The 54,047-nt window shown below is 71.4% G+C and carries 57 protein-coding genes, 1 tRNA gene, 1 other RNA gene and 1 pseudogene (2 of these 60 running past the window's edge); 32 read left to right on the forward strand and 28 right to left on the reverse strand.

The genetic code is table 11. The annotated features are described in order from the left end of the window. From ACS5RC_RS15640 to ssrA, 7 genes are all read right to left on the reverse strand, one after another. A protein-coding gene (locus ACS5RC_RS15640; protein WP_478344810.1) for an EscU/YscU/HrcU family type III secretion system export apparatus switch protein crosses the window boundary here: on the reverse strand, positions 1-713 show its 5' portion. The gene continues 352 nt to the left of window position 1, outside the view; 713 of the gene's 1,065 nt are visible here — the first part of the coding sequence; it begins with the start codon at positions 711-713; the stop codon falls past the left edge of the window. A 47-nt stretch (positions 714-760) separates the two neighbouring features. After that, positions 761-1,831 carry a flagellar motor switch protein FliG gene (locus tag ACS5RC_RS15645; RefSeq protein WP_478344811.1) on the reverse strand — a complete coding sequence of 357 codons (1,071 nt, stop codon included), beginning with the start codon at positions 1,829-1,831 and terminating at the stop codon, positions 761-763. 35 nt (positions 1,832-1,866) lie between these two features. Beyond that, on the reverse strand, positions 1,867-2,199 hold the full coding sequence (gene fliN / locus ACS5RC_RS15650; protein ID WP_478344812.1) for a flagellar motor switch protein FliN: 333 nt from the start codon (positions 2,197-2,199) through the stop codon (positions 1,867-1,869). A 145-nt stretch (positions 2,200-2,344) separates the two neighbouring features. Beyond that, on the reverse strand, positions 2,345-2,647 hold the full coding sequence (locus tag ACS5RC_RS15655; protein WP_478344813.1) for a hypothetical protein: 303 nt from the start codon (positions 2,645-2,647) through the stop codon (positions 2,345-2,347). Continuing rightward, complete coding sequence (locus ACS5RC_RS15660; protein ID WP_478344814.1) at positions 2,644-3,609, reverse strand: flagellar motor switch protein FliM; 966 nt, start codon at positions 3,607-3,609, stop codon at positions 2,644-2,646. Before ACS5RC_RS15660 ends, ACS5RC_RS15655 begins: the two co-directional genes overlap by 4 nt. A gap of 1 nt (position 3,610) precedes the next feature. Then, a complete protein-coding gene (motA, locus tag ACS5RC_RS15665; RefSeq protein WP_478344815.1) occupies positions 3,611-4,480 on the reverse strand; it encodes a flagellar motor stator protein MotA in 870 nt (289 codons plus the stop codon). Positions 4,481-4,692: 212 nt separating this feature from the next. After that, positions 4,693-5,080: a transfer-messenger RNA gene (gene ssrA / locus ACS5RC_RS15670) on the reverse strand. Positions 5,081-5,260: 180 nt separating this feature from the next. Between ssrA and ACS5RC_RS15675 the strand changes: the two genes are divergently transcribed. From ACS5RC_RS15675 to ACS5RC_RS15690, 4 genes are all read left to right on the forward strand, one after another. Continuing rightward, the gene (locus tag ACS5RC_RS15675) at positions 5,261-5,521 is read left to right on the forward strand and encodes a hypothetical protein (RefSeq protein WP_478344816.1); all 261 of its coding nucleotides are present in this window, start codon (positions 5,261-5,263) and stop codon (positions 5,519-5,521) included. Positions 5,522-5,584: 63 nt separating this feature from the next. Further along, a complete protein-coding gene (locus ACS5RC_RS15680; protein ID WP_478344817.1) occupies positions 5,585-5,716 on the forward strand; it encodes a hypothetical protein in 132 nt (43 codons plus the stop codon). A 114-nt stretch (positions 5,717-5,830) separates the two neighbouring features. Next, positions 5,831-6,031 (forward strand): hypothetical protein, encoded by a 201-nt coding sequence (locus ACS5RC_RS15685; protein WP_478344818.1) that lies wholly within the window; start codon positions 5,831-5,833, stop codon positions 6,029-6,031. After that, positions 6,028-6,330 carry a hypothetical protein gene (locus tag ACS5RC_RS15690; RefSeq protein ID WP_478344819.1) on the forward strand — a complete coding sequence of 101 codons (303 nt, stop codon included), beginning with the start codon at positions 6,028-6,030 and terminating at the stop codon, positions 6,328-6,330. Before ACS5RC_RS15685 ends, ACS5RC_RS15690 begins: the two co-directional genes overlap by 4 nt. A gap of 63 nt (positions 6,331-6,393) precedes the next feature. Here ACS5RC_RS15690 and ACS5RC_RS15695 read toward each other — a convergent pair whose 3' ends face one another. The 9 genes from ACS5RC_RS15695 to rutR all read right to left on the reverse strand — a co-directional run bounded on the left by ACS5RC_RS15695 (position 6,394) and on the right by rutR (position 11,792). Beyond that, positions 6,394-6,549, reverse strand: coding sequence for a hypothetical protein (locus tag ACS5RC_RS15695; RefSeq protein ID WP_478344820.1), 156 nt, complete (start codon positions 6,547-6,549; stop codon positions 6,394-6,396). Positions 6,550-6,724: 175 nt separating this feature from the next. Then, entirely contained in the window at positions 6,725-6,976 is a 252-nt protein-coding gene (locus ACS5RC_RS15700; protein WP_478344821.1) for a hypothetical protein, read from the reverse strand. 84 nt (positions 6,977-7,060) lie between these two features. Then, positions 7,061-7,264 (reverse strand): hypothetical protein, encoded by a 204-nt coding sequence (locus ACS5RC_RS15705; protein WP_478344822.1) that lies wholly within the window; start codon positions 7,262-7,264, stop codon positions 7,061-7,063. A 260-nt stretch (positions 7,265-7,524) separates the two neighbouring features. Next, complete coding sequence (locus tag ACS5RC_RS15710) at positions 7,525-7,836, reverse strand: hypothetical protein (RefSeq protein ID WP_478344823.1); 312 nt, start codon at positions 7,834-7,836, stop codon at positions 7,525-7,527. Positions 7,837-8,006: 170 nt separating this feature from the next. Next, the gene (locus tag ACS5RC_RS15715) at positions 8,007-8,528 is read right to left on the reverse strand and encodes a flavin reductase (RefSeq protein ID WP_478344824.1); all 522 of its coding nucleotides are present in this window, start codon (positions 8,526-8,528) and stop codon (positions 8,007-8,009) included. A gap of 57 nt (positions 8,529-8,585) precedes the next feature. After that, complete coding sequence (gene rutC / locus ACS5RC_RS15720; RefSeq protein ID WP_478344825.1) at positions 8,586-8,975, reverse strand: pyrimidine utilization protein C; 390 nt, start codon at positions 8,973-8,975, stop codon at positions 8,586-8,588. A 70-nt stretch (positions 8,976-9,045) separates the two neighbouring features. Then, a complete protein-coding gene (gene rutB, locus ACS5RC_RS15725) occupies positions 9,046-9,798 on the reverse strand; it encodes a pyrimidine utilization protein B (RefSeq protein ID WP_478344826.1) in 753 nt (250 codons plus the stop codon). Next, entirely contained in the window at positions 9,798-10,907 is a 1,110-nt protein-coding gene (gene rutA, locus ACS5RC_RS15730) for a pyrimidine utilization protein A (RefSeq protein WP_478344827.1), read from the reverse strand. The genes rutB and rutA overlap by 1 nt, the downstream gene beginning before the upstream one ends. A 228-nt stretch (positions 10,908-11,135) precedes the next feature. Further along, positions 11,136-11,792: an HTH-type transcriptional regulator RutR gene (rutR, locus tag ACS5RC_RS15735; protein WP_478344828.1), complete on the reverse strand. Its 657-nt coding sequence runs from the start codon at positions 11,790-11,792 to the stop codon at positions 11,136-11,138. A gap of 291 nt (positions 11,793-12,083) precedes the next feature. Here rutR and ACS5RC_RS15740 point away from each other — a divergent pair, with 291 nt between their 5' ends. From ACS5RC_RS15740 to ACS5RC_RS15770, 7 genes are all read left to right on the forward strand, one after another. After that, on the forward strand, positions 12,084-12,764 hold the full coding sequence (locus ACS5RC_RS15740) for a cysteine hydrolase family protein (RefSeq protein ID WP_478344829.1): 681 nt from the start codon (positions 12,084-12,086) through the stop codon (positions 12,762-12,764). A gap of 95 nt (positions 12,765-12,859) precedes the next feature. Beyond that, positions 12,860-13,873, forward strand: a complete 1,014-nt coding sequence (locus ACS5RC_RS15745) for an isopenicillin N synthase family dioxygenase (RefSeq protein ID WP_478344830.1) — start codon at positions 12,860-12,862, stop codon at positions 13,871-13,873. Between the two features lies 1 nt (position 13,874). Continuing rightward, a complete protein-coding gene (locus ACS5RC_RS15750; protein WP_478344831.1) occupies positions 13,875-14,261 on the forward strand; it encodes a VOC family protein in 387 nt (128 codons plus the stop codon). 79 nt (positions 14,262-14,340) lie between these two features. Further along, positions 14,341-15,429, forward strand: coding sequence for a BMP family ABC transporter substrate-binding protein (locus ACS5RC_RS15755; protein ID WP_478344832.1), 1,089 nt, complete (start codon positions 14,341-14,343; stop codon positions 15,427-15,429). A 68-nt stretch (positions 15,430-15,497) separates the two neighbouring features. Then, a complete protein-coding gene (locus ACS5RC_RS15760) occupies positions 15,498-16,997 on the forward strand; it encodes an ABC transporter ATP-binding protein (RefSeq protein WP_478344833.1) in 1,500 nt (499 codons plus the stop codon). Continuing rightward, entirely contained in the window at positions 16,990-18,114 is a 1,125-nt protein-coding gene (locus tag ACS5RC_RS15765) for an ABC transporter permease (protein ID WP_478344834.1), read from the forward strand. The genes ACS5RC_RS15760 and ACS5RC_RS15765 overlap by 8 nt, the downstream gene beginning before the upstream one ends. Next, the gene (locus ACS5RC_RS15770; RefSeq protein WP_478344835.1) at positions 18,107-19,042 is read left to right on the forward strand and encodes an ABC transporter permease; all 936 of its coding nucleotides are present in this window, start codon (positions 18,107-18,109) and stop codon (positions 19,040-19,042) included. The genes ACS5RC_RS15765 and ACS5RC_RS15770 overlap by 8 nt, the downstream gene beginning before the upstream one ends. Positions 19,043-19,283: 241 nt before the next feature. Here the strand turns inward: ACS5RC_RS15770 and ACS5RC_RS15775 are convergent, their stop codons facing one another. Both ACS5RC_RS15775 and rnhA read right to left on the reverse strand, forming a co-directional pair. Further along, complete coding sequence (locus tag ACS5RC_RS15775; protein WP_478344836.1) at positions 19,284-20,786, reverse strand: MDR family MFS transporter; 1,503 nt, start codon at positions 20,784-20,786, stop codon at positions 19,284-19,286. Between the two features lie 404 nt (positions 20,787-21,190). Then, positions 21,191-21,607 (reverse strand): annotated as a pseudogene (gene rnhA, locus ACS5RC_RS15780) (ribonuclease HI); the annotation flags it as partial. A gap of 469 nt (positions 21,608-22,076) precedes the next feature. Between rnhA and ACS5RC_RS15785 the strand changes: the two are divergent. Both ACS5RC_RS15785 and ACS5RC_RS15790 read left to right on the forward strand, forming a co-directional pair. Then, positions 22,077-22,724, forward strand: coding sequence for a FecR family protein (locus tag ACS5RC_RS15785; protein WP_478344837.1), 648 nt, complete (start codon positions 22,077-22,079; stop codon positions 22,722-22,724). 161 nt (positions 22,725-22,885) lie between these two features. After that, on the forward strand, positions 22,886-23,281 hold the full coding sequence (locus ACS5RC_RS15790) for a DUF3307 domain-containing protein (protein WP_478344838.1): 396 nt from the start codon (positions 22,886-22,888) through the stop codon (positions 23,279-23,281). 9 nt (positions 23,282-23,290) lie between these two features. On the opposite strand, the gene ACS5RC_RS15795 is transcribed toward ACS5RC_RS15790, so the two are convergent. Beyond that, positions 23,291-25,417, reverse strand: coding sequence for a CHASE2 domain-containing protein (locus tag ACS5RC_RS15795; protein ID WP_478344839.1), 2,127 nt, complete (start codon positions 25,415-25,417; stop codon positions 23,291-23,293). 193 nt (positions 25,418-25,610) lie between these two features. On the opposite strand from ACS5RC_RS15795, the gene ACS5RC_RS15800 reads away from it, so the two are divergent. The 5 genes from ACS5RC_RS15800 to ACS5RC_RS15820 all read left to right on the forward strand — a co-directional run bounded on the left by ACS5RC_RS15800 (position 25,611) and on the right by ACS5RC_RS15820 (position 28,640). Then, positions 25,611-26,867: an EAL domain-containing protein gene (locus tag ACS5RC_RS15800; RefSeq protein WP_478344840.1), complete on the forward strand. Its 1,257-nt coding sequence runs from the start codon at positions 25,611-25,613 to the stop codon at positions 26,865-26,867. Positions 26,868-26,997: 130 nt separating this feature from the next. Further along, positions 26,998-27,177, forward strand: a complete 180-nt coding sequence (locus ACS5RC_RS15805; protein ID WP_478344841.1) for an Rmf/CrpP family protein — start codon at positions 26,998-27,000, stop codon at positions 27,175-27,177. A 147-nt stretch (positions 27,178-27,324) separates the two neighbouring features. Next, entirely contained in the window at positions 27,325-27,462 is a 138-nt protein-coding gene (locus ACS5RC_RS15810) for a hypothetical protein (protein WP_478344842.1), read from the forward strand. A gap of 157 nt (positions 27,463-27,619) precedes the next feature. Further along, positions 27,620-27,823 carry a hypothetical protein gene (locus ACS5RC_RS15815; RefSeq protein ID WP_478344843.1) on the forward strand — a complete coding sequence of 68 codons (204 nt, stop codon included), beginning with the start codon at positions 27,620-27,622 and terminating at the stop codon, positions 27,821-27,823. Between the two features lie 379 nt (positions 27,824-28,202). After that, entirely contained in the window at positions 28,203-28,640 is a 438-nt protein-coding gene (locus ACS5RC_RS15820) for a CHRD domain-containing protein (RefSeq protein ID WP_478344844.1), read from the forward strand. Positions 28,641-28,677: 37 nt separating this feature from the next. Here ACS5RC_RS15820 and ACS5RC_RS15825 read toward each other — a convergent pair whose 3' ends face one another. Continuing rightward, complete coding sequence (locus tag ACS5RC_RS15825; RefSeq protein WP_478344845.1) at positions 28,678-29,562, reverse strand: BLUF domain-containing protein; 885 nt, start codon at positions 29,560-29,562, stop codon at positions 28,678-28,680. 62 nt (positions 29,563-29,624) lie between these two features. Next, on the reverse strand, positions 29,625-31,334 hold the full coding sequence (locus ACS5RC_RS15830) for a putative bifunctional diguanylate cyclase/phosphodiesterase (protein ID WP_478344846.1): 1,710 nt from the start codon (positions 31,332-31,334) through the stop codon (positions 29,625-29,627). A gap of 594 nt (positions 31,335-31,928) precedes the next feature. On the opposite strand from ACS5RC_RS15830, the gene ACS5RC_RS15835 reads away from it, so the two are divergent. Further along, complete coding sequence (locus ACS5RC_RS15835; RefSeq protein WP_478344847.1) at positions 31,929-32,846, forward strand: transporter; 918 nt, start codon at positions 31,929-31,931, stop codon at positions 32,844-32,846. Between the two features lie 184 nt (positions 32,847-33,030). On the opposite strand, the gene ACS5RC_RS15840 is transcribed toward ACS5RC_RS15835, so the two are convergent. Further along, a tRNA-Pro gene (locus ACS5RC_RS15840) sits at positions 33,031-33,108 on the reverse strand. Between the two features lie 146 nt (positions 33,109-33,254). On the opposite strand from ACS5RC_RS15840, the gene ACS5RC_RS15845 reads away from it, so the two are divergent. From ACS5RC_RS15845 to ACS5RC_RS15865, 5 genes are all read left to right on the forward strand, one after another. Beyond that, positions 33,255-34,565 (forward strand): glycosyltransferase family 4 protein, encoded by a 1,311-nt coding sequence (locus ACS5RC_RS15845; RefSeq protein ID WP_478344848.1) that lies wholly within the window; start codon positions 33,255-33,257, stop codon positions 34,563-34,565. A 193-nt stretch (positions 34,566-34,758) separates the two neighbouring features. Beyond that, entirely contained in the window at positions 34,759-35,115 is a 357-nt protein-coding gene (gene lptM, locus ACS5RC_RS15850) for an LPS translocon maturation chaperone LptM (protein WP_478344849.1), read from the forward strand. A gap of 24 nt (positions 35,116-35,139) precedes the next feature. After that, positions 35,140-36,408 (forward strand): diaminopimelate decarboxylase, encoded by a 1,269-nt coding sequence (lysA, locus tag ACS5RC_RS15855; protein WP_478344850.1) that lies wholly within the window; start codon positions 35,140-35,142, stop codon positions 36,406-36,408. Positions 36,409-36,487: 79 nt separating this feature from the next. Beyond that, positions 36,488-38,023, forward strand: a complete 1,536-nt coding sequence (locus ACS5RC_RS15860) for a DUF1800 domain-containing protein (protein ID WP_478344851.1) — start codon at positions 36,488-36,490, stop codon at positions 38,021-38,023. A gap of 13 nt (positions 38,024-38,036) precedes the next feature. Next, positions 38,037-39,224 carry a DUF1501 domain-containing protein gene (locus tag ACS5RC_RS15865; RefSeq protein ID WP_478344852.1) on the forward strand — a complete coding sequence of 396 codons (1,188 nt, stop codon included), beginning with the start codon at positions 38,037-38,039 and terminating at the stop codon, positions 39,222-39,224. Positions 39,225-39,271: 47 nt separating this feature from the next. Here ACS5RC_RS15865 and ACS5RC_RS15870 read toward each other — a convergent pair whose 3' ends face one another. Then, positions 39,272-40,306 carry a threonine aldolase family protein gene (locus tag ACS5RC_RS15870; RefSeq protein WP_478344853.1) on the reverse strand — a complete coding sequence of 345 codons (1,035 nt, stop codon included), beginning with the start codon at positions 40,304-40,306 and terminating at the stop codon, positions 39,272-39,274. 206 nt (positions 40,307-40,512) lie between these two features. Here ACS5RC_RS15870 and rpsU point away from each other — a divergent pair, with 206 nt between their 5' ends. Next, entirely contained in the window at positions 40,513-40,830 is a 318-nt protein-coding gene (gene rpsU, locus ACS5RC_RS15875; RefSeq protein WP_478344854.1) for a 30S ribosomal protein S21, read from the forward strand. Positions 40,831-41,058: 228 nt separating this feature from the next. Here rpsU and ACS5RC_RS15880 read toward each other — a convergent pair whose 3' ends face one another. The 4 genes from ACS5RC_RS15880 to ACS5RC_RS15895 all read right to left on the reverse strand — a co-directional run bounded on the left by ACS5RC_RS15880 (position 41,059) and on the right by ACS5RC_RS15895 (position 47,321). Continuing rightward, positions 41,059-42,780 (reverse strand): response regulator, encoded by a 1,722-nt coding sequence (locus tag ACS5RC_RS15880; RefSeq protein WP_478344855.1) that lies wholly within the window; start codon positions 42,778-42,780, stop codon positions 41,059-41,061. Then, on the reverse strand, positions 42,777-43,238 hold the full coding sequence (locus ACS5RC_RS15885) for a response regulator (protein ID WP_478344856.1): 462 nt from the start codon (positions 43,236-43,238) through the stop codon (positions 42,777-42,779). Before ACS5RC_RS15885 ends, ACS5RC_RS15880 begins: the two co-directional genes overlap by 4 nt. A gap of 1 nt (position 43,239) precedes the next feature. Continuing rightward, positions 43,240-45,498 carry an ATP-binding protein gene (locus ACS5RC_RS15890; RefSeq protein ID WP_478344857.1) on the reverse strand — a complete coding sequence of 753 codons (2,259 nt, stop codon included), beginning with the start codon at positions 45,496-45,498 and terminating at the stop codon, positions 43,240-43,242. Positions 45,499-45,941: 443 nt separating this feature from the next. Next, the gene (locus ACS5RC_RS15895) at positions 45,942-47,321 is read right to left on the reverse strand and encodes an O-antigen ligase family protein (protein ID WP_478344858.1); all 1,380 of its coding nucleotides are present in this window, start codon (positions 47,319-47,321) and stop codon (positions 45,942-45,944) included. A 472-nt stretch (positions 47,322-47,793) separates the two neighbouring features. Here ACS5RC_RS15895 and ACS5RC_RS15900 point away from each other — a divergent pair, with 472 nt between their 5' ends. Further along, entirely contained in the window at positions 47,794-48,072 is a 279-nt protein-coding gene (locus tag ACS5RC_RS15900; protein ID WP_478344859.1) for an adenylosuccinate synthase, read from the forward strand. Positions 48,073-48,185: 113 nt separating this feature from the next. Beyond that, positions 48,186-48,674, forward strand: coding sequence for an NUDIX domain-containing protein (locus ACS5RC_RS15905; protein WP_478344860.1), 489 nt, complete (start codon positions 48,186-48,188; stop codon positions 48,672-48,674). Between the two features lie 10 nt (positions 48,675-48,684). Here the strand turns inward: ACS5RC_RS15905 and hslV are convergent, their stop codons facing one another. Next, a complete protein-coding gene (gene hslV, locus ACS5RC_RS15910) occupies positions 48,685-49,233 on the reverse strand; it encodes an ATP-dependent protease subunit HslV (protein WP_478345100.1) in 549 nt (182 codons plus the stop codon). 219 nt (positions 49,234-49,452) lie between these two features. On the opposite strand from hslV, the gene ACS5RC_RS15915 reads away from it, so the two are divergent. The 5 genes from ACS5RC_RS15915 to ACS5RC_RS15935 all read left to right on the forward strand — a co-directional run. Then, on the forward strand, positions 49,453-50,730 hold the full coding sequence (locus ACS5RC_RS15915; protein WP_478344861.1) for an aspartate aminotransferase type Ic: 1,278 nt from the start codon (positions 49,453-49,455) through the stop codon (positions 50,728-50,730). 41 nt (positions 50,731-50,771) lie between these two features. Then, a complete protein-coding gene (locus ACS5RC_RS15920) occupies positions 50,772-51,926 on the forward strand; it encodes an alanine racemase (RefSeq protein WP_478345101.1) in 1,155 nt (384 codons plus the stop codon). Between the two features lie 10 nt (positions 51,927-51,936). Next, positions 51,937-52,329 (forward strand): RidA family protein, encoded by a 393-nt coding sequence (locus tag ACS5RC_RS15925; RefSeq protein WP_478344862.1) that lies wholly within the window; start codon positions 51,937-51,939, stop codon positions 52,327-52,329. A gap of 71 nt (positions 52,330-52,400) precedes the next feature. Then, entirely contained in the window at positions 52,401-53,312 is a 912-nt protein-coding gene (hemF, locus tag ACS5RC_RS15930) for an oxygen-dependent coproporphyrinogen oxidase (RefSeq protein ID WP_478344863.1), read from the forward strand. After that, on the forward strand, positions 53,309-54,047 hold the 5' portion of the coding sequence (locus ACS5RC_RS15935; protein WP_478344864.1) for an ATP-dependent DNA helicase. It continues 380 nt past the right edge of the window; the window shows 739 of its 1,119 coding nt (coding positions 1-739); the start codon lies at positions 53,309-53,311; its stop codon lies off the right edge, out of view. The genes hemF and ACS5RC_RS15935 overlap by 4 nt, the downstream gene beginning before the upstream one ends.

Below are 54,047 nucleotides of genomic sequence, written 5' to 3' on the forward strand. Positions count from 1 at the left end.
CCCTCGGTCTGCTTGTGCTCGTCCTTGATGTCCTGGTGCGACATCCGGAGCGAGCGCTGCCAGCGCAATCGCGCCCAGACGAGGTCGCCCGCCACGATCACGATCGTGGCGATCGACACCGCCGAGATCAAACGGATCGAGATGGTGAGGATCAGCTCGGGCAGCTGGCTCGGATCGACGAACATGGCATTCACGGCTTTCTGCCGCTCCGAGCGCAGGAGCAGGAGGACCACGAGGCTTACGCCGAGGACTTTAAGGACCGATTTCAGGAACTCGACCTGGCCCGAGCGTCCGAAGATCCGGCCCCAGCCCGAGGCGGGCGAGACGTTGCGCCATTTCGGGCGGATGCGCTCCCCGACGAGCCGGGGCACGTTCTGAAGGATCGAGGCGGAGAGCCCGCAGGCGGCGAGCAGCAGCAGGAAAGGCAGCAGGAAGCGGCCGGCGGCCATCGCCACCCCCTGCAGCAGTCCCGCCGCATCCGCCCCGTTCTCCAGCGCGAAGCCGCGCGGATGGTCGAGGAGCGGCGCGAGGTCGCGCGAGAGCTGCGCCGCCTGCCCGCGCACGAACAGGCTGAGGCCGATCAGGAGGCCGAGGATCGAGGCGAAGACCGGCGCCTCCCGCGAGAACGGGATGTCGCCCTTGTCGAGGGCGTCGCGGATCTTGCGCTCGGTCGCCGCCTCGGTCTTGCTCTCTTGGTCGCTGTCGTCAGACATGCGCGGCCCCCATACGGGGACGGATGCGGCTGCGGCGCGGCGGGGGTTCAGCGGATGAGGGCTTCATCCTCGCCTCCCGGATTGATCTCGATCTCGCCGCGGCCCGCCATGTCCATGGCGAGGTCGGTGATCGACCGGCGCGCCTCCATCACGTCGCGCTGGGCCGCCGGCTCGCCGCCGTTCAGCTCGTGCTCGACCATCCGCTTCACGCGGGCGGAGAGCGCCGACAGGATGACGGAGCGGAACTCCGCGTCCGTGCCCTTGAGGGCCAGGACGAGACGGTCGTTGGGCACCGCGTCGAACAGGGTGGTGCGCGCGCGCGGCGCCAGCTTGACGATGTCGTCGAAGGTGAAGAGCAGCCCCTTCAGGATCTCCACGGATTTCGGGCGGCTCTCGCCGAGGCTCGAGAGCGCGTCGTCCATCTGCGTCCGATCCATCTTGTTGATGATATCGGCCATCTTGGCGTGGGTGTCGGCGCCGGAATTGCGCGACCCGTTGATCATGAAATCCTCGTGGAGCGTCCGCTCCAGCATGCCGAGGATCTCGTCGTCGACCGGCTTGAAGCTCAGCATCCGCCGCATCAGCGTGTTGCGCAGCGGCGCGGGCAGGTGGCCCATCACCTTGGCGGCCATGGCCGGCTTGACGCGCGCGAGGATCAGGGCGGCGGTCTGGGGATGCTCCTTGACGAGGTAGCTCGCCAGCACGCTCTCGGAGACCGAGGCCATGCGCTCCCAGACGGACCGGGCGGCGTTGCCGCGCACCTCGGCCAGGATGTCGGCGATCTGGTCGGCCGGGAGCAGGCCGGAGAGCAGCTTCTCGACCTCCTGCACCGTGCCGACGAGGCTCGACCCGTTCGAGAACTCGGTGGCGAAGGACTCGACGACGCGGTCGACCTGATCGGTGCTGACGGCGCCGAGATGCACCGCCGAGCGGGTGATCCGCTTCAGCTCGTCCGGCTCGAAATACTTCAGCATCCGCCCGGCCGCGGGCTTGCCCATGGCCAGCAGCAGCGTCGCGACCTGATCGACCGGCGCGAGCTGGCGGCCCTGGCCGCGCACGGCCGGGGCCGGGGCGGCGCTCGCCAGGGAGGCGGCCGCGGATCCGGGAGGTGCCGACAAGGGTGCCGCCAAGGGTGCCGCCACGTCGGGGTCCCTCAGCCGTTCTGGTCGGAATCGGTCGGACCGACCACCTCGGTCAGCGAGACGCCGAAGCGCGAGTTGTCCTCCTCGACGATCACGATCTCGCCGCGGGCGATGACGCGGCCGTTGACCATCACGTCGACGGGCTCGCCGACCCGATGGTCGAGGGGCACCACGGCGCCGCGCCCGAGCTTCATCAGGTTGGCGACCGGCATGGTGGCGGAGCCGAGCACCACCTGCACAAGCACGGGGATGCGCAGGATCGAGTCGAGGTTGCGCCCGTCGCCGACGCGGGGCTCCGCGGCGGGGAAGGCAGGCTCGGCGTCGGGGAAGGGGCTGTTGCTCATGGCGGGCTCGTGGATCGTCGGCCTGTCGGCGGCTCAAGCTCTACGGGGTCTGGCTGATGCGAGGCTGTCGCCGGCGGGCCGGATCCGCACTCCGGGCCGGCGGATGAGCGCAGCCGCCGGACGCGTGGGTCGGAGTCTCGTCGTGCTAGGAATGACGCCCCGCCTCGCGCGCCTCGGCGAGGGCGCGCCGGGAGGCCTCCAGCTCGGACAGGGCGGCCCGGGCCTCCTCGATCTTGAGGCTGAGGGCGTCGAGGATCTCGCGGCCCTCGCCCGCAAAGCTGCGGACCGCCTCGCCCGCGCTCGCCAGCGCATGGCCGGAGGCCGCCACCGCCTGGCCGTACTCGGCCTGGGTGCGGTCGAGGCGCTTCAGCTTCAGGTACATCGGCACCACGCAGGCGCTGGTGCCGACGAGGGCCGCGAGCAGCACGGCATCGACGAGGCTGGTCATGGGAGCGCGTCCTTGTCCTGGTTGATCACCTCGTCGATCCGCAGCACGTAGGCGCCCTGCGCCTGGCCGGCATGGGCCCAGAACAGCGGCCGGTCGTTGCCTTCGAGCTTGATCCGGGTCGTCGGGGTGGCATCGAGTCCGATCACCTGGCCGACCTGCAGGCCGGCGATCTCGCCGAGGGTCAGGTGGCGCTCCTCCAGGACCGCGCGCAGCGTCACCTCGGCCTTCTGGACCTCGGCGGCGATCTGCTGGGTCCAGCGCGGGTCGCGGGCGGCCGATTCGCCGGTGAGGACCTTGGCGAGGCTCGGGCGGAGCGGGTTCAGGACGGTCTGGGGGATGACGAGGAACATCTCGCCGCCGCGGTTGAGCGCCTGGAACAGGAACTTCGCCTGCACGGCCTTGTTGGCGCGCCGCCCGATCACCGCGAATTCCATGCGGGTCTCGGTGCGCTCCAGCCGGAACGGGGTCTGGGAGACGAGGCCGAAGGAGGATTCGAGGGCCTTGCCGATCTGCTCGAACACCATCTGGGCGACGCGCTGCTCGATCGCCGAGAACGAGCGCTCGTCCTCGACCGGCGGCTCGGAGCCGTCCGAACCGAACAGCACCTCGACCATGGTGAAGATGAAGTCGCGGTCGAGGCCGACGAGGATGTGGCCGTCCCATTCGGGGGCGTGGAAGATGCCCACCACGGCGTTGCCGTCGTAGGCGTCGAGGAAGCCGCCGAAGCGCCCGCTCTCGACGCCGCTCAGCGAGTAGAAGATCGTCGAGGAGACCCGGTGCTTCAGCGCGTCGCTGCAGGCGGTCGCCAGGCGGTCGAAGATGACGTGGAGCATCGGCAGCCTGTCGAGCGACAGGCCGGCGGCCTCCTGGATGCGGGCGCGGATATCGGCGGGCTCGCGCTGGACCACCGGTCCGGCGGCCGGGGCCGTCTCGGGCGGGAGGCCTGGGAACGGGCTCTCCATCTCAGGCGGCCTCGGCGCGGGCGCCCGGCACCGTGGACGCCTCGACCTCGTCGATGGTCGGGCGCTCGGCGCTGCTGATGCCCTTGCGGCCGTGCTCGACCGCGACCTGGGGCAGGGCGCCGTTCATGTAGGCGATCAGGCTCTGCTTCACGATGACGTAGGGGGCGCACTGCTTCTCGCGCACGCCTTTGATCTTGAGGGCGAGGGGCGCCATCACGCCGTAGGAGGCGAACACGCCGAAGAAGGTGCCGACCAGCGCCGCGCCGATCAGGCCGCCGAGAATCTGGGGCGACTGGTCGAGGGCGCCCATCGCCTTCACGATGCCGAGCACCGCCGCGACGATGCCGAGCGCGGGCAGCGCCTCGGCCACCGTGTTGATCGCCACGTAGGGCTTCAGCGCCGCCTTGCGGTGGCTGCCGATCTCCTCCTCCATCAGGGCCTCGATCTCGTGCGAGCGGGCGTTGCCGATCAGGATCAGGCGGCAATAGTCGCAGATGAACAGCACCAGATCCTGGTTCTTGGTCACGTCCGCGTAGTTCTTGAAGATCTCGGAATTGGCCGGATCGTCGAAATGCGTCTCGACCTCGTTGCGCGGCTTGGTCTTCAGTTCGCGCATCAGGGCGTGGAGCAGGCTCAGCAGCGACAGGAAGTCCTTGCGCTTCGGTCCCTTGTCGGTGACCGCCTCCATCGTGGCCTTGCCGGAATCGATCACCGTCTTCATCGGGTTGGCCATGACGAGGCCGCCCAGCGCCATGCCGCCGATGATCACGAACTCCCAGGGCTGCCAGATCACGATCAGGTGGCCGCCCATGGCGACGAAGCCGCCGAGCATGCAGCCGATCGCGATGAGCAGGCCGACGAAGATTCCCATGGCATCCCACCCCGCGCCGCGAGCCGTGTTCCGAGAGGCCGGATTAGGCAGAGTGGCTTGCGCGAGGCTTTGCGGCGTGCGGCCGGCCCGGAGAGGCGTCGTCGCGGACGCGGCGGGGGCACCTTGGCGGCGGCCGGCACGCGTCGGGGACCGGGCTCGTGGACCTCGGTTCGCAGATCGGGAGAGGGGGAAAAGGTGGGTCCCGGGGCCGAAGCCCCGGGTTCTGTTTCTACGGCTACCCTGCCGCAAGATGCTTACGCCGCGAGGCGGGCATCCATGACAACGTTATCGTTGGCATTTAGGTTTTGGCCCGATTGTCTGGAACGAGGGTCGCTCGCGCCGGACGAGGAGTACCAACCTCAGAGTCGCATTGTATCCTGCCGAAGCAGGACCAAACTCGCGGAGCCTTTACCGTCCAGTCGATCCTGTTTCGCCCCCATCAGAAGCATCCCGCGGCTGTGTCAGCCTGCTCCCCTGGTGGGGAGCCGAGGTGCTCGTGGTGGAGGCGCCGGGCACTGCCCCCGGGTCCTGAAACGTTATTACGAACCGGTCGTCAACCGTGCTCCCAATATAGGGGATGGCAGGCCGCGGGTCCAGAGCCATCGCCCGCGCGGCGCGGTCGAAACCGGCGCGGAGTCGGGCGCGAAAGGCGGAAATCGCCGGCTCAGGACTATCTTTCCACCGGATTGAGGCGCACGCTCGGGCGATCACCGGGTGGGCAACCCAGGCTCCGGTGGCTGAGGGCCTGCGTGTCCCCGCCTGTAACCGACGGGCGCTCCCATGGCAGACCTCATCGACCTCGTGGCCCACCGGCTCTCCTGCTGCTCGATCTCGCGCTACCAGGCCTACCGCTTCTCCGCCGACGGCAGCATCCGCTCGACGATCCTGATCGAGGCGGACGGCGACGTCGCCGCCAAACGGCACGCCTCGACCCTGATCGACGGCCGTCGCCTCGAGCTCTGGGCCGGCGCGCGCTTCATCAGCCACATCCTGAACCATGACGGCCCGATCGCGACCTCGATCCGGCTGGTGAACGACTGACCTCGATCCGGCCCCGGCGGGGCCCGGAGGCGGGGCGGACACACGCGAGGAGCGCAGGCCAGCATGGCAACCGAGAAGAAGCGCGGCAGCCGCGAGGCGAAGAAGCCGAAGGCCCCGGTCCCCAAGACCAACGCCTCTGCGCCGTCGACGAAGGGCATCGGGACGACGGCGGCCAAGAAGCCCGATCGTGGCTAGCCCTCGCGGCGCCGGGGCGGAAGCCGGTCCGGCGCGCAGGTTGGGCCTGGCCGAGGGCGCATGGTAGAGGCCGTCCGACAGCCTCCCTGCCCGGTCATGCGGAAGCTGATCGCGATGGTCGCGCGAGCGGCCGGCGAGCCCGGCCTGCAGGCGGATGGCCGCCTGATCGACCAGCTCACGGCCCTGGAGGTCGAGAGCCTGGATGCGGGCGCGCCGACGCGCACGGTCGAGGCGATCCGGGCGGCGCGCCGGACGATCCGCGTCGCGAGCCTGCTGCCGAGATCCCCAATCCTCCGAGGTCCACGACACCTATGAACCTGAACACCCCCAACCCGAATGCCGGGACGGAGTGCCTGCGCGCGCTGAACGCCCTGATCGACAAGGCCGACCGGCAGGATCTGGGCGCCGCCCAGAACCTGCTGCTCCGGTTCGTGCTCGGCCTCGACGGCGACGCGGCGCGGGTGGAGGCCATGGACGGCCTGCACGCCGCTCTCTCCACCGGCACGCAGAACCGGACATCGCACGAGCAGCAGGCCTTCCACACGGTCGTGCTCGGCATGATCGAGCGCACGAAGCTCACGGTCGGGCCGAGCGGGAAGGATATCCAGGCCTGAGCGCCGGGGGCGGCCGGCGCCGGGCGGGGACTTTCTCCCGCCCGGACCGGCGCCCGGCTTCGGTCAGGCCTTGCCGGGCAGCGGGACCGCCTTGACGCTCTTGCGGCGGCCCTCGGGCTTGACCATTTCGGGCTTGCCGGCGAGCAGCCGCTTGACGCGCTCGTTGAAATCGACGGCCGTGACGGCCTGAGCTCTGCCGGTGCTGGGTTCGCGTGCCATGGTGGCCTCTCTACGGTGGCCCAGGCACGGAATTGCGCGGAGGGACGATCAGCTTAATCAGCTTTTGACCGCGCAAACCATCGAATTCGCCCGCCGCATCCCGAATAGTCGCCTGCCCGCACAGGGGCCCGCGCCGGCCTGCCGCCGAGCCCGGGCGGACCGGGGCGCGACCGCCTCAGGCGATCAGCTTCGGCTTCACGATCGGGCTGCGGCTCAGGCTCTGGATCGCGCGACTCGGCCGCCCGGCCTTGCGGGCGATCTCGTCGTCCTGCTCGGCGATCGCCTGGCGCGCCGGCTCGTCGCCGTCGAGACCGCCGAGGATCTCCGCGGACACCCGCCGGTTCGATGCCCGGCTGCCGTCCTCGTAGACGACGTCGAACAGAACGAACCCCCGCTCCAGCGGTCTCATCTTCGTACGCTTAGCCATGTCCGCTCATACGCCAGAGTTCTCGCCCGCGTCAGAGCGGACCGTCGATCATGTGGTCGCACCGGGCCGGAATGCGGCCGGTGATCAGCCGTCGGTATAGAGGGCGGGCTGGCCCGCATCGTTCAGCGCCCGGTCGACCGCCTCGATGGCGAGCAGCGTGCGGGTCAGGTCCTCGGCCATCGAGATCGGCGCGAGATCGAGGGCGCCGATGCGCCGCGCCAGGGCGTTCCGCTGCCGCACGAGCGCCGCGCGCGCGCGCTTCAGGTCTTCGACGGCTTCGGGAGTCACGGGGCGCATCTCGCAATCGGAGGACGGATCGGTGAGGGGCCTACCGGAGGACAGCCGCGGGCCGTCGGGCTCCACGCCGCGTCCTCGAACCCTAACGGCACCGCGCGCTACCCGATGTCAACCATGGCCTGCCGCCGGGATGGCAGAATGGCGGGGCCCGCTTCTGCCCGGGGCCCGCGGGCCCCGCGGCGGCCCCGGACCAACGGGCGGTGGCGGGCGGCCGGACAACAGGCCGCCCGCCGCCTCCGATCGGCCCGCGATCAGCAGGACAGGCGTCGTCCCTCGCGGCGGCCGAAGGTCCGCCAATGGGCGGCGCCGGATTCCATCTGTCCGTTCCGGACGGCGCGCCGGACATCCGGATTGCAGCGCAGGTACTCGCCCTCGTCGAACCCGTATTCGGACCGGCCCCTGTAGCGCGGCCCGCGGTCCTCGTAGCCGTAATCGCGATCCCGGCCCCTGTAGTCGCGATCTCTGTAACCGTCGTCACGACCATAATAGGGCTGCGCCGAAGCCGACGCGATCAACCCGATCAGACCGAGACCTGCGGCCGCCATTACCGGTAGCGCCTTCATGTCACGTGCTCTCCTCAATCGACAGCAGGGAACGCGTTGAGCACGGAGTGGTTCGATCCCGTCCGGCCGAGCGCAACGCTCCGCCTGCACGCTCTGCGGAGTCGGCGCAACCGGGACGGGAGCGGCCATCCACCCGGAGGAGTGCGGGGCCCCACCGGATCAGGCGGCGATCAGGCCGCGACGTCCTGCGGCGCGAGGGGCAGCGCGTGGTAGCGCCGGTCGGCGTAGAGCAGGCCGTCGCCCTGGGGTCCCTCGGCCACGGCCAGGACTTCGCAGATCAGCACATCGTGCGTGCCGACCGCGTGGCGGTCGACGATGCGGCAGGCGAAGGCCGCCAGCGCGCCATCGAGCACCGGCGCCTCGGCGCCGCTCTGGCTCCAGGCGGCGGCGGCGAAGCGCTGATCCATCGGGGTCCGGCCGCCGAAGGCGCTCGCCACGCCGCGCTGGTGGGCCGCCAGCGTGTTGACGCAGAGGCGCTCGTTGGCGCGCACGGCGGCGTAGGCCGAGGCGGTGCGGTTGATGCAGACGAGGAGCGTCGGAGGGCCGTCGCTGACGCTGCAGACGGCCGAGGCCGTGAAGCCCGCGCGCCCGCCCGGCCCGTCGGTCGTCACGACATGGACCGCGCCGGCCACCCGCGCCATGCCGGCCCGATAGGCCCCGGCCTCCACCGCGATCATCCTGGTCTCAGTCATGGCAGGGGTGTCTCCGAGCGGAACGCGGGGGCCGGTCTTGCGGGCGGACCTGGCCGATCAGGGCCGGCCGAGATGGGCGATGGAGGCGATCTCGACGCGGGCCTCGGGCTTCACGAGGCCGCACTGGATGCAGTAGCGGGCCGGCTTGTCGCCGGGGAAATAGGCGGCGTAGACGGCGTTGATCGCCGCGTAGTCGGCCCAGTCGGTGAGGAAGACGTGGTTGAAGGTCACGTCCGCCAGGCTGCCGCCGGCGGCCTCCACCACGCCCTTGATCGTCTCCAGCACGTGCCGGGTCTGGGCGCCCGCATCGCCCACATGCACCACGTTGGCCTCCGCATCGAGCGGCAGCGTGCCGGAGACGTAGAGCACCCCGTCGGCCAGCGTGCCGGGCACGTAGGGCGCCAGCGGCTTGCCCGTGCCGGGCGGGATCACGACGGTCTTGGGCATGGCAGGTCTCGCAGCGATGGAGGAAGGAAGGGGCGGCGCGGTCCCCGAGGGCGGTCGGGTTCGGGCGACCTCACCCCGCGGCGGGCCGGCGCTCCGGCGCCAGCGCGTCCCGGAACGCCCTGACGTCCGAGACCCAGCCGAAGAAGGTCTCGATGTTCTGCAACGCCCCCGTCTGCAGGGCGGCCGGGCCGGCCTGATGCGTGGCGTCCGCCAGCACGATGCCGAAATATTCGAGGAAGAAGCCGTCGCGCAGCGTCGATTCCACGCAGACGTTCGTGGCGATGCCGGTGAAGACGAGCGTGCGGATGCCCCGCGCCCGCAGCGTCGAGTCGAGCGCCGTGTTGTAGAAGCCGCTGTAGCGCGGCTTGCCCATCACGATCTCGCCGGGCTCCGGCTTCAGGGCGTCGACGAGCGCGTAGTCCCAGCTGCCCTTGGCGAGCAGGCGCTGGTTCATCTCCGGGCGGGCCCGCATGGTCTTGAGCGCGTTCGACTTGTACCAGTTGGGCGAGCCCGGCCCGCCGGCCTCGGCGTAGTCGGCGTCCCAGCCGTTCTGGAACCACAGCACGGTCATGCCAGCCCCGCGCGCGGCGGCCACGGCCTCGCTGATCCGGGCGATCACCGGCTCGGTCTGCGAGACGTCGAAGCCGGCGAGGTCGAGATATCCGCCCCGGCTCGCGTAGGCGTTCTGCATGTCCACCACGATCAGCGCCGTGGCGGCCGGATCGAAGGCGATCGGCTCGGGGCGCGCCGGCAGGGTCACGTCGCCGTGCCGGCCCGCGGCGTCGCGGTAGCCCGCGGGCCCGGATTGCGGGAGCCTGTCCATCACGCCACCTGCGCGACCGGCGCCGCGTCCGTCTGCTGGCCGGTGACGTGGCGCCGCGTCTGCATCAGCGGCTGGATGCGGGTGCCGAAGGCGTCCACGCCCTTCACGAAGTCGTCGAAGACCAGCAGCACGCCCTCGGTGCCCGGCACGGTCGCCACCGCATCGAGCATGGCGGCGACGCTGGCGTAGGAGCCGACCAGCGTGCCCATGTTGATGTTCACCGCCGAGGTCGGATCGGCCATCTGCCGCACGTTGGTGTCGGCGCCGGACTTGGTGTCGGCGGCGCCCTGCACGCCGAGCCACGCGATCGCCTCCTGGTCGGCACCGGCCTTGTAATGCTCCCAGGTGGCGTGGGCGGCCTCGTCGGTCTCGTCCGCGATGATCATGAACAGCACGTAGGAGGAGACGGCGCGGCCCGTCTTGGCCTTGGCCTCCTCGAGCCGCTCCACCGTGGGGGCGAAGGCGGTCGGGGTGTTCACGCCCTTGCCGAAGCAGAAATTGTAGTCGGCATACTCGGCGGTGAAGGCCATGCCGGCCGAGCTCTGCCCGGCGCAGATGATCTTCATGTCGGCCTGCGGCTGCGGGCTGAGGCGGCAATCGTCCATCTGGAAGAACGTGCCCTTGCGGTCGCTGCGCCCGGTCTGCCACAGGTCGCGCAGGATCTGGGCGTATTCCGAGAGGTACTCGTAGCGGCGCGCGAAGTACTCGTCGCCCGGCCACAGGCCCATCTGGGAATATTCGGGCTTCTGCCAGCCGGTGACGAGGTTGAGGCCGAAGCGCCCTCCGGAGATGGAGTCGATGGTGGCGGCCATGCGGGCCGCGATGGCCGGCGGGATGCAGAGCGTGGGCGCGGTGGCGTAGAGCTTGATCCGGCTCGTCACGGCGGCGAGGCCCGCCATCAGGGTGAACGATTCGAGGTTGTGATCCCAGAACTCGGTCTTGCCGCCGAAGCCCCGCAGCTTGATCATCGAGAGCACGAAGTCGAGGCCGTGGGCCTCGGCCTTCAAGGTGATCTCTTTGTTGAGGGCAAAGCTCGGCTTGTATTGGGGCGCGTTCTCCGAGAGGAGCCAGCCGTTGTTGCCGATCGGTATGAAAACCCCGACGTTCATGGTGCCTCACGGTCCGGAGAATGCCGCGGCGGAGACTGTCTTCACCGCCGCTTCCCAGACACGATATCGGTTCAGACCAAATGGTCAAACTCCGAGTCGCGTTTTTTGACCATTTGCACAAAATCTCTTCGTTCCGCCTGTCGGACAGGCGCGGTTTGCCCGCGGCCAATGCAGAAAAGGCGCCGCGCCGGTGGCGGCTGATCGAGGCTGCGCGCGGCGCGCGATGCTCTAACGCAGCCCGAGGCTGGACAGGATGAGGTGCTGGGTGCTCGCCACCGTGCGCTCGAAGAAATCCGGATCCTGGAGCGAGTGCCCGGTCACCGCGCTCACCTGCACGGAGAAGTCGGCATAGTGCTGGGTGATCGCCCAGATCGAGAAGATGAGGTGGTGGGGATCGTGCGCGCCGATCCGCCCGTCGGCGATCCAGCCCCGGATGATCGCGACCTTCGTCTCCACGAGGTCGCGCAGCGGCCCTTCCAGCTCCGGCCGCAGCAGCGGCGCCCCCTGCACGATCTCGAGGCAGAACAGGCGCGAGGCGTGGGGCGCGTCGCGCGACAGCGTGAGCTTGGTGCGGATGTAGTTGCGGAAGGCCTCCGCGGGCTCGCTGTCCGCGTCGAGGGATTGCAGCGGATCGAGCCAGACGTCGAGGACCCGGCGCAGGACGGCGACGTAGAGCTCCTCCTTCGACGGAAAGTAGTAGAGCAGGTTGGTCTTCGAGAGCCCGGCCCGCTCGGCCAGCCGGTCGACGCTGGTCCCGTGCAGGCCGAGCGCCGAGAAGATCTCCAGCGCGGCATCGAGGATCGCCTCGCGCCGCAGCGCGCCGTCCCGGCGCAGCCGACGCTTGACCGGTCTTGGTGCGGTGGCGGTCACGCGCGCTGGCCCCATCACGCCGCTCTCGGGCGGCATTTCCGACCGGCAGAGCCATTGGAGAAGCGCGCCCGGGTGTCAATCGGATGACGATGGGTTCCGTCGGGCGGCGGATCCCTCCGGGCCAGGCCCGCGGCGGAGACCGGGCCGTTCCGCGGCTGAGCCCAGCCCGGATCGCAGGGCCGGAGCGGCTCCGGGGCCGGAGACCCGAACCGCCGCGGGGCCGTGGCGGGGCCGCCACAGCCGCGGCCGTCCTCTTGCAAGCGCCGCCGCGATCCGGACCGCAGAGGCACGAGAGGAAGATCCGCCATGCGCAGCTACGTCGACGGGCGGCTGACGCCGCTGGGACAGGAATTCGCGCCGTTCTTCGAGCCGAAGGCGACCGCGGTGGTATCGATCGACCTGCACCGGGGCCATCTCGACGACGATCCGGCCTGTCCCTGTCCCGCCCCGCGGGCGCGGGCGATCGTGCCGGCCGTCGACGCCTTCCACCGTGCGGCGCGGGCAGCGGGCATCCCGGTGATCCACGTCCGCAGCAAGCTCCGGGCTGGCGGCGTCGACGACGTCGCCGGCCTGAAGGCGGCGTGGCGCCTCGTCTTCCCGCTCCATGTCGGGCCCATCCCCAACGCCGACGAGCACGCCATCGAGGGCACCCGCTGGAACGAATTCGTGACGGAGGTCGCGCCGCGCGACCTCGTGGTCGAGACCAAGAAACGGCTCTCGGCCTTCTATCCGACCGATCTCGACTTCCTGCTGCGCAACCTCGGCACGCGCACCCTCGTGCTCGACGGGTGCCTGGCCGATTGCTGCGTCCTCAACACGGCCTTCGACGCCTCCAACCTCGGCTACCACGTCGTGGTGGCGCGCGATCTCGTGGCCGGGACGAACGCCGCGCTGGAGGATTCCGCCCTGCGCATCGTGGCGATGCATCTCGGGCTCGTCACCGACGCCGAGGTGATCGCCGGGGCCTGGGCGGAACGGGCTGCGTGAGCGCGGCGGGCGCGGCCCCGGGCCGAAGGCGCGCAAGCGTGGCACGGCCGTTGCGACGGCGTTTTGGACCATGTGGTCAAAATCTGGATGGCACCATGACCCTTCTCCAAGTGCCCGTTATCGATCTCACGCCCTACCGCGAGGGCACGCCCGAGGGTAAGGCGGCCGTCGCCGCCGAGGTGGATCGGGCCTGCCGGGATATCGGCTTCCTCGTCGTCTCGGGACACGGCATTCCCGAGGACCTGATCGCCCGGACCTACGCGGTCTCGAAGGCGTTCTTCGAGCGCCCGCACGCCGAGAAGCTCGCGGTCGATCGCCCGGCGCCCGATCAGGTCCGCGGCTACAGCGCCGTGGGCGGCGAGGGGCTCTCCTTCAGCCTGGACGAGCCGACGCCGCCCGACATCAAGGAATCGCTCTCGATCGGCCCTGTCGACGTCCCGGCGGACGATCCCTACTTCACCAGCGAGGCCGCCGGGCCGCACTTCGCCCCCAACGTCTGGCCGACGCAGCCGGCGGAGCTGAAGGCGGTGTGGACCGAGTATTTCCGCGCCGTCGACGGCCTCGCCCGCGACCTGATGCGGATCTTCGCCCTCGGCCTGCGCCTCGACGAAACTTATTTCGACGGCACGATCGACAAGAACATCTCGATGATGCGGGTGCTGCGCTACCCGGCCCAGACCAGCGCCCCGCTGCCGAACCAGCTCCGCGCCGGCGCGCATTCCGACTACGGCAGCATGACGATCCTGCGCAAGGAGCTCTCGGACAAGAGCCTGCAGGTGAAAAACAAGCTCGGCGCGTGGGTCGACGTGCCGGTAATCCCCGGCACCTTCATCGTCAACATCGGCGATCTGATGCAGCAATGGACCAACGACACCTGGTCCTCCACCGTGCACCGCGTGGTCAACCCGGAATTCGGCTCCGCCGAGAACGTCGATCGCCTGTCGATCGTGTTCTTCCACCAGCCGAACTACGACGCGGAGGTGGCCTGCCTGCCCACCTGCGAGAGCCCGGAGAACCCGGCCCGCTACGCGCCGGTCTCGTCGGGCGATCACCTGCGCTCGAAATTCGTCAAGCAGACGACCTTCGGCAAGGGCGAGAAGGCCGCCTGACGTGGCGCGCCTCTCCTACGTCAACGTCTTCACCCGCGACCTCGACGCCCTGCCGGACTTCTACATGCGGGTGTTCGGCTTTCCCGAGGTCGCGGCGATCCGCTCGCCGATCTTTCGCGGGATCGATGCGGGCGGCACCTGCATCGGCTTCAACGCCCAGGAGGCCTACGGCCTCCTGGGGCTCGCGGACGAGGCCGAGACGCGGGGCGTCAAGTTCCTGCTCAACCTCGACGTCGAGAGCCCAGCCGCGGTGGATGCCCTGGTTCCGGCGGCTTTGGCCGCCGGCGCCGCGCTGATCAAGCCGCCCTACCGCACCTACTACGACTGGTACCAGGCCGTGCTCACCGACCCGGAAGGCAACGTCTTCCGGATCAACACGGTGCTCTGACCGCGCGCCGCGGACGAGACCCGTTCCACCGACCATCCCGCGGCCTTCGGCGCCGCCACCCTGGGGGTTTATCGACACCATGATCCGACTGGTCTTCAAGGCGCTCGCCGCCTGCGCGCTCGCCGCGCTGCTGCCCGCGCTCCCCGCGCGCGCGGCGCCGTTCAAGCTCAAGGGCGAGCCGAAGGTCGCCATGGTGATCTTCGGCCAGAAGAACGACGGCGGCTGGTCCCAGGCCGCCGAGGAGGCCCGCGTGAAGATGGAGGCGGGGCTCGGCATGAAGATCCCGGCCGTGGACGGGGTGAAGGAGAACGCGACCGCGATCCGGCCCGTGGTCGAGCTCTTCATCAAGCGCGGCTACAACATCATCATCGGCACCGCCTTCGGGTATTCCGACACCTTCAAGGAACTCGCCGAGAAGTATCCCGACGTCGCCTTCCTCAACCTGTCGGGCACGACCAACGGACCCAACCTCGAATCCGTCTACGGCCGCACCTACGAGAGCCAGTATCTCTGCGGCATGGCGGCCGGCGCGGCCTCCAAGACGGGCAAGCTCGGCTTCGTGGCGGCCAACCCGTTCGGCGTGGTGAACTGGACGATCAGCGCCTACGAACTCGGCGCCCGGGCGATGAACCCCAACGCGACGCTGAACGTCGTCTATACGGGCATCTGGAACGACCCGGTGAAGGAGCGCGCGGCGGCGCAGGCGCTCGCAGAGCAGGGTGTCGACGTCCTCGGCCAGCACGTCGATACCCCGGCCACCCAGATCGTGGCCCAGGAGCGCGGCATCCTCGGCACGGGGCACCACCGCGACATGCGCGAGTTCGCCCCGAAGGCCACGATCTGCTCCTCGGTCTGGACCTGGGACAAGTTCTTCGTGCCCGAGATCAAGCGCATCATCGCGGGCACCTGGGAGCCCGCGCCCTACGGCGCCTTCATCACGATCAAGAACGGCGGCACCGACATCGCCTGCTGCGGCGCGGCGGTGCCCAAGGAGGCGGCCGACAGGATCATGGCCGAGCGCCAGGCGATCATCGACGGCAAGCAGGTCTTCGCCGGGCCCCTGGAGGACCGCGACGGCACCCTGCGCGTCCCGGCCGGGCAGACCCTCGGCGACGCGGACCTGTGGAAGATGGACTGGTTCGTGAAGGGCGTGACCACCCAGAAGTGACCCGCCCACGCCCCGGCCGCGTCGGCGGCCGGGGCCCGGCAATTCCGCGCATGGAGGCGATCCGCCCGATGGTCATGGCCCTGGAGATGCTCGGCGTCTCGAAGGCCTTCGACGGCTTCCAGGCCCTGTCGAAGGCCAATCTCGCGGTCGAGGCCGGCGAGGTCCACGCGCTGCTCGGCGAGAACGGCGCCGGCAAATCGACGCTGATGAACGTCGCGGCCGGGCTCTACCGGCCCGATCACGGCCGCATCCGCGTGCGCGGCCGGGAGGTGGCGATCGCCGGCCCGGTCGAGGCCAAGCGCCTCGGGATCGGCATGGTCCACCAGCACTACAAGCTGGTGCGCGCCTTCAGCGCCGTCGAGAACATCCTGCTGGCGCGCGGGAGCGCCCGCTACGGCGCGGGCCTCGCCGCGGTCGAGGCGGCGGTCCGGGCGCAGAGCGCGGCCCTCGGCTTCTCCGTCGATCTCGGGCGCCCCGTCGGCAGCCTGTCGGTGGCCGAACAGCAGCAGGTCGAGATCCTGAAGGCCCTCGTCGAGGGTGCCGGCATCCTGATCCTCGACGAGCCGACCGCCGTGCTCACCGACCGGGAGGCGGAGGCGCTCCTGCTCACCATGCGGGCGCTGGCCGCCCAGGGAGCGGCGATCGTGCTCGTCACGCACAAGCTCAACGAGGTCCGGCGCTTCGCCGACCGGGTGACGGTGATGCGCGGCGGTCGCGTCGTCGCGAGCGCCGACCCGTCGAGCCTGACCGCCTCCGAACTGACGACCCTGGTGGTCGGCGCCGCCGCCGTGCAGGAGCGCAAGCCCGCCGCGCAGGTCGGCCCGCCGGTGCTCGATCTCAGCGGGATCGTCGGCGCGCGGGGCGACGGGCTGCGGACCCTGAACGGGGTCGACCTCACCATCCGCCAGGGCGAGATCTACGGCATCGCCGGCGTCGGCGGGAACGGCCAGACCGAACTTGCCGAGATCCTGATGGGGGTGCGCCGCGCCGAGGCCGGCCGCATCGTGCTCGGCGGCGCCGACGTCACCCGGTCCGGCCCCAAGCCGCGGCGCGCCCGCGGCCTCGCGGCGATCCCGGCCGACCGGCACGCCTACGCGCTCGCGGGCGAACTTTCCCTCGCCGACAACTACGCCGTGGGAGGCCTCGCCTCCGGTCGCTTCGGCGGGTGGCTCCGGGTCGATCGCGCGGCCGTCCGGGCGCGGACGCTCGCGGCCATCGAGGCCTTCGACATCCGCGGGGCGCGAAGCCCGCGTCAGAAGGCCAACCTCCTGTCCGGCGGCAACGCCCAGAAGCTCGTCATCGCCCGCGAGTTCGCCGACGCGCCCCGCCTCGTCCTCGCCCACAGCCCCGCCCGCGGCCTGGACATGCGGGCGACCGCCGACATCCACCGCCGCCTGCGCGAGGCGCGCGACGGGGGCGCCGCCGTGCTGCTGATCAGCGAGGATCTCGACGAGGTGATGCTGATGGCCGACCGCATCGGGGTGATGAGCCGCGGGACGATCGTCGGCGAGTTCGACGCGCCCGCCGACCGGCAGGCCATCGGCGCAGCGATGGTGCACCATGCCTGAGACACTCTCGATGCCGCTGCTGTCCGCCTCGCCCGAGCCGCCGCGCCGGGGACGCCTCGCGGTCGAGATCCGGCAGCACGCGCCGGGCTGGTATCAGGGCCTGGTGCTGGCGGGCGGCCTCGCGGCCGGCATCGCGCTGGCCGCCGCGATCCTGGTGGCCTCCGGCGTCGGCCTGTCGGACCTCGCGCAGGAATTCGTCGTCGGGGTGGTGACGAACCCGACCAACCTCTCGGCGGTGCTGGTCCAGGCCGCGCCGCTCGCCATCCTGGGGCTTGCCGCGGCGATCGCCTTCCGGGTCCGGTTCTGGAACATCGGCATCGAGGGCCAGATGATCTTCGGGGCGATCGCGGCGACGGCGGTGGCGATCCACGATGTCGGCCCCGAGCCGGTGCGGATCGGCCTCATGATGCTGGCGGCGGCCCTCGCCGGCATGGCCTGGGTGCTGCTGCCGACCCTGCTCAAGATCCGCCTCGGGCTGAACGAGATCATCTCGACGCTGCTGCTGAACTACGTCGCCTTCAACGCGCTCCTGCACCTGCTCTACGGCGCCTGGCGCGATCCCGCGAGCAACTTCCCGAACTCGGCCCAGTTCGATCCGGCCGAGCGCCTGGGCGCGCTGGGCTGGGAGAATCTGACCTGGGCGCTGCCGCTCGCCGCGCTGCTGACCCTCGTGGCGTGGTGGCTGATGGGCGTCAGCCGCTTCGGCTTCCTCTCCCGGGTGGCCGAGGCCAACCCGCGGCTCGGCGAGGCGCAGGGCCTGCCGATGACGCGGGTGGTGCTCGCCGCCGCCCTGATCTCGGGGGCGCTCGCGGGCATCGCCGGCTTCACCATCTGCGCCGGCGTCGAGTACCGGATGACCCAGTCCTTCTTCAGCGGCTACGGCTTCTCCGGCATCCTCATCGCGTTCCTCGCCCGCAACAACCCGCTCGGCGCCTTCGTCGCGGCGATCCTGGTGGGCGTGCTGTTCGTGGCCGGGCAGAGCCTCCAGGTCTTCTACGCCGTGCCCGGCTCGATGGTGCAGCTGATCCAGGCGGTGATCGTCCTCTGCGTGGCGGCCTCCGACTTCTTCGTCCGCCACCGGGTGCGGTGGGTCTCGGGAAAGCGCTCCGATGTCTGACTTCGTCGTCAACTGGCTCGCCAGCACGCCGGGCTTCGCGCTGCCCTACGCGCTCGCCGCGCTCGGGCTGATCGTGACCGAGAAGGCCGGCGTGCTGTCGCTCGGGGCCGAAGGCTTCCTGCTCGTCGGCGCGGTGAGCGGGATCGGCGTCCTGCTCGGCATCGGCGACCACCCGTTCCTGGCGCTCGCGGCCGCAGCGCTCGCCGCCGCCGCGCTCTCGCTGATCTACGCCGCCCTGGTCGTCAGCCTGCGGGTGAACCAAGTCATCGGCGGCCTCGCGCTGGTCTTCCTGGCGCAGGGCCTGACCGGCGTGATCGCCACCCGGGAGGGCTGGACCAACCGTCCGGTGAGCGGCCTGCCGACCGTGCCCCTCGGGCCGCTCGCGGAGATCCCGGTGCTCGGCCCGATCCTGTTCGACCACGACGTCGTGGTCTACGCCGCCGTGCCGATCTTCGCCCTCGTCGCCTTCGTGCTGACCCGGACCATGACCGGCCTGCGCCTGCGCGCGGTGGGCGACGGCCCGGACGCGGCGGATGCCGCCGGCATCGGCGTCGCGCGCACCCGCTACGGGGCGATCGCCGTGGGGGCGGCCCTCGTCGGGCTGGCGGGCGGCTACCTCTCGATCGGCGTCGCCAAGATCTGGGTCGACGGCATCAGCGGCGGACGGGGCTGGATCGCCGTCGCCCTCGTGATCTTCGCCCGCTGGCAGCCCTGGCGGGCACTGGCCGGCGCCTTCCTGTTCGGGAGCATCGAGGGCCTGATTCCGCGCATCGCCGCGATCGGAGTCGCGCTGCCGCAATACTTCGTGCTGATGACCCCCTACCTCGCCACCCTCGCGGTGATGGTCTGGATCTGCCTGCGCCAGGACGGTCGCAGCCTCGAGCCGCGCGCGCTGGGGATCGCCCATCTGCGCGAGGAGCGGCGCTGACCCCGGGGCCCCGCCCATAACATCGATCCGCGATCCGGGGCGCTTCGGGCCTGACGGCGGCGGCGGATGGGGCGGGAAACGACCGCCGGAGCGGCCCCGACGACGCCCACGCGAGACCGGCCCGGGTCGAGCGGGGCCTCGTCCCGGCCGTCATGACTCATGGTCCGTTAGGGTTCGGCGAAGGACAGCCGCGCCGTCCGGCACGCAGGCCGCGATGAGCCGGGCTCATCGCGGCCTGTTCTCAGGGGCCGCCCTCGGCATCGCTCGCGCCGGAAGTCGAGGAAGGGTGACCGCGCAGCGGGCGTTCCTCCATCACGGCGAGGGCGGCGAGGGCGGCGGCGAGGCCCAGGCAGGCGGCGGCGAAGACAGAGCGGAAGGTGAGGGCGAGGGCCGCCGCGTCCGAGCCCCGCATCAGCCGCGCGATGTCGTGACCCGCAGCGGAGCCGCCGCCCGCGACGCCGCCGAGCACGATCGTGCCGAACACCGCGACGATCAGGGCCCCGCCGAGCGAGCGGAAGAAGTTCATGGAGGCCGTGGCGATCCCCATCTGGTGCGGCTCGACGGCGTTCTGGATCACGATGGTCGAGAGCGGCAGCACCGTGCCGATGCCCATCGACAGGAAGCCGAACAGCACCTCCAGGAGCCAGAACGGCAGCGCCCGGCCCTCGCTCGCGATCACGCCGCAGCAGAGGATGCTGAGCGACAGCATCGTGAGCGGCACGCGCTTGTAGTGGCGCAGATACATCATCGACCGGCCCGAGAGCGTCGCCCCCGTCACCGTGCCGACCATCAGCGGCACCAGCGCCACGCCGGACTGGCTCGCCGTCAGCCCGATGACGCCCTCGAGGAAGATCGGGACGTAGATGGTCAGCCCGATGAAGGTGCCCATGGCAAAGCACGCCGACAGGGTCGCGCTGGTGACCACCTGATCCTTGAGCACGCTCGTCGGGATCAGGGGCTCCGCGGCGGTGAGGAGCCTCGCCACGAAGCCGGCGCCGACCGCGACGGCGAGAGCGGCGAGGCCGGCGATCTGGGCAGACCCCCAGGGATAGTGCACGCCGCCCCAGCTCAGCGTCAGGAGCAGGAGCGTCGAGGCCAGCATCAGCAGCGCGGCGCCGGGATAGTCCAGCCGGTGCCGCCGCTCGTTGCGCGGCAGAAGCCTGAGCTTGGAATTGGTGAGCGCGAAGGCCAGAAGGCCGATCGGCAGGTTGATCCAGAAGATGAACGACCAGTGCAGGTGTTGGGCGAGGAAGCCGCCGAGCAGGGGGCCGGCGAGCGAGGCGACCACGAACACGCCGGCGATGTAGACTTGGTACCGCGCGCGCTCCCGCGGCGACATGATGTCGGCCAGGATGGTCTGCGCCAGGGCGATCAGGCCGCCGCCGCCGACGCCCTGGAGGCCGCGGGCGAGCGCCAGCGTCACCATCGAGGGCGCGAGGGCGCAGGCCAGCGAGCCGAGGCTGAACGTCGCGATGGCGATCAGCAGCATGATCCGGCGGCCGTGAATGTCGCTGAGCTTCCCGTAGAGCGGGGTCACCGCCGTCGCGGTCAGCAGGTAGGCCGTGACGATCCAGGGCAGGTTGGCGGCGTCGCCGAGTTCGATCCCGATCGTCGGCATCGCGGTGGCCACGATGGTCTGGTCGAGGGCGGCGAGCAGCATCGCCGTGACCAGCCCGAGGACGATCGAGCGGATCTCGGCGGGTGTGAGGCGGACCTGCGGAGCGGCGCGGACCGGCGCGTTCATGCCCGGCCGCTCTCCACCCGCGGTCGCAGGCCGCGCGATGCCGGCCGGACATCGCGTCCGGCCCCAGTCCTGTGGAGCGCCATGGGGTCCAAACTCCTCGATGCGCCGAACGCGCGCAGGATCCGGACGCAGTTGTCCGGGGCCTTCGTTTCGGTTGTGCTTCTAGGAGCCTTCGCCCGCGCCGCCTACCGCGATCCCGCGTCGCGGCGCGGGGCGTAGCCGACGATCCTGCAGATCCCCTCGATGAAGGCGGGCGCGCTGCCCTGCACCCGCTCTGAACCGTGGATGGCCTCCGGGCGGTCGATGCCCTGCGCGGCGATGTAGGCCCGGCAATGGGCGAGGAGCGCGGCGAGGTCTGGCTTCGGCGCTGCGACGGAGGCGGGGGCGGGGGCCGCGACGACACCCCGGATCGCCGCCACGGCGAGACGGTCGCAGCGCTCGTTCAGGGGGTGGCCGGCATGGCCCTTGACCCAGCGCCAATCGACGTCGTGCAGCGCGGCCAGGGAATCGAGCCGCTCCCAGAGGTCGCGGTTCTTCACCGGCTCGCCCGCGGCCGTGCGCCAGCCCTTGCGCTTCCATCCGCTGATCCAGGAGGTGATGCCGTTCTTCACGTACTGGGAATCGGTGGTGAGCGAGACCTTGCTGGGGCCGGGCAGCGCCTCGAGCCCGCTGATCGCGGCCATCAGCTCCATGCGGTTGTTGGTGGTGAGAGCCTCCCGGCCGGAGAGCTCGCGCTCGCCCTCGGGCAGGCACACGATGGCGCCCCAGCCGCCGGGACCGGGATTCCCCTGGCAGGCGCCGTCCGTGTAGATGTCGATCATGGGGCGATCCTTCGCTCTCGATGCGTCCGCGGCCCGGATCGGGCGTCCCGTTCGCAGACGTGGTTGCCCGGTCCGGCGGGCGCCAGCGCGGCCTGACGCGAACCGGTGCCGACCGGCGCGAGGCCGGGGCCGCTTCGGCGACCCGTCTCCGCCATGAAGGTTGCGATCGTCTGAACCCCGTCACGGCCGAGGCCGTGCCAACCCGCCCCGGCGACGCGGTCGCGTCCAACCCGCCGATGGACCGCGGATCTCAAGCCAACAGCAATTCAACGTCGTCTGCGCGAGACCTCAAGCAACGCTCGCTCTCCAGAGGGCACGTAGGACGATTAGCGCCATCTTAAACAAGATCGCGTTGAATGCGGCCTCGAAAACGTTCGCTTCCGTCGGGCGCCCTCGCGCGAACCGTACCGCGCGGATCTTTCCCGAACGCCATTCATCCTGAATTCGACCGGACCAAGAGGCAGGACCGATGAGACGATACATGGCCTGGGCGGCAGCGAGCTGCACGATCGTCGCGCCCGCGGTCGCAGCTCCCTTTCAGATCGGCCAGGTCGAGAAGGTGGACCGGCAGGCGGTCGCCCTGCAGGCGGGATCGTCGCGCGACATGACCCCGAACGGGCCGGTGTTCTTCAAGGACATGATCCGGACCGGCGACGGCGCCCGCCTCGAAGCGAAGCTCGCCGACGGCACGGTCCTGACCCTCGGCGAGCGCGGCAAGATCACCGTCGACGAGTTCGTCTACAGACCCGGCCAGCAGGGCGGCAAGCTCGGCCTGAGCGTCGCGCGCGGGGCCTTCCTGTTCGTCGGCGGCAAGATCGAGGGCCCGACCGGAGGCAACGTCGACATCAAGACGGCCGTGGGTACGCTGGGCGTGCGCGGCACCACGGTCTGGGGCGGCGCCATCGACGGCGGCTACGGAGTGTTGGTCCTCGACGGCGAAGTGGTGCTGAAGACGCGGCGCGGCAGCGTGCTGATGCGCAAGGGTCAGGGCACCATGGTGTATGCGGGACGTGCGCCGGAGCAGGCCGCTCCCTGGCCCGAGGACCGGACCAAGCGGGCGGTGGCGACCATCACCATCGCCGATCAGCGCCGCTTCGTCCCGACGCTGGGACGCTGACCGGCAAGCATCCGCCGCAAGTCGTGATTCAGGGCTGCCCGGTTCTCGCGTAATCCGGACGCCACCCTCACGACTTCGAGACTGATCTCCCGGCGAGCCCGTTAGTGAGTCATTGATATCGCTGCGGGTACGCTTCGGCCGTAGCCTCGGAGATCGCCTCGGTGCAACCGCTCGATACGAACGTGCCGCTGGTCACGTTCAGCACGTTGCTGATCGTGATCGCGGCCAAGCATTACGGGGCCGATTTCGTCGGCCAGACGGAATGGATGGCCCGCGGCAAGGAGCGGGTCTCGGGCTGGGCCCTGCCGCTCGCCGCCCATGCGGGGCTGCACGCCCTGTGCACCCTCGGCATCGCCCTCGCGTTCAAGCCGCGCCTGTGGTGGGTCGCCCTCGTCGATCTCGCGCTCCACGCAGCGATCGACCGCGGGAAGACGATGGTCGCGCATCGCACCCGCTTTCCGATGACCGACCCGCGGTTCTGGTGGGTGATGGGCTTCGACCAGTTCCTCCATCAGGTCACGAACGTGCTGCTCGGCTTCCTCCTCGTCCTGGGCTGAGCGCCCCCGTCACGCCGCCATCCGGACCGAGCGCTCCCCGGCGCGGATGCGGCGGGCGTGCAGGGCGAGGATCGGGTCCTCGGGGCTCGCCGCGTGCAGGCGCAGCAGCTCCTCCGCGGCGCCGGCATCGCCCCCCGTCAGCCGGGCAAAGGCCGCGCAATAGGCGCTCAGCCCGGCCGCTGGCCCGGGAACCGGCTCGAACACGTCGACGCCCAGCGACTTGCCCTTGAGCATCAGCGTGCCGACCGGGCGGAAGCTGCGCCCCGGGACCTGCTCGTAGGTCGCGCGCGCGACGCAGATCCGGGTCCCCAGCACCTTGTTGGCGGCTTCGAGCCGGGCGGCGGTGTTGATCGCGTCGCCGTGCGCCGTGTAGTCGAAGCGGCGCGTCCCGCCGAAATTGCCCACCACCGCGCGGCCGGTGTTCACGCCGATCCGGGTCACGCCGAAGGGCACGCCGCCCGCCCGCTGCCGGGCCTTGAAGTCTTCCGCGAAGACGTCGAGGGCAATGGCGCAGGCGACCGCACGCTCGGCATGGTCGGGCTGGTCGAGGGGCGCGTTGAACATGACGTGGACCGCGTCGCCCACGATCTTGTCGACGGTGCCGCCATGCTCCATCGCGATCGAGCACAGGCCGTCGAGATACGCGTTCAGCAGGTGGACGAGGGCCTCCGCGCCCGAGGCCTCCGTCATCGCGGTGAAGCCCTCGAGGTCGGTGAACAGGAAGGTCATCTCCCGGCTCTCGCCGCCGAGCTTGAGGCGGCCCGGATCGCTCGCCAGCGCCGCGACGAGGTCGGGAGAGAGGTAGTGCGTGAAGGCCGAGCGCAGGCGCTTGGCGGCGCGCTCGGCGCCGGCGTAGCGCGCGAGGCTCGCGGCCGCGAACGCCGCCCCGAGGCCGAGCGTGGGCACGGTCGGGTCGAGGAGCAGACCGGCCTCGGCGAACAGGGCGAGGGCGGCGCAGGCGGCCAGCGGGGCGAGCAGCGCCGCGACGAGCGTCGCCGTGCGCAGGCGGACGAGCGCGCAGGCGAGCGCCGCGCAGAGCCCCAGGACGAGCGCGGCCAGAACCTCGGCTCCCGGCGCCCAGGACGGCCGGATCAGGTGCCGGCCGGAGAGGGCCTGTTCCAGGGCGATGGCGTGCAGGTTCACCCCCGGCTCGAACGGGGTCATCGGCGTCGGACGCAGGTCCGACAGGCCGACCGCGCTGGTGCCGACGAAGACGGCCGCGCCCGCGATCTCCGCCCGAAGCCCGGTGCGCGCGACCGGGTCGAGGAGCCGCCACGCGGGGATCGTCGGCGTCGAGCGGGCCGGTGGGAAGTTCAGGCGCAGCGCGCCCGTGTCGTCCAGAGGCAGGTCGATCTCGCCGACCCGGACCGTGAAGCCCGTCAGGCGTTCGCCCTCCTGCTCGACCCGCAGCTTGACGGTATCCTCGTCCTGCATCACCCGCAGGGCGTCGAGGGCGAGGGACGGGACCAGCCGGTCACCGACGACCGCCAGCAGCGGCAGCCGCCGGATGATCTCGTCGGTCCCGGCCGCGATCGTGAAGCTGCCGTGGCCGGCCGTCGCCGCGTCGAGAACCTCGATGTTCCCGACCGCGCCGCCGAAGCGCGGCAGCGCCGGGCGGGGATCGCCGCCGATGACCGCCACCGCCGCGGCGCGGGCGACGCCCGCCCCGTTCTCCGTCGGCAGGAGGCCGATCCCCGCGACCACGCGTCCGCGCCCGAAGGCCGCGGCCAGGATGGCGTCGTGATCGGGCAGGGGCCTGTCCGGATCGGCCCTGCGGAACTCGAAGCGCCGCTCCCAATCCTGCACCAGCCGCGACGGGGAGGTCCGGTCGGGCTCGGCGAAGACCATGTCGAGGGCGATGGCGCCCGCGCCGAGATCCTGGAGCGCCACGACGAGGTCGGCGACGAGCGTGCGCGGCCAGGGCCACTGCCCGTGCCGCTTCAGGCTGTCCTCGTCGATGTCGACGACGCGGACCGGCGTCCCCGCCGCGGGTCGCGGCAGCAGGCGCTGGAGCGTGTCGAAGGCGGCGAACCGAAGGCGCTCGAACGGCACAGGCACCGCCGCGCACAGGGCCAGCAGGCCGAGCAGGGCCGCGAGACCGGCGAGCGCCGGGGCCAGACGTCGCGATCGGAGCATAGAGGCGAGGTCCCCGCGTCCCGGATACCGGCAGGGCAGGGTGCCGGGCGGGCGCCAGACTCGGGGCGCGAAGCTGAGATCCCGTTAAGGATGTGGTGAAACGGCGGGAAATTCGCGAAACGTTCGTCCGCGCTTAACCGCGACCGGCCATCATCGGCCCCCGGCGGGACTCCTGCCGGACAAGGATCCTCCCTTGGCGAACCCGCTCGACACGACATTGGACCATCGGCTGCTGCCGGCGGGCGCTCTCCTCTTCGCCGCCGGAGAACCCGGGGACGCGGCCTACCTCATCGTCAGCGGACGCCTGGAGATCTTCATCGAGCGCCCCGAGGGCGATCTCGTCCTGGCGCAGCGCGGCCCCGGCGAGATCGTGGGCGAGATGGCGATCCTCGACAAGCGGCCGCGCTCGGCCTGCGTCCGCGCGACCGAGGACAGCGCGCTGGTGGTGATCACCGAGACGCAGCTCGACCACCGCATCGCCGAGACGGACCCGATCCTGCGCATGTGCCTCGGCGTGGCGCTGGCCCGCTACCGCGAGACGGTGGGCATGCTCGAGCGGATGCAGGGCGCCGCGCCGCCGGTGATCCAGTCGGAGCCCTCGGCCTCCGCCGAATGCTTCGCCGCCGCGCTCGAGACTCTCGTGCTCGAACGCCAGATCCGCGCCGGCCTGCAGACGGACGCGTTCCAGCTGCACTTCCAGCCGATCGTGCGGCTGCAATCGGGTCGGCTCGCCGGGTTCGAGGCCCTGATGCGCTGGCAGCACCCCAGCCGCGGCCTCGTCTCGCCCGCCGAGTTCATCCCGGTCGCCGAATCGTCCGGGCTGATCGTCGACCTGACGGCACGGGCGTTCGAGGAGGTCGGGCGGGTCTTTCCCGAACTGATGCTCGCCGCGCTCGGCAACCCGCAGGCGATCGAGGGATCGCTGTTCATGAGCGTCAACGTGTCGGGGCGCGACCTCGCCGGCGCCTCGTTCCCCGAACTGATCGCCGGCTTCCTGGCGCGCACCGGCATCGCGCCGGGCTCGCTCAAGATCGAGGTGACCGAGAGCATGCTGATGCGCGACCCGGAGCGGGCGGCGGCGGCGCTGGCGGAGTGCCGCCGCGCCGGGCTCGGCATCGCCATCGACGATTTCGGCACCGGCTACTCGTCGCTGAGCTATCTCAGCACCCTGCCGGTCACGACGCTGAAGATCGACCGCGCCTTCGTGCGGACACTGCTCGCCGACCACACCAGCCGCCGCATCGTCCAGACGATCCTGCGCCTCGCCGACGAGCTGGCGATCCCCGTCGTCGCAGAGGGCATCGAGCAGGCGGCGGAGGCGGAGGCCCTGTCCGAGATGGGCTGCGCCTTCGGGCAGGGTTACCTCTTCGGCCGTCCGATGTCGCTGGAGGCGGCGCTCGGGGCCACGCGCGGATGGGCACGGCCCGACCGCGCGGAAGCCGCAGCCTGATCCGGGGCACGGCGAGGCCGCGGCATCGTCGGCCCCGCCAGCCGCCTCCGCGGCGGCGGCGTGCGAGCCGCTTCGCCCGCGAACCTTCTGCGCGCGCGTTCGTTCTGAGCACGCAACAGGAGAGGCGCCCATGACCGTCGTCGTATCGAAGGAGATCTGGACGGAGGGCCGCGCGGCCCGGGCCGCGGGCCAACCCGTCTCCGCCGATCCCTATCCGGCCGGCTCGCAAAACAGCGCGGACTGGCTCTCGGGCTACACCGCCGCCGAGGCCCAGCAGAACGTCGACCGGCCGGAGCCGGACGAGGGCTGAGGCGCTTCGATCCGAGGGTCGGGAGCAGTCCACGGCTGGGTGCGCCGCACCATGCACAAGCTGCAGATCTGGCTTGAAGAATGTGGTATACCAACGCGAATGATGCGGTGCGATAAGACGGTCATCGACCTCGAACGGGACAGACCGATGACCTTCCTCGCCGTGACCGCCCTCGTCGCCATCGCCGCCGCCGCCAACGTGTCTCTCGTGATCGCCATCGCCGACCGCTTCGGCTACGAGGGCAAGGCCGTGGGCATCCTCGGCGCCGTGCCGAGCGCCGCCTGAACCGCCCCCCGGGTCCGTCCGACGGACCTATTTCAGTCGATCTGCGACAGCCCGCCCGGGCGACCGGGGCGGGCTTTTCGCTGTCCGAATGCGAATCGCACTGATCCGTTCGCAGTTCCGCGGGTTCTCCCCCGAGGCCACAGCGAAGGAGCAGCCGATGACGAGTGAGGGCGCGACAGCGAGCGACAGTCCCTTCATCAAGGGACGCAACGCCAGGCTCTACGGCAAGGCCCGGGACAGTTGTCCCTACCCGGAGGGCTCGCAGGACAGCGAGGCGTGGCTGCAGGCGTTCGACGAGGCGAGCACGCCGGAGGCCGAGATCGACAAGGGCACCGTCGACGACGTGGCCAAGCGGCCTTGATCGGCAGCGGCCGAGCCGCGGTACGGCGGCCGGTCTCCTGAGACGCGCCTCGCTTCCCGGTCTGGCGGGTTCGCTCCGCTCGGACGCCCCGACCCGGGTCGGAGCGGGCGGCAGCCCGCCCACCGCGCCCCGCACGGGCTGAGGCCCGGCCGCACTTCCCGCGGCCGGACGATCCGCGCGGACGATGCCGGGTCGGGCGCGCTCGGGACCGACGGGCCGGACGGCGCCATGACGGCCCGTCCGGACAGGTTCGGCTCCAAGTCGGCTTCAAGACTGCGGACGAAACAACAGTTCGCGTCCGAAACGGTATCCTCGTCGGTGGAAAGCACGCTAGGCTCGCGTGCTTCGCCCCGACGGGGCGTGCCACAGGGAGGACACGATGCCGCGCGCCATTCATCGCAGCGTTGCCGCCGCGCTCATGCTCACCGCCTCCGTCGCCGCGGCCGCCGCCGCGGGCGAGACGACGACCTACCGGGCCGAGCTGAAGGGCTCGAGCGAGGTGCCGGCGAACACCGCGCCGGGCCAGGGCGAGATCACGGCGACCTACGACCCGGCCGCCAAGACCCTGTCGTGGAAGGGCAGCTACAGCGGCCTGACCGGCGCGGCCACCGCGGCGCATTTCCACGGACCGGCCGAGCCCGGCAAGAACGCCGGCGTGCTGGTCCCGGCGCCCGCGGCGGCGAGCCCGTTCTCCGGCTCTGCCCCGCTCGACGACGCGAAGGCGGCCGACCTCAAGGCCGGCAAGGTCTATTTCAACGTCCACACCGCCGCCCATCCGGGCGGCGAGCTGCGCGGGCAGCTCGAACCGGCGAAGTAGACGACGTCCGCCCGCTTCGCGGACCGGCCGCGGCGCCTCAGGCGGCGAGCGCGTCCGCCCGCGCTGCGGGGTCGGTCTCGGCCGAGGGCGTCGCCAGCACGGCCTCGGCGTCGTCGCACAGCGTCGCCGCGAGCAGCCGGAAGCGCTCGGCCCAGAGGTTGCGCTCCGCCCGCAGGGCCTCGAGCTGGTCGTTCAGGACGGAGGCGGCGGCCCGCTCCTCGTCGAGGGCGGCGCGCAGTTCCGTGGTGAGCGCACGCTCGCTCGCGAGGGCCACCCGGAACACGGCGAGCGCCGCCTCGGCCGAGCCGCGCATCAGCGGACGACGGCCTGTTCGCGCAGGCTGCCGCCGCGCGGCGTCCTCGGCCGGCGGGGCCGCCAGCGGCAATGGGGTCACGGATTCCGCGACGCGGGCGACGAGCGGCGCCGGCTCGGTCCGGCGGGCCGGGGCCTCGGCCGGCAATCCAGCCGGCTCCTGGACCGGTACGGACACGCAATCCTCCTCCTCCAGGACGAGGCTGTGCAGCATCCGGAACACCGCGTCGCCGTCGAGGCGGGCGTGATCGAAGCCGCTCTCCGCCCCGAGCCGGCTCCACCGCGCCTGCCCGTCGGCGGATTGGCCGACGAAGGCCATCGACCAATTGGCGAAGCCGCGACTGTCGACCGGCCCGCACTGGAGCACGGTGACGTCGCCGTGGCGCAGATCGCGCTGGATGCGCTCGAACGTGTCCTCGACGCTGCGGCGGGGACCTTCGAGCACCTGCGCGAAGGCGCTGCCGTTGAACATTAGGGCTCCGGTCACGCCGACCCGCGCGTTGTTGCGCTGAGACGCGGCCAGGATCTGCGTCACCGCCTCGGAGGGTGGCGAGCCTCCACCCGACAGGAGGTTCTTGCTGGCGTAGACGAGGCGGTACAGGTCGCTCATGGAATGGCTCTCGGCATCTGTCTCGGCTGTGTCTGTCCGGATCGATCCCGGCGGTGCGCCCGTCACGGCTTCCCGACCGGCCGCTCCCCGGCGAGGAACCGGAGCAGCGCGTCGGCCGGCACCGGGCGGCTGATCAGGTAGCCCTGCACGTCGGTGCAGCCCTCGGCGCGGATGCGCTGCATCTGGTCCTCGGTCTCCACGCCCTCCGCGACCGTGGTCATGCCGAGGCTGCGGCCGAGCCCCGCGATGGCCCGGATGATCGCGTCGCCGTCGGGCCTGGCCGCAAGGTCCTTCACGAAGGAGCGGTCGATCTTGATCTTGTCGAAGGGGAAGCTGCGCAGGTAGCTCAAGCTGGAATAGCCGGTGCCGAAATCGTCCATCGAGACGCGCACGCCGAGCGCGCGCAGCCGATGCAGGATCTGCAGGGTGCGGGCGTTCTCCTGCAGCAGCACGCCCTCGGTGATCTCGACCTCCAGGCGCTTGGCCGGCAGGCCCGAGGTCGAGAGCGCCGACAGGATCGTCTCGACGAGCCGGTCGCTCTTGAACTGGGCCGGGGAGACGTTGACGGCGACGGAGATGGGCTGCGGCCAGGCGGCGGCGTCGCGGCAGGCCTGCCGGATCACCCACTCGCCGATCGGCACGATCAGGCCGAGCTCCTCGGCCAGCGGGATGAAGTCGAGGGGCGAGACGAGCCCGCGCTCCGGATGGTGCCAGCGCAGCAGCGCCTCGCAGCCGGTGATGCGGTCGTTCTCCAGGCTCAGCTGCGGCTGGTAATGGAGCTGGAACTCCCGCCGGGCGAGCGCTTGGCGCATGTCGAGCTCCATCCGGCGCCGCGCCTGCATGCGCGCGTCCATTTCGGGCTCGAAGAAATGGTAGGTGCCGCGCCCGACCATCTTGGATCGGTAGAGGGCGAGGTCGGCGTTCTTGAGAAGGTGGTCCGCGTCCGCGCCGTGATCGGGCACGAGGGCGACGCCGATGCTGGCGCCGATGGTGAGGAGATTGCCATCGACCATGTAGGTCCGGCCGATCAGGTCCACGAGCCGGCGGGCCAGCGCCTGGGTGTCGGCCGCGTCGCGGACCCCGGCCTGCAGGATCACGAACTCGTCGCCGCCGATCCGGGCCACGGTGTCGATCGCCCGCACCGCCGAGCGAAGCCGGTCGGCCACCTTCTCCAAGAGGGCGTCGCCGACGGGATGGCCGAGCGTGTCGTTGACTGGTTTGAAGCGGTCGAGGTCGATCAGGATCAGGGCGCAGGCCTCGCCCGAACGGTGGAAGCGCCCGAGCGCCTCGGCGAGGCGCTCGCGCAGCAGCAGACGGTTCGGCAATCCGGTCAGCGGGTCGAGCCGCGCGATCTCGGCGGCGCTGGCCTCCTGCTCCCGCCGCAGGGTCACGTCCTCCAGCGTGATGGTCCAGCCGCCCTCGGCCACCGGCTGGAGCTCGACCTGTAACCGGCAGTCGCGGTGCGCGGCCTCGAAGGTCCGCGCTCCGGACGCGGCGGCCGCGGCTTCGAGCTGCACGGCGAGATCGTCCCGCTCCGAGCCGGAGCCGATCGCGAGCAGGCGGATCAGGGACTGGAGCGGGCGACCCTCGATCGACGCGGTCTCGCCGAGGCCGAGCATCCGCCGGGCGCCGCGGCTGCACAACAGGATCCGACCGTCCGCCTCCGTGAGCAGCAGTCCGTGCCGCAGCGCATCGAGATAGCTCGGGCGAACGGGCATCGGCGCGTCGGCGGATGCGGGCAGGGCAGGGGCGGACCGGCGATCGGCGAGCATGCGCGGATGCTTTTCCTCACGAGAGCGTGAACGTGTCCCCTGGCAGTGTTGTGACAGGGGCGGCCTAATTTTTTCTTGCCGTCCTTCACGATCACAAGACCAACATAGATTGTCCCGCATCATCGGTGATGAACCTCCGATCAAGCGGAGATGATCCTGCGTCTTCCAGTTGACGTAATCCGACACTGATCGCGGGCTGCAGCCTACAAGGTCGAGAGGCCGAGGCGCTCGGCGGGGCCGGAGGGGGCCCGCCGGCCCGATGCCCGCCCACCATCCTGATCCCGGCGCCCCGGGTGATGGGCCTCGCCGACGGATCGGACCCGATACGGCTTCGTCACCCCATCGGAGGGCGGGGCGTTATCGCCCGATCAGACAAGTCAGGAGATGGTTCTGCCGCCCATGTCGTACGCGCGCTTGATTGGCGCGACGATACGACTTTGGTGAATCGTATCGTAAATTACACAGGGCGGCTTCCAGAATTGATGGCAGGAAAAATTCTACGTTCATACCAGAGAAGCGGCAATCGCACGGCCAGCAGGCGGAGAATTCCTCCGTGCCGGTGCGGAAATCATTCTCTGTGCTGGGGGTCTGTCCGTGAATATCGTATCGAGAACGCTGGCTGGCAGGCGGGCGAAAGTCACGCGCGGCGTGCTGGCTTGCTCCCTCGTCCTGGCCGGCCTCGGCGGAACCCGGGCCGCAGCTCAGGAGGTCATGCCGTACGAATTCACGGTGTTTCCCGCCGGCACCAACTTGGCTCTTGCCTATTACGCGTATGGCCACAACACGGAATACAGCACAGGCCGCGGTATCACGTTGGCCGATTCGCGACTCGAAACCCATATCGGCATCGCGCGCTTCGTCCATTACGATACGTTCGCGGGGATGCCGGCGGGCCTCCAAGTCTATCAGGATTTCGGCTCGGCCGCGGATGCCCGTATCGCCGGTCATCGGTTGAACGACGCGTTCGGGGCGCAGAACGTCACGCTGTCGGCCTTTCTGTGGCCCTACCACAACGCAGCGACCCGCACCGATCTCATCGTGGTCGGTTTCGTCAGCCCGCCGACGGGATCCTACGACCGGTTCGTTCCGCTGAACCTCGGCGACAACCGCATCCGCGGCGCGTTTCAGATCGGGTACCAGCAGGAATTCATGGAGCACCTCGGAATCGACCTCGCGTACGATCTGCAGGCCTATGGCGACAACACCATGGCCTATCCGGGCGTCCGTCGGCTGAGCCAGGATCCCTCACACCGCATCCAGGCCTGGCTGAACTGGCGCTGGAGCCCGGTTCTCAGCACCTCGATCGGCTATACGGGCCTCTGGGGCGGTGATCAGCGGATCGACGCGACCGTCAACGGAACACGCACCGAGATCCAGCGGATCCGGTTCCATACGGGCTACGCGCTGACGCAGACCCTGCAGGTCGCCCTGGAACTGAACCACGACGTTCGGGCGGTAGGCGGCTACCGGCAGGTGCTCGGGACCGTGCTCCGGGTGGTCACGGTTTTCTAGAGGTTTGAGTCGGATGTTCGCTGGCAGACCCGTTCGACGCCAGCGAGGATGTCGTTGGCCGCCTTGCTCCAGACGACGATATAGCTCGCGAGACCGCTGCGGCTGGTGGTGACACCAGCCCTGAAACGACGAAGGCGGCCCGGAGGCCGCCTGTCGTAAGTCTCTGCCGGATCAGAGAGATTTATGGTCGGAGCGAGAGGATTCGAACCTCCGACCCCTAGTCCCCCAGACTAGTGCGCTAACCGGGCTGCGCTACGCTCCGACGCCTGCGAGAGGCAGGCGGGTCTTAGCTTTCGCGGCCGCCCGGCGCAAGCCCCGTGCGCGTGACCCGTTCCCGAGCCCGTGCTGGTCCTCGGCGGCGTACGCCGCTAACGGGGGCGGCGACCAGGAAGTTTTCAGGGAGCCTGGATGACACGGCCCATCGCCTTCGACCTCACGCGGCTGGTGACGCGGCTGCGTCATGCGAGTCCGTCCGGGATCGATCGGGTCGACCTCGCCTACGGCCGGCACGTGCTGACCCAGCCGGGGCCGCGCTTCGGACTGGTCTCGACCCCGTTCGGGCCGCGCGTGCTCGGGCAGGCGGCGGCCCTGGCCATCGTCGAGGCGGTGGCGGCGGGATGGGTCGAGGACGGGCCGGCGGCCTCGGATCCGGTCTATCGCGGGCTTCTCGCGCGCCTTGCCGCGCGATCCGGGACGCCCGAGGCCCCGCCTGAGGCGGGGGCACACAACGGCGCGGGCGCGGCCGGCAGCGCGGCGCGCTCGGCCCGGGACCGGCGGGCGGTGCAGGCGCGGGCCTCCCTGACGATCCTGCGGGGCGCGAGGGCGGCGCGGCTTCCGCGGGGCACGCTCTATCTGCACACCTCGCACCTGCGCCTCGACAGGCCGGCCCGCTTCGACTGGCTCTACGACCGGCCCGACATGCGGGCCGCCTTCTTCGTGCACGACCTGATTCCCATCACCCACCCGGAATACGGCCGGCCCGGCGAGGCGGAGCGGCACGCGGAGCGGATGCGGACGATCGGGCGCCACGCCGCGGCCATCGTGGCGAACTCGCACGACACCGCCGCGCGCGCCGCCCGCCACCTCGCCGGGCAAGGGCGTCGTCCGCCGCCGACCGCCGTCGGGCATCTCGGCGTCGAGCCGGCCTTCGGCCGCACCGGGCCCAGACTCGAGCCGGCGCGGCCGACCTTCCTCGTCTGCGGCACGATCGAGCCGCGCAAGAACCACCTCCTGCTGCTGCAGCTCTGGCGCGCCATGGCCGAGCGGCTGGGCCCCGCCACGCCGCGCCTCGTCCTCGTCGGGCGCCGGGGCTGGGAGGCGGAGAACGTCATCGACATGCTGGAGCGCTGCGCCGCGATCCGTCCGCACGTCACCGAGGTCTCGGGCCTGTCGACGCAGGGGCTCGCCGCGCTGATGCGGGGCGCGACCGCCCTGCTGATGCCCTCCTTCACCGAGGGCTACGGCATCCCGCTGGTCGAGGCGGCGGCCTCGGGCCTTCCGGTGGTGGCCTCCGACATCCCGGTCCACCGCGAGATCGGCGGCGGCTTCGCCCTCCTCATCGATCCCCTCGACGGGGCGGCCTGGATGCGCGCCGTCGAGGCCCTGAGCGCGACGGGATCGGGGCTACGGGCCGATCTCGCGGGCCGCCTCGACGGCTACGCGGCGCCGACCTGGCCCGCCCATTTCGCCGCGGTCGATCCTCTGCTCGACGCACTCTGACGGCGTGCGGGCCGGCTGCGGCGCGGCGGCGCTGGCCGTCCGGGCGGGCATCGGGGCGGGACAGCGGCGCCCTGTGGCCGGGCCGCGCTCGCCTCCACGGCCGGCTGCCGCTATGGTGCGCCGCCTTCCCGCAGGAAGCGACGCCCAGACCCGCCCGGTCCCGAACCACGCGACCCAGGATTTCCGGATTCCGATGCCGCCGAACCGTGCCCTGACGCTCCTCGCCGCGATCGGCCTCGCGCTCACGGTCTCGGCCTGCGGGCGCCGCGGCGCCCTGGAGGCTCCGCCGGATGCCCGCGGTCCCGCGCCGCGGGCCGCCGCGACGGGCGCCGGTGCCGGCACGACGGCGAGCCCGCGCCAGCTCCCGGCGAGCGTCGGGCTCGGCGGCGGCTCCGAGGTGCCCGACGCGGACGCGGTGCGGGCGGGCGACGAGCTTCCCCTCGCGGCGGTTCCGCCCGGCGGCTCGGAAGCGCCGATCGAGACCAATCGCGGCGCCAAGCGCGGCTACCGGGTTCCCAAGGACCCCTTCATCCTCGATTCGATCCTGTAGGGGCCAGGGTAGCGGCCGCAACCGATGCATCATTTCCATTATCGCGACGGGCGCCTCCACGCAGAGGCGGTCGACCTCACCGGCCTCGCCGAGGATCTCGGCACGCCGTTCTACTGCTACAGCAGCGCCACCCTGGAGCGGCACTACAGGGTCTTCGCCGAGGCCTTCGCGCAGGACGACGCGCTGGTCTGCTTCGCCATGAAGGCGAATTCGAACCAAGCGGTGCTGCGCACCCTGGCTCGTCAGGGCGCGGGCATGGACATCGTCTCGGAGGGCGAGTTGCGCCGGGCGCTCGCGGCGGGCGTCGCGCCGGACAGGATCGTGTTCTCGGGCGTCGGCAAGACCCCCGCCGAGATGGCCGCCGCGCTCGAGGCCGGGATCCTGTGCTTCAACGTCGAGAGCGAGCCGGAACTCGCCGTGCTCGCCGAGGTGGCGCGGGGGCTCGGCCGAACCGCCCCCGTCTCGATCCGGGTGAACCCGGACGTGGATGCCGGCACCCACGCCAAGATCTCCACCGGCAAGTACGAGAACAAGTTCGGCATCCCGATCACCCGGGCACCCGAGGTCTATGCCCGGGCCGCCGCGATGCCCGGTATCGCGGTGCACGGCGTCGACATGCATATCGGCAGCCAGATCACCGATCTCGCGCCCTTCGAGAGCGCGGGCCGCCTGCTCGCCGGTCTCGCCCGCGACCTGCTGGCGGCGGGCCACGCCTTGCGCCACATCGATTTCGGCGGCGGCCTCGGCATTCCCTACCGCGACGACAACGCGCCGCCGCCGGATCCGGTCGCGCTCGCCGCGACGCTGCGCCCCCATTTCGCGCCGCTCGGCCTGCGGCCGGTCTTCGAGATCGGACGGATGATCGCGGGCAACGCGGGCATCCTCGTCACCCGCGTCCTCTACGTGAAGCACAGCGAAGGCCGCACCTTCGTGATCGTCGATGCGGCCATGAACGACCTGATCCGGCCGACCCTCTACGAGGCCTTCCACGCGCTGCGTCCCGTCGCCGAGCCGGCGCCGGACGCGCCGCGCGTCGTCGCCGACGTCGTCGGGCCGGTCTGCGAGACGGGCGACTACCTCGCCCTCAACCGCGAGATGCCGGAGGTGCACCCTGGCGACCTGATCGCCGTGATGACGGCGGGCGCCTACGGCGCGGTCCAGGCCGGCACCTACAACAGTCGCCGCCTCGTGCCCGAAATCCTGGTGCGCGACGCCGAGGCGGCGGTCGTACGCCCGCGCCAGACCTACGAAGAGTTGATCGGACTGGACCGCGTTCCCGCCTGGCTCGTCTGAGGCCGGCCGCCCGCGACCATGCGGGCGTCGCAATCCCGGCCCAGGATTCCCGCCGGGCCTAGGGCGGGAGGACCGAGCCATGCGTTGGGAAGCGAGGCGCTGCGGCGCCGTCCTGCTCTGCGGGGCCCTGCTCGGTCTGCCGCCCGGTCCCGCTGCCGCCGCTCCGGCGCAGGGCGCCGATCCGGCGGCGGACGCCGCCTTCCTGGGTGCCGTGACCTGGGGCGCCAGCCCGTCGAGCTTCGCGGCGCTGCGCGCCACGGACCGCGCCCGCTGGCTCGCCGAGCAGCTCCATCCGCCCGCGCAGATCCGGCTGCCCGAGGCCGCGGCGGCGGAGGTGGAGGCCCTCCTGCCGCGCGAGCCCCTGCCGGAGCGCGTCCGCGCCTTCGAGGCGCGCGCCCGCGCCGCGCGCGACGAGCCCGATCCCGAGATCCGCAAGGCCGCGTTGCAGGCCTATCAGGGGGCGCTCAGCGGTGCGGCGCGGGACGCGGCCGCCGTGACCATCCTGCGCGCCCTCTACAGCCCCGACCAAGTGCGCGAGCGGCTGACGTGGTTCTGGTTCAACCGCTTCAACCTGCACCAGGGCAAGGCCAACCTGCGCGCCCTGGTGGGGGATTACCTCGACACCGCGATCCGGCCGCACGCCCTCGGGCGCTTCCGCGACCTGCTGGAGGCGACGCTGCGCCACCCGGCCATGCTGCGCTACCTCGACAACGCCGAGAACGCGAACGGGCACCTCAACGAGAACTACGCCCGCGAGATCATGGAACTGCACACCATGGGGGTCGGCTCCGGCTACGGGCAGGCCGACGTCGAGGCCCTGGCCCGGATCCTCACCGGCGCGGGGATCCGGATGCAGCCCGAGGATCCGAAGCTCCGGCCCGAGCGGCAGGCCGACCTCGTGCGCGACGGCCTGTTCACCTTCGACCCGAACCGGCACGATTACGGCGACAAGGTCTTCCTCGGCCACGCCATCCGGGGCCGCGGCTGGCCGGAGATCACGGACGCCCTCGACATCATCGCCCGCCACCCGGCCACCGCCCGATCGGTGACCCGCGGGCTCGCCGCCTATTATCTCGGGCGCCCGCCCTCCGACGCCCTCGCCGAGACGCTCGCCGCCGCCTTCACGCGGACCGACGGCGACATCGCCGCCGTGCTCGACGCGCTGTTCCGCGCGTCGGAGATCGCGGCGGCCGCGGAGAGCCGGTTCAAGGATCCGATGCGCTACGTGCTCTCGGCCGTGCGCATGGCCTACGACACGCGGGTGATCCTCAACACCGGGCCGGTCCAGGGCTGGCTGAACCGCATGGGCGAAGGGCTGTTCAACCGCTCGACGCCCGACGGCTACCCCCTCGCCCCGGCGGCCTGGACCGGGCCGGGCCAGCTCGCCGTGCGCTTCGAGGTGGCGCGCCAGATCGGGTCGGGGTCGGCCGGCCTGTTCCGCCCGGCCGGGCCGGACGCCGCCGACGAGCCGGCCTTCCCGCTGCTGCAGAACGGCCTCTACTTCTCGACCCTCGCCGCCACGCTGAGCGAGCCGACCCGCGCGGCGCTGGCGCGCGCCGTCTCGCCCCAGGACTGGAACACCCTGTTCCTGGCCGCGCCCGAATTCATGCGCTGAGGAGAGGACGCCGATGAAGCGCCGCGACCTGATCCGTGCCGCCGCCGGCCTCGGCCTCGCCACCGTGGCGGGCCGCGTCTGGGCGGCGCCGCGCGCCGATGCTCGGCTCCTCATGGTGTTCCTGCGCGGGGCCTACGACGCCGCCAACGTGGTGATCCCCACGGGCAGCGACTTCTATTACCGCGCCCGCCCGACCCTCGCCGTCGCCCGACCCGACGCGGCGAACCCGGCAGCGGCCCTCCCTCTCGACGCCGCCTGGAGCCTGCACCCGGCGCTGCGGGACACGATCCTGCCGCTCTACGCGAAGGGCCAGGCGGCCTTCGTGCCCTTCGCCGGCACGGACGACCTCAGCCGCAGCCATTTCGAGACGCAGGACACGATCGAGCTCGGCCAGACCCTCGGGGCAACGCGCGACTACAATTCGGGCTTCATGGCCCGGCTCGCGGGCGAGCTGACCCGGGTCCGGCCGATCGCCTTCACCGATCAGGTGCCGCTGATCTTCCGCGGCGGCGAGACGGTGCCCAACATCGCCATCACCGGGGTCGGCAAGCCCGGCATCGACGAGCGGCAGGCCAAGCTGATCGCAGCGATGTACCGGGACTCGGCGCTACGGCCCGCCGTGGAGGAGGGGTTTCGCGTGCGCGACGCGGTCTACGCCTCGATCTCGGATCACGCGGCGCAGGCCGACCGCGGCGCGGTGTCGCCCAAGGGCTTCGAGCTGGCGGCGCGGCGGATCGGCCGGCTGATGCGCGACGGGTTCAATCTCGGCTTCGTCGACGTCGGCGGCTGGGACACCCACGTCAACCAGGGCGCCGCCGCGGGCTACCTCGCCGACCGGCTGGGCGAACTCGGGCGCGGGATCGCGGGCTTTTCCGAGGAGATCGGGCCGCACTGGAGCGACACGGTGGTGGTGGTGCTCTCCGAATTCGGCCGCACGGTCCGGGAGAACGGCAACCGCGGCACCGATCACGGCCACGGCAGCGCCTACTGGGTGCTCGGCGGCCCGGTGCGGGGCGGGCGCATCGTGGGTCCGCAGGTGCGGCTGGAAGAGGGCACGCTGTTCCAGAACCGCGACACCCCGGTGCTGACCGACTACCGCGCGCTGCTCGCAGACCTGTTCCGCCAGCTCTACGGGCTCGACCAGGCAGGCCTGCGCCGCGTCTTCGCCGATGTGAGCCCGGCCGCCCTCGGGCTGATCTGATACCCGGTCTCGCCGACCACGACCCAGGGTCGCGGACCGCACCGAAATCAGCCGACGACCGCGCGCAGGTCGCTGATCAGCGCGTCGATCCGGGCCGGGTCCGCGTCCCAGGCGAACATGAAGCGGGCCCCGCCGCCGATGAAGGTGTAGAAGCGCCAGCCGAGTGCGCGCAGGCGCTCCATCGCCTCGGGCGCCATCGCCAGGAACACCGCGTTCGCCTGGACGGGGAAGAGGAGCTCCACCCCGGGCAGGCCGGAGACCGCCTCGGCGAAGCGCGCCGCGCAGGCGTTGCCGTGCCGGGCGTTGCGGAGCCACGCGTCGCCCTCGAGCATCCCGACCCAGGGGGCCGACAGGAAGCGCATCTTCGAGGCGAGCTGGCCGGCCTGCTTGCAGCGATAGCCGAAATCCTCCGCCAGGGCGGTGTTGAAGAAGACCACCGCCTCGCCCGCGTGCATGCCGTTCTTGGTGCCGCCGAAACAGAGCACGTCGACGCCCGCCCGCCACGTCATCTCGGCCGGGCTGCAGCCGAGCTGCGCGCAGGCATTGGCGAAGCGGGCGCCGTCCATGTGCAGGCTGAGGCCGAGTTCCCGGCAGGTCTCGGCAATGGCCCGCAATTCGTCGAGGCCGTAGACCTGTCCGGTCTCGGTCGGCTGGGTCACGGTGACGACGCGGGGCTTGGGGAAGTGGATGTCCTTGCGCACAGCCATCGCCCGGATCGCCGCGGGCGTCAGCTTGCCCGTCTCGGTGCGCACGGTCAGCAGCTTCGAGCCATTGGAGAAGAATTCCGGGGCGCCGCACTCGTCGGTCTCGACATGGGCCGAGTCGGAGCAGATCACGCTGTGGTAGGATTGGCACAGGGCGGCCAAAGCGAGAGCGTTGGCGGCCGTGCCGTTGAAGGCGAAGAACACCTCGCACGGGGTCTCGAACAGGGACCGGAACGCATCCGCCGCGCGCGCCGTCCAGGGGTCCTCACCGTAGGCGGGCGCGTGCCCGCGATTGGCCGCCTCCATCGCGGCCCAAGCCTCGGGGCAGATCCCCGAGTAATTGTCGCTGGCGAATTGCTGCGCGTCCCGTGCCGTCATGATCGTCCACCCGCACCGGTTGGAACTTGTAGGGAGTTGGTGTAAAGCCGCCCGCAAGGTGCGGACCACGCGCCGATTCGTCACGACTCGATTCGCGTCCCGCCCGGGCGATTCCCGGGGATAGGGGCGCTTTCTCGATTTCGCCAGCGAATTCGGCCGCTCCAAACCAACCGATGTGATATTCCGACTCCAGAGGATCCAGTCCGTTGCAGGTACTCGTTCGCGACAACAATGTTGATCAGGCGCTCCGCGTCCTCAAGAAGAAGATGCAGCGTGAGGGCATCTTCCGCGAGATGAAGCAGCGCAAGGCCTACGAGAAGCCCTCCGTGCGCAAGGCGCGCGAGAAGGCGGAGGCCGTCCGCCGCGCCCGCAAGCAGGCGCGCAAGACCGCGATCCGCGAGGGCCTGATCGCCGCCCCGAAGCCGAAGCCCCGTTTCCCGGCGGCCGGCCGTCGTCCCGGCGGCTTCCCCTCCGCGAGTCCGGCTCCCGCCCAGGGCGCCGCCACCCCCGCCATCGCGTCGTAAGACGCCGGGTTCGGCCGAGCTTCGATCAGGCCTCGCCGCACCCGCGGCGGGGCCTTTTGACGTTGTATCGTCGCGTCCGCAGCGGCAGGCCCGATCCGCGCGATCCCGTCGGCGTATCGGATCCGGGCTCTGCGCGAGCGCCGCGCGGGGTCGCATCGCGCCGCGCGGGCCTCTCCGACGCGGCGCCGGGTCGGCCCGATACGGGCCCTCGGTCGACCGGGTCGGAGATCAGGCGCCCGCGGAGCGGTTCGAGACCAGCCTGAGGCTCGGCGCCGCGCGGGTGTCGAGGGCCTGAGCGACCTTGCGCTCCAACTCGCCGTCGCGGAACGGCTTCTGGACGATCCTGTCCTCGCCCACCGTCTCCGTACGCGTCAGGGCGGTCTTGTCGGCGTAGCCGGTGGCGAACAGCACCGGCAGGCCCGGCCAGCGCCGCCGGATCTCGTGGGCCGCCTCGGCCCCGTTCATCCCCGGCATGGCGAAATCGAGCACCACGAGATCGACGCAGGGGTCGGCCTCCAGCGCCGCCAGAGCGGCGAGACCCGAGGAGGCCTCGCGCACCTCGTAGCCCGCCTCCACGAGGCGGGTGGCGGTGATCTCGCGCACGGCGCCGTCGTCGTCCACCACGAGGAGGACCGGCCTGTCGTCCGGGCCGCGGCGGGCGGCGCAGTCGATCTCCTGAGGCGCAGGCTTGGCGGCGACGGTCCCAGCGGCGCGCGGGAGGTAGACCCGCACCGAGGTACCCTCACCCACCTGCGTCTCGATCCGCACCCCGCCGCCCGACTGCTTGGCGAAGCCGTAGACCTGGGCGAGCCCGAGCCCGGAGCCCTTGCCCACCTCCTTGGTGGTGAAGAACGGCTCGAACACCCGGCCGAGCACCTCGGGCACGATGCCGGTGCCGGTGTCGCTCACCGCCACCATGGCGTAATCGCCCGGCGGCGGCTCCTCGGTCCGGGCGGGCGCCGCGAGGCGGACGTTGGCGGTCTCGATGGTGAGGCAGCCCCCCACTGCCATCGCGTCGCGGGCGTTGATGGCGAGGTTGAGGATGATCAGCTCGATCTGGGTCGGATCGACGAGGGCGGGCCAGAGATCGGGCTCGAGGATGGTCTCGATCCGGACCGCGCCGCCGATCGAGCTCTGCAGCAGATCGCGCATCGAGGTCACGGTGTCGTTGAGCTGGACGGCGACGGGGTCGAGGCGCTGGCGCCGCGAGAAGGCCAGGAGCTGGGCGGTCAGGCGTGCCCCGCGCTCGGCGGCGCTGCGCATGGTGGCGAGGCGCCGCTGGGAGCGCTCGTCCGTGACGGCGCGGCCCAGGAACTCGATGTTGCCGGCGATCACCGTCAGCAGGTTGTTGAAGTCGTGCGCGACGCCGCTCGTCAGCTGCCCCACCGCCTCGAGGCGTTGGGCTTGCCGCAGGGCGTCCTCCACCCGCTCGCGCTCGGCGATCTGGCGGCGCAGCTCCGCGTTCGCCTCGGCGAGTTCGCCGGTCCGCGCGGCGATGCGGCTCTCCAGGGTCTCGTTGAGGGCGCGCAGCGCCCGCTCCGCCGCGCGGCGCTCGGCCTTGGCCCGCGCCTCGGCGAGCGCCCGCACGATCGTCCGCGGCAGCCGGTCGAGGCGCTGCTTGGTGACGTAGTCGGTCGCCCCGTTCTTCAGGGCCTCGACGGCGACCTCCTCGCCCAGCGTGCCCGAGACGAACACGAACGGGATCTCGGGGCAGTGCTCCCGCGCCAGCGCCAGCGCGCTGAGCCCGTCGAAGGTCGGCAGCACATAATCGGCCAGAATCAGGGCGTGGCGCGGCGCGCGGATCGCGGCGAGGAAGGCGTCCCGCGTCATGACCCGGTCGATGGTGCAGGCGACCCGCGCATCGTCCAGAACCGAGGTCAGCAGCTCGGCGTCGAGGTCGCTGTCCTCGATCAGCAGGATGCGCAGCGGCTCGGGCCGGTCGTCCCTCACGCGTTCGATGGCCGGCCTCCCCTGTGCGGCGGCGGCTCGTTCAGGACCGCCCAGAAGACGCCGAGATCCTGGATCGCCTCGAAGAAGGCCTTGAAGCCCACGGGCTTCACCACGAAGGCGTTGACCCCGAGCTGGTAGGACCGGACGAGGTCCGATTCCTCGCGGGAGGCCGTGAGCATCACGATCGGGGTGGCCCGCATCGCCGGGTCGCCCTTCACCGCGGCGAGCACCTCCAGGCCGTCGACCTTGGGCAGCTTCAGGTCGAGCAGCACCACGGCCGGATCGCGGATGTCGCGCTCGGCGAAGCGTCCGCGGCGGTTGAGATAGTCGAGCGCCTCCGCCCCGTCGCGGCAGATCACGATCTCATTGGCGAGCTGACTCTCCTCCAGGGCGGCGAGCGTCAGTTCGAGGTCGTTCGGATTGTCCTCCACCAGGAGGATCGGCTTCAGGTCTGCCACGTCAGCGGGCCTCCTCGGTCAGCGGCAGCGTGAAATGGATCGTCGCGCCGCGGTCCAACTCCCCTTCGGCCCAGGTCCGCCCCCCGTGCCGCTCGACGATGCGGCGGACGTTGGCGAGCCCGATGCCGGTCCCCTCGAATTCCTCGACTCGGTGCAGGCGCTGGAACACGCCGAACAGCTTGCCGACATAGGCCATGTCGAACCCGACGCCGTTGTCGCGCACGTAGAACACGGCCTCTCCGTCCTGGTCGGCCTCCCGCCCGACCTCGATCACCGCCTCGTCACGCCCGCGGGTGTATTTGATCGCGTTCGACAGGAGGTTCTCGATCACCAGCCGCAACATCACCGGGTCGGCGTGAACGCGGCCGAGCGAGCCGACCTGCCAGCGGATCCGCCGCCCCGGCCCGGCATCGCGCATCGCCTTGCGGCGCACCTCCTCGACCAGGAGGTTCATGTCGCCGCCGACGCGGTTGAGGGCGCTGCGGCCCATCTGCGAGAAGTTGAGCAGGTTGTCGACCAGCGTGCCGGCCGAGAAGGCGGCCTCGGTGATCGTCGCCAGATAGTGCCGTCCCCGGTCGGAGAGCCGCTCGCCCTCGCGCGAGCGCAGCAGCTCGGCGTATCCGACGATGTGGCGGAACGGCGCCCGCAGGTCGTGGCTCACCGAGTAGGAGAAGGCCTCGAGCTCCTTGTTCGAGCGCTGCAACTCCTGGCTCAGCGCCGCCAATTCCTCGGTCCGCCGCAGCACGATGCCGAGGATCGCGTTACGCAGGTTGCGCGCGGCGTCGATCTCGGGCGCCGACCAGGGCAGCGCGCGGCCCCGGAGTGTCTCCTTCCAGGTTTCGAAGGACTTTCGCGGATGCAGGCGCGCAGGGCCGCCCGCCGCATCGGCGGTCGCCGCCTTGTGCGGATCGCCGCCCCATCGCACCGTCCGCACCACCTCCGGCCTGAACCAGAGCACGTAGCGGGCGTACTTCTCCGAGATCGAGACGGCGAGGAGACCGCTGGCGCGGTCGGCACCGACCGCGGCCGGGCAGGCCTCGCCGAGGGCGTCCGTGGCGTAGAGCCCGTCGCCGCCGGCGCGGGCCGAGAGCCAGGCCTGGATCTCGCGGACCGCCGTCCGCGGCGGCGTCGCCCCGATCAGGCGGCAGCGATCGCCGCTGACGATCGCCGCGCCCGCGGCCCCGGTGAGGGCGAGGAGGTCCTGGCTCTCCGCCTCGAGGCCGTCGAGGAAGTCGTCCCGCTCGGCCATCGCGGCCAGGAGCCGCGCGCCGATGGCACCGAGGCGCAGCCGCTGCTCGGCGGCGGCCCCCCGTTCCATCGCGGCGAGTTGCAGGGCGAAGATCCGGGTGAGCAGGTCGCAGGCGTTGCGGGCCTGGAGCGGCACGCGCCGGGGCTCCCGGTTGTGACAGGAGATCAGGCCCCAGAGCGCGCCGTCGACGAGGATCGAGACCGACATCGAGGCCATCGTGCCCATGTTGCGCATGTACTCGACATGGACGGGCGAGACGCTGCGCAGGACCGACTGGCTCAGATCGAGGGGCTCGCCCGTCGTGGGCGTCAGGCGCGGCTCGATCGGCACGGGCCGGTATCCCGCATCTGGGATGATCCGGAGGCGGTTGCGCCGGTAGAGCTCGCGAGCCTGGGCCGGCACGTCGGAGGCCGGAAAGCGCAGGTCGAGATAGGAGGGCAGGACGCCGTTGCCGTCCTCTGCCACGACGGTGCCGTGCCAATCCCGGTCGAAGCGGTAGACCAGGGCCCGGTCGAAGCCCGTGACGTGGCGGATGTCGGCCGCGAGCAGCCCGCACAGGTCCGCGACGCTCCCGGCGGCATGAAGGCCCTCCACGAAGGCGTCGAGTCGGGGATGGAGTGCGTCGAGCCCGCGCGGCGGGCCTTCCGGAACCTCTTCCAGCTCCAGCACCGTGAGGTCGCCGGTGCGGTAGGCGGCGAGGTCGTAGCGACGGCTGCCCTGGGCGGTGGCGAGAGCGAGGCTGCGCAGGAACCGCGCACCCGGACCGGCGATCGGCGACCCGGCGTCCAGGGCCCGCGCGATCTCCGGAAAAGCCTCGTCGAGGCGCTGGCCCTGGACCACGCCGCCGGGCGCGTCGGGCCGGACCGGCGCGTTCGCGCTGGCCTGCACGATCCGGTCACCGGCGAGCGCCAGCAGGAAGCCGTGGGGCTGGATGCTGCCAAGGATATGGATCGGCTCCCGGTCGCAGGCGTTCAGATCCGCTCCGTCGACGGGTCGCGGGTCGGGCCTCAAGCCTTGCGCTCCCCGCCGCCGGAAGCGGCCGGCATGCGGTGCTCCGGATCCGCCGTCCCGAGATTCAGCGTCCACGACTCGGGCGCGGCACCCGCCGCGTCCCGAACCGATTCCCCGCCCGTGCGTCCACGCGGCCGTCCGGCCAGCCTCCGATGTGTCATGTGCAGGTTATCTGGGACCGCCGACGCATTTGGAAACCGCCGCGACGCGCTGCGCGCCCGGCGTGGCCGATCTGCCACGGCACGGTTCGGCAGCCTGTCGGTTCCCGGCTCGCCGTTCCTGGGGGCGAGGAACGGCCTCGACCGCCTGACCGTTCCCACCGCTCCGCGCCTGCGGATTCCGGACCGGGATGGCGGGCGCCGGCCGCGATGCCCGGGCATCGGCCGGCCCCGGGGTCGGGCGCGATCGTCCTTGCGGGGCCGAGAGGCTGGGCGGGGCCGGCGCTACTGGCTCGCGCTACGGACCGGCGCTGCCGGCCGGGCGCGGTAGATCATGCTCGCGCCGATGCCGAGGCCGAAGACGCACCAGTGCCAGATCCCGACCATCGGCCCCTCGATCGCCACGTCGAAGGTCGCATCGATCACGATGGCGAGACCGTAGCAGGCGATCCAGAGCAGGAGCTTGGCCCAGTGGGTGTCGCCCTGTGCCCGTGCGAGCAGCGCGGTGCGGCCCAGCATCCAGAACCAAGCGGCCTCCGTCGCGAACCAGAGCAGCAAGCCGGGCACGCCGGCGCGGGCGAGGATCGTGTAGTGCACGTTGTGGGGCGAGCGCAGGGGCGGGCCGGTCATCGCCGATTCGGAGACCACGCCGTCGTCGATGGCGAGGTTCACCCCGAAGCCCTTGCCGGTCCAGAAATAGGGTCCGCGCCAAGTGTAGGTCTCGATCGTGTGCCACCAGTTCAGACGCCACTGCTTGGTGCCATCGAGGTTGGCGGCGTTGCTGCGGCCGAGCAGGCTCTCGAAGTTGTTGACGAGTTGCTGCGGGCCGACGCTGCGGCCGTCCGGGAAGGTGATCTCCAGCCCTGCCGCGTAGGCTCCGAGGAGGAGGACGAAGCCGGCGAGCAGCGGCAGCCCGATCTGCCGGATGCGTCCGCCGAAGGCGATCGCGACGGCGACCGGGATGAGGCAGGACAGCATCGCGCCGCGGCTCGGCGTGACGGAGAGGAGGCTGCCGAGCAGGAAGCAGCACCAGAGTGGGCTGACCCGCCGGAGCCCGAGGATCGCGAAGACCGCGGCCCCCGCCACATGGATCGCACCCTCGCCGAGGCGGATATAGACGACCGGCAGGGTCATGCCGGGCCAGGACGGCATGTCGGGATAGAGCGTGCCGAGGTTGATGAGGACGGGCGCGGCGATCCCGTAGAACCAGGCGAGGCCCGCGTAGGCGCCGACGATCAGGTTGAGCCGCTCCGGCTTCTCGATCAGCAGCGAGGCGACCACCAGGGCGAACAGGCCGTAGACGACGGTGATGCAATCGCGCACCGCGTCGATCCCGTAGACCGGCAGGAAGCCCACGGTGCGGCAGACGCCCCAGGCGATCAGGGCCGCGAGCAGCACGGCCGGCAGCGCGCTGCCGAGCGCGAGCCAGCAACGCGCCCGCACCAGCACCACGAGGCCGAGAGCGAGCAGGACCTCGCCGATGAAGAGCGGCGGGACGCCCAGCATGGCGAAGCCCTTGCCGGCGATGGCATAGCCCGCCAGACACACGCACAGAAACCGCACGTAGCCGTCGTGCGAGAGGAGGCGAACCCGGTTCCGGCGCGCGATCGCGGTAAGATCCAAGGGGCCGGGCACCCGCCCGCCCGCGCCCGTCAACGTCCGCATGAGCCGCGCCTCCGCATCGCCGCATGCCATGCGCGGCGGATCGGGGGCTCGGACGAACCGCTCCCGTACGGGCCCGACCGCGACGATAGGAAATGCGATCGCGACGGTACACGCGCCCTTTCGGGCTAATGCCGGGTGGCCCGATCACGCGTCGGAGCGCGCGCTTCCTTCCGGAGGAGGGGATTCGACCCGTGGCGGGCGACCCCGCCGGCAGGTCGGTCCGCCCGAATCAGATCGCGTCGGCCGAGCCGGGGAAACGATGGGATGCCCGGCAGACGCGGTCGGCCTGGTGGAGGTTGCCCCGCTCCTGCCCCTCGGCGATGCGGCGGAGCGCGGACCGAGGGGGCCGCCCGACCGGCGAAACGCATCCGCGCGGGAACGGCCGGCCGGGCCATGCTCCCGCGAGCGAGAACATCCGGGGATCCGGCCTGTTATCCTGGGCGCCGATCGCGCAGCAGCACAGGCAATCGACATGGCGTTCACGGCAAAATCGGCCTCGGAGAAGAAGGCCGATGAACTCGCTCTCGCGCTCGCGCGCATCGCGGACCGGGAGGGTGCGCCGCTCCACATCGGCGTGGACCGGCTCCGGCAGGGTAACCCGCGGCTGACCCCGCTGGCGATCGGGCAGATGTTCCGCAAGCACCGCGACAGCCTGGAGGCGACGCTGGCTGAGCGGGGCTACGCCCTGGTCGATTACGCCGACCAGGGACCGGGCCGGGGCATGGAATTCGAGATCGCGGCGGCGGAGTGAGCGGGGCGCGCCCGAGGCGGTCGGAGCGGCCCGGAGCTTGACGGCCCCGGGAGCCGCCCGTTCTGGATCCCGCGCCGGCCCTGCCGGTACGGCCCATGCACGCTCGGGAGCCCATGAGCGACTTCGCCACCTCCTACCTTGGACGCTTGCGCCGCATCGTGGGCTCACGGCTCCTGCTTGTGCCCGGAGCGCGGGTGGTGGTCGAGGATTCCGACGGCCGCATCCTGCTCGAGCAGCGCTCGGATTTCCGGCTCTGGGGCCTGCCCGGCGGCGTTCCCGACGAGCGCGAGGACCTCACCGCCTGCGCCGTCCGTGAGGTCTTCGAGGAGACCGGTCTGCGGATCGTCGATCCCGTCCCCTTCGGCTTCGCCTCGGATCCCGAGCACGAGGTCTGGACCTACCCGAACGGGGACCAGTGCCACTACTTCACCGTCCTCTACATCGCCCGGACCTTCTCGGGAACGCTCGTCCAGGCCAGCGGCGAGAACCTCGAACTCGGCTGGTTCCCTCTCGACGCGCCGCCCGATCTGATGCCCACGATGGCGCGCACGCTGGACGCCTACCGGCGCTGGCGCGACGGGCAGGGCTTCCAGATGCTCTGAACCCGCGGGATCAGGCGGCCGGCCCGGCGCTCCCGGCTTCGAGCGATTCGATCACGAGGTTGCCGTTGGTGTAGACGCAGATCTCCGCGGCGATCCGCATGGCCCGGCGCACGATCGCCTCGGCGTCGTGCTCGCCGTCCTCCAGGGCGCGGGCGGCGGCGAGCGCGTAATTGCCGCCGGAGCCGATCGCCATCACGCCGGTCTCCGGCTCCAGCACGTCGCCCGCGCCCGAGAGCAGCAGGCTCACGTCCCTGTCGGCCACCAGCATCATCGCCTCGAGCCGGCGCAGGTAGCGGTCCGTGCGCCAGTCCTTCGTCAGTTCGACGCAGGCCCGGGTGAGCTGGCCGGGATACTGCTCGAGCTTGGCCTCGAGCCGCTCGAACAGCGTGAAGGCATCGGCGGTCGCTCCCGCGAAGCCGCCGATCACCGCGCCCTTGGCGAGGCGGCGCACCTTGCGGGCGTTGCCCTTGACGATGGTCTGCCCGAGGCTGACCTGCCCGTCGCCCCCGATGACGACGCGCCCGCCCTTGCGCACCATCAGGATCGTCGTCGCGTGCATCTGCGGGGGCGCGTCGTGTTCGGGCAAATCCGTCTCCGCCTGTGTTCGGCCGGCCTCGCACGGGCCGCGCATCCGCGCACGAGGTAGGCGCTCGCGACCCCGATTGCCAATCGCGGGTCGGCGCTGCGGCCTTGACGGCGGGAGCGTTTTGCGCGCGAAGGGCGCGACCGGACGATCGGTCCGAACGATCATCACCGCTACGCCTGCTGGAGCCGCGCCATGCCGCCGCTGTCCGAACTCTCGAATGCCGCGCTCGGCGACCTGCGCGCGGGCCTGCGCCGGGAATACGAGGCGCTGCAGGCGCAGGGCCTGAAGCTCGACATGACGCGCGGCAAGCCGGCGCCGGAGCAGCTGGATCTCGCCGCCGCGATGCTGGCGCTGCCGGGAAACCGCGACACCAGCGCCGAGGACGGCACAGACGCGCGCAACTACGGCAATCTCCAGGGCCTGCCCGAGACGCGGGCGCTGTTCTCCGGCCTGATGGGCGCGCCCGCCGACCAGGTGGTGGTGGCCAACAACTCGAGCCTCGCGCTCATGCACGACACGCTCGTCTACGCGCTCCTGAAGGGGGTGCCCGGGGGCAAGGGCCCGTGGTCGAAGGAGGAGCCGATCGCGATCCTCTGCCCGGTCCCCGGCTACGACCGCCACTTCGCCCTGTGCGAGGGCTACGGCATCCGCATGATCCCGGTGCCGATGACGGGCGAGGGCCCCGACATGGACGTGGTCGAGCGCGAAGCCCAGGACCCCGCCGTCAAGGGCATCTGGTGCGTGCCGAAATATTCGAATCCGAGCGGCGAGACCTATAGCGATGCCACGGTGCGGCGCCTTGCGGCGATGCGGACGGGCGCCCCCGATTTCCGCATCCTCTGGGACAACGCCTACGCGGTGCACCACCTCAGCGCCGAGCGCCCGGCGCTCGCCAACATCCTCGAGGCCTGCGCGGCGGCCGGCAACCCGAACCGCCCCATCGTCTTCGCCTCGACCTCGAAGGTGACGCTCGCGGGCGCCGGCCTCGCGCTCTGGGCCGCCTCGCCCGAGAACGTGCGCTGGTACCTCGCCCAGGCCGGGCGCCGCAGCATCGGGCCGGACAAGCTGAACCAGCTGCGCCACGTCCGCTTCCTGCGCGACGAGGCCGGTATCGAGGCCCACATGGAGCAGCACCGGGCGCTGATCGGCCCGAAATTCGCCGCCGTCGAGGAGGCCTTCGCGGCTCGGCTCGCCGGACAGGGCGTGGCGACGTGGAGCCGGCCGAAGGGCGGCTACTTCGTCACGCTCGACGTGCAGGACGGCACGGCGAGCCAGGTGGTGAGCCTCGCGGGCGCCGCCGGCATCGCGCTCACGCCGGCCGGGGCCACGCATCCCTACGGCCGCGACCCGCACGACCGGACGCTGCGCATCGCCCCGACCTTCCCGAGCCTCGAGGCCGTGCGCAAGGCCGCCGAGGCGGTGGCGCTCTGCACCCTGCTCGCGGCGTGCGAGGCAAAGCTCGCCGCCTGATCCGGCGCGGGACCAAGGAGGAGACGGAATTGGCTGAGCCGATGGCCGACCCCGGGACCGGCATGGGTCTCGACGCGCTCGACACGCCCTGCCTCCTCCTCGACGAGGCGCGGCTGACGGCCAATGTCGCCCGGATGCGGGCGCGCCTCGAGCGGCTCGGCGTCGCCTTCCGCCCCCACCTGAAGACCGCGAAATCCCTCGACGTGGCCCGTCTCGCCATGACGGAGCCGGGTGGCCCCGCCATCGTCTCGACGCTGCGCGAGGCGGAGTACTTCGCGGCGGGCGGCGTCACCGACCTGATCTACGGCGTCGGCCTCGCGCCGGGGAAACTCGGGCGCGTGGCCGCGATCCGGGCGACCGGGGCGGACCTCGCGGTGATCCTCGACAGCCCCGAGCAGGCCGAGGCGGTGGCCAGCCATGCCGCCCGGAGCGGCGACGCGCTGCCCGTGCTGATCGAGGTGGATGCCGACGGGCATCGCTCCGGCGTCGCGGCCGACGACGCCGACGCGCTGGTGGCGCTCGGGCGCCGGATCGTCGCGGGCGGTGCGGCTTTGCGCGGCGTGCTCCTGCACGCGGGCGACAGCTACGCGCTGAGCGATCCCGAGGCGCTTGCGGCGGCGGCGGAGGCCGAGCGCCGCGCCGCGGTGACGGCCGCCGTGCACCTGCGCGCGGCCGGTCTGCCCTGCCCGGTGGTCAGCGTCGGCTCGACCCCCACCGCGCGCTTCGCCCGCGACCTCTCCGGCGTCACCGAAGTGCGGGCCGGCGTCTTCATGTTCGGCGACCTGTTCCAGGCGGGCGTCGGCTCGGTCTCGCCCGACGACATCGCCGTCTCGGTGCTCGCCACCGTCATCGGGCACCAGCGCGCCAAGGGCTGGATCATCGTCGATGCCGGCTGGATGGCGCTATCGCGCGACCGCGGCACCGCGCGGCAGGCGGTCGACCAGGGTTACGGCGTGGTCTGCGACCTCGGCGGCCGGCCCTATCCGGATCTCGTCGTGGCAGACGCCAACCAGGAGCACGGCATCGTGGCCTTGCGCCGCGGCGGCGCGGGACCGCTGCCGGACCTTCCGGTCGGGGCGCGGCTGCGCATCCTGCCGAACCACGCCTGCGCCACCGGCGCGCAGCACGACCGCTACCACGTCCTCGACGCCGCCCAGGGCGTGCGCGCGGTCTGGCCCCGCATCAACGGCTGGTAGGAGTTCCGTCATGACCGATCCGATCGAGCGCATCGCGACCCCGGCGGTGCCCGCGCCCGCGGGGCACTATTCTCAGGCGGTGGCGTGGCGCGACCTCGTCTTCGTCTCAGGCCAGCTCGGCCCGAGGCCGGACGGCACACCGACCGCAGGGGAATCCTTCGAGGTGCAGCTGCGCCAGGTGCTGGCGAACCTGCTGGCGATCCTCGGGGAGGCCGGCTGCGGGCTGGAGCACGTCCTGCGCGTCACGGCCTACCTCGTCGGGGTCGAGAACTGGCCGGACTTCAACCGGATCTACGCCGAGGTGTTCGGCACGGCCAAGCCCGCCCGCACCGTGGTGCCGGTGCCGGGCCTCCATCACGGCTATCTCGTCGAGGTCGAGGCGATCGCCGCCCGGCCTGCGTAAGGATCGCCGTCGGGCCGCATTGACGAGGCCTCGGGAGGGTGGGAAAGCCTCGTGGCATGACCCGGCCCGACATGCCCCATCCACTCCCGTCCGACGCCGACCTCGCGGCCCTGAAAGCGGAGGCCGGCGCGTGGTTCGCCACGCTCCGCGACCGGATCGTCGCGGCGCTGCAAGCCATCGAGGCGGAGGCGACGGGGCCGTTCCACCCGGATGCGCCGCCGGAGGCCGGCACCTTCGTGAAGACGCCGTGGCAGCGCACCGACCACGACGGCAAGCCCGGCGGCGGCGGCACCATGGCGATGCTGAAGGGCCGCGTCTTCGAGAAGGCAGGGGTGCACGTCTCGACGGTGCACGGCGAGTTCGCCCCGGAATTCCGCGCGCAGATGCCGGGCGCTGCCGAGGATCCGCGCTTCTTCGCCACCGGCCTCTCGCTGATCGTGCATCCGTGGAACCCGCACGCGCCGACCGTGCACATGAACACCCGCTTCGTGGTGACCACGAAGGCGTGGTTCGGCGGCGGGGCGGACCTCACGCCCGTGCTCGACCGCCGCCGGACCCAGGACGACCCCGACAGCGCCCACTTCCACGCCTGCCTGCGCCGCGCCTGCGAGGCGCACGCCCCGGCCGTCGACTACGATCGCTACAAGGCGTGGTGCGACGAGTACTTCCACCTCAAGCACCGCGACGAGCCCCGCGGCATCGGCGGCATCTTCTACGACTATCACTGGACCGGCGACCGCCAGGCCGATCTCGCCTTCACCCGGGACGTCGGCCTCGCCTTCCTGGACGCCTACCCGGACATCGTCCGGCGCAATATCGGCACGCCCTGGACCGAGGCCGACCGGATCGAGCAGCAGGTCCGGCGCGGGCGCTACGTGGAGTTCAACCTGCTCTACGACCGGGGCACGATCTTCGGCCTGAAGACCGGCGGCAACGTCGCCTCGATCCTGTCCTCGCTCCCGCCGACCGTCCGCTGGCCGTGACCGCGTCCCTGCCGACCCGGTACGCGCCGCAGCAAGAGGCGGCGCTGAAGGCGATCGCCGAGTGGCGCAAGGGCGGCGGCGCTCAGGTGTTCCGGCTGTTCGGCTACGCGGGCACCGGCAAGACCACGCTGGCCCGCCGCATCGCGGACGACGTCGACGGACCCGTGGTGTTCGGCGCCTTCACCGGCAAGGCGGCCTCGGTGATGCGCGCCAAGGGCTGCCACGACGCGGGCACGATCCACAGCCTGATCTACCGTACCAAGGAGACGGAGGAGGGCGGCCCGGCCTTCACGCTCAACCGCTCCGGCCCCGCGGCCAAGGCGGACCTCATCGTCATCGACGAATGCTCGATGGTGGATTCCGACCTCGGGCACGACCTCCTCTCCTTCGAGAAGCCCGTGCTGGTGCTCGGGGATCCGGCCCAGCTTCCGCCCGTGCGCGGCGGCGGCTTCTTCACCGAGGCGGAGCCCGACGTGATGCTGACCGACGTGCACCGGCAGGCTGAGGACGACCCGATCGTCCGCATGGCGATGACGGTGCGCGAGGGCGGTCGGCTCGCGATGGGCCAGTACGGCGCCAGCCGGGTGATCGCGCGCCGCGACATCGACCCCGAGCAGGTGCTCGACTGCGATCAGGTCCTCGTCGGGCTGAACCGCACCCGGCGCCTCTACAACGGCCGCCTGCGGGAACTTGCCGGCCATACCGACCCGATGCCGGCGGTCGGCGAGAAGCTGG

Source organism: Methylobacterium sp. HJ2, assembly GCF_056431005.1.

What these genes read in the sequence shown, in the direction of transcription:
- ACS5RC_RS15785 (WP_478344837.1), top strand. Translation starts at nt 22,077, where the DNA reads ATGAGACGATACATGGCCTGGGCGGCAGCGAGCTGCACGATCGTCGCG.
- ACS5RC_RS15700 (WP_478344821.1), bottom strand. Translation starts at nt 6,976, where the DNA reads ATGGCTAAGCGTACGAAGATGAGACCGCTGGAGCGGGGGTTCGTTCTG.
- ACS5RC_RS15745 (WP_478344830.1), top strand. Translation starts at nt 12,860, where the DNA reads ATGACCCTTCTCCAAGTGCCCGTTATCGATCTCACGCCCTACCGCGAG.
- ACS5RC_RS15810 (WP_478344842.1), top strand. Translation starts at nt 27,325, where the DNA reads ATGACCTTCCTCGCCGTGACCGCCCTCGTCGCCATCGCCGCCGCCGCC.
- ACS5RC_RS15680 (WP_478344817.1), top strand. Translation starts at nt 5,585, where the DNA reads ATGGCAACCGAGAAGAAGCGCGGCAGCCGCGAGGCGAAGAAGCCGAAG.
- ACS5RC_RS15775 (WP_478344836.1), bottom strand. Translation starts at nt 20,786, where the DNA reads ATGAACGCGCCGGTCCGCGCCGCTCCGCAGGTCCGCCTCACACCCGCC.
- ACS5RC_RS15655 (WP_478344813.1), bottom strand. Translation starts at nt 2,647, where the DNA reads ATGACCAGCCTCGTCGATGCCGTGCTGCTCGCGGCCCTCGTCGGCACC.
- rutC (WP_478344825.1), bottom strand. Translation starts at nt 8,975, where the DNA reads ATGCCCAAGACCGTCGTGATCCCGCCCGGCACGGGCAAGCCGCTGGCG.
- ACS5RC_RS15685 (WP_478344818.1), top strand. Translation starts at nt 5,831, where the DNA reads ATGGTCGCGCGAGCGGCCGGCGAGCCCGGCCTGCAGGCGGATGGCCGC.
- ACS5RC_RS15805 (WP_478344841.1), top strand. Translation starts at nt 26,998, where the DNA reads ATGACCGTCGTCGTATCGAAGGAGATCTGGACGGAGGGCCGCGCGGCC.
- motA (WP_478344815.1), bottom strand. Translation starts at nt 4,480, where the DNA reads ATGGGAATCTTCGTCGGCCTGCTCATCGCGATCGGCTGCATGCTCGGC.
- ACS5RC_RS15795 (WP_478344839.1), bottom strand. Translation starts at nt 25,417, where the DNA reads ATGCTCCGATCGCGACGTCTGGCCCCGGCGCTCGCCGGTCTCGCGGCC.
- ACS5RC_RS15715 (WP_478344824.1), bottom strand. Translation starts at nt 8,528, where the DNA reads ATGACTGAGACCAGGATGATCGCGGTGGAGGCCGGGGCCTATCGGGCC.
- ACS5RC_RS15905 (WP_478344860.1), top strand. Translation starts at nt 48,186, where the DNA reads ATGAGCGACTTCGCCACCTCCTACCTTGGACGCTTGCGCCGCATCGTG.
- ACS5RC_RS15760 (WP_478344833.1), top strand. Translation starts at nt 15,498, where the DNA reads ATGGTCATGGCCCTGGAGATGCTCGGCGTCTCGAAGGCCTTCGACGGC.
- ACS5RC_RS15870 (WP_478344853.1), bottom strand. Translation starts at nt 40,306, where the DNA reads ATGACGGCACGGGACGCGCAGCAATTCGCCAGCGACAATTACTCGGGG.
- lysA (WP_478344850.1), top strand. Translation starts at nt 35,140, where the DNA reads ATGCATCATTTCCATTATCGCGACGGGCGCCTCCACGCAGAGGCGGTC.
- ACS5RC_RS15825 (WP_478344845.1), bottom strand. Translation starts at nt 29,562, where the DNA reads ATGAGCGACCTGTACCGCCTCGTCTACGCCAGCAAGAACCTCCTGTCG.
- ACS5RC_RS15925 (WP_478344862.1), top strand. Translation starts at nt 51,937, where the DNA reads ATGACCGATCCGATCGAGCGCATCGCGACCCCGGCGGTGCCCGCGCCC.
- rutB (WP_478344826.1), bottom strand. Translation starts at nt 9,798, where the DNA reads ATGGACAGGCTCCCGCAATCCGGGCCCGCGGGCTACCGCGACGCCGCG.
- ACS5RC_RS15900 (WP_478344859.1), top strand. Translation starts at nt 47,794, where the DNA reads ATGGCGTTCACGGCAAAATCGGCCTCGGAGAAGAAGGCCGATGAACTC.
- ACS5RC_RS15860 (WP_478344851.1), top strand. Translation starts at nt 36,488, where the DNA reads ATGCGTTGGGAAGCGAGGCGCTGCGGCGCCGTCCTGCTCTGCGGGGCC.
- lptM (WP_478344849.1), top strand. Translation starts at nt 34,759, where the DNA reads ATGCCGCCGAACCGTGCCCTGACGCTCCTCGCCGCGATCGGCCTCGCG.
- ACS5RC_RS15690 (WP_478344819.1), top strand. Translation starts at nt 6,028, where the DNA reads ATGAACCTGAACACCCCCAACCCGAATGCCGGGACGGAGTGCCTGCGC.
- rutA (WP_478344827.1), bottom strand. Translation starts at nt 10,907, where the DNA reads ATGAACGTCGGGGTTTTCATACCGATCGGCAACAACGGCTGGCTCCTC.
- hemF (WP_478344863.1), top strand. Translation starts at nt 52,401, where the DNA reads ATGCCCCATCCACTCCCGTCCGACGCCGACCTCGCGGCCCTGAAAGCG.
- ACS5RC_RS15695 (WP_478344820.1), bottom strand. Translation starts at nt 6,549, where the DNA reads ATGGCACGCGAACCCAGCACCGGCAGAGCTCAGGCCGTCACGGCCGTC.
- ACS5RC_RS15770 (WP_478344835.1), top strand. Translation starts at nt 18,107, where the DNA reads ATGTCTGACTTCGTCGTCAACTGGCTCGCCAGCACGCCGGGCTTCGCG.
- ACS5RC_RS15830 (WP_478344846.1), bottom strand. Translation starts at nt 31,334, where the DNA reads ATGCTCGCCGATCGCCGGTCCGCCCCTGCCCTGCCCGCATCCGCCGAC.
- ACS5RC_RS15675 (WP_478344816.1), top strand. Translation starts at nt 5,261, where the DNA reads ATGGCAGACCTCATCGACCTCGTGGCCCACCGGCTCTCCTGCTGCTCG.
- rutR (WP_478344828.1), bottom strand. Translation starts at nt 11,792, where the DNA reads ATGGGGCCAGCGCGCGTGACCGCCACCGCACCAAGACCGGTCAAGCGT.
- ACS5RC_RS15820 (WP_478344844.1), top strand. Translation starts at nt 28,203, where the DNA reads ATGCCGCGCGCCATTCATCGCAGCGTTGCCGCCGCGCTCATGCTCACC.
- ACS5RC_RS15895 (WP_478344858.1), bottom strand. Translation starts at nt 47,321, where the DNA reads ATGCGGACGTTGACGGGCGCGGGCGGGCGGGTGCCCGGCCCCTTGGAT.
- ACS5RC_RS15865 (WP_478344852.1), top strand. Translation starts at nt 38,037, where the DNA reads ATGAAGCGCCGCGACCTGATCCGTGCCGCCGCCGGCCTCGGCCTCGCC.
- ACS5RC_RS15710 (WP_478344823.1), bottom strand. Translation starts at nt 7,836, where the DNA reads ATGAAGGCGCTACCGGTAATGGCGGCCGCAGGTCTCGGTCTGATCGGG.
- ACS5RC_RS15845 (WP_478344848.1), top strand. Translation starts at nt 33,255, where the DNA reads ATGACACGGCCCATCGCCTTCGACCTCACGCGGCTGGTGACGCGGCTG.
- ACS5RC_RS15755 (WP_478344832.1), top strand. Translation starts at nt 14,341, where the DNA reads ATGATCCGACTGGTCTTCAAGGCGCTCGCCGCCTGCGCGCTCGCCGCG.
- hslV (WP_478345100.1), bottom strand. Translation starts at nt 49,233, where the DNA reads ATGCACGCGACGACGATCCTGATGGTGCGCAAGGGCGGGCGCGTCGTC.
- ACS5RC_RS15660 (WP_478344814.1), bottom strand. Translation starts at nt 3,609, where the DNA reads ATGGAGAGCCCGTTCCCAGGCCTCCCGCCCGAGACGGCCCCGGCCGCC.
- ACS5RC_RS15740 (WP_478344829.1), top strand. Translation starts at nt 12,084, where the DNA reads ATGCGCAGCTACGTCGACGGGCGGCTGACGCCGCTGGGACAGGAATTC.
- fliN (WP_478344812.1), bottom strand. Translation starts at nt 2,199, where the DNA reads ATGAGCAACAGCCCCTTCCCCGACGCCGAGCCTGCCTTCCCCGCCGCG.
- ACS5RC_RS15815 (WP_478344843.1), top strand. Translation starts at nt 27,620, where the DNA reads ATGACGAGTGAGGGCGCGACAGCGAGCGACAGTCCCTTCATCAAGGGA.
- ACS5RC_RS15765 (WP_478344834.1), top strand. Translation starts at nt 16,990, where the DNA reads ATGCCTGAGACACTCTCGATGCCGCTGCTGTCCGCCTCGCCCGAGCCG.
- ACS5RC_RS15915 (WP_478344861.1), top strand. Translation starts at nt 49,453, where the DNA reads ATGCCGCCGCTGTCCGAACTCTCGAATGCCGCGCTCGGCGACCTGCGC.
- ACS5RC_RS15920 (WP_478345101.1), top strand. Translation starts at nt 50,772, where the DNA reads ATGGCCGACCCCGGGACCGGCATGGGTCTCGACGCGCTCGACACGCCC.